This is a genomic window from Mesorhizobium sp. M1169, from assembly GCF_040318345.1.
Classification (GTDB): domain Bacteria; phylum Pseudomonadota; class Alphaproteobacteria; order Rhizobiales; family Rhizobiaceae; genus Mesorhizobium.
The window spans coordinates 1-55,787 of record NZ_JAMYME010000030.1; the positions used below are offsets into that span (position 1 = coordinate 1).

General features: G+C 62.9%; 57 protein-coding genes (1 of these 57 running past the window's edge). 29 read left to right on the forward strand and 28 right to left on the reverse strand.

Annotated features, from left to right (window positions below; translation table 11 throughout):
- Positions 1-216: 216 nt before the first annotated feature.
- Complete coding sequence (ade, locus tag NKH41_RS24145) at positions 217-2,028, forward strand: adenine deaminase (protein ID WP_352934299.1); 1,812 nt, start codon at positions 217-219, stop codon at positions 2,026-2,028.
- 129 nt (positions 2,029-2,157) lie between these two features.
- Here the strand turns inward: ade and NKH41_RS24150 are convergent, their stop codons facing one another.
- From NKH41_RS24150 to NKH41_RS24160, 3 genes are all read right to left on the reverse strand, one after another.
- Complete coding sequence (locus NKH41_RS24150; protein WP_352934302.1) at positions 2,158-3,321, reverse strand: alpha/beta hydrolase; 1,164 nt, start codon at positions 3,319-3,321, stop codon at positions 2,158-2,160.
- Between the two features lie 132 nt (positions 3,322-3,453).
- On the reverse strand, positions 3,454-4,527 hold the full coding sequence (locus NKH41_RS24155; RefSeq protein WP_352451120.1) for an alpha/beta hydrolase: 1,074 nt from the start codon (positions 4,525-4,527) through the stop codon (positions 3,454-3,456).
- 104 nt (positions 4,528-4,631) lie between these two features.
- Entirely contained in the window at positions 4,632-6,026 is a 1,395-nt protein-coding gene (locus NKH41_RS24160) for a M24 family metallopeptidase (protein WP_352934305.1), read from the reverse strand.
- Between the two features lie 128 nt (positions 6,027-6,154).
- Here NKH41_RS24160 and ilvA point away from each other — a divergent pair, with 128 nt between their 5' ends.
- A complete protein-coding gene (gene ilvA, locus NKH41_RS24165) occupies positions 6,155-7,411 on the forward strand; it encodes a threonine ammonia-lyase IlvA (protein ID WP_352934308.1) in 1,257 nt (418 codons plus the stop codon).
- Positions 7,408-7,980 carry a DUF1697 domain-containing protein gene (locus NKH41_RS24170; protein ID WP_352934311.1) on the forward strand — a complete coding sequence of 191 codons (573 nt, stop codon included), beginning with the start codon at positions 7,408-7,410 and terminating at the stop codon, positions 7,978-7,980. Before ilvA ends, NKH41_RS24170 begins: the two co-directional genes overlap by 4 nt.
- An 8-nt stretch (positions 7,981-7,988) precedes the next feature.
- Here NKH41_RS24170 and NKH41_RS24175 read toward each other — a convergent pair whose 3' ends face one another.
- Positions 7,989-8,282 (reverse strand): DUF2218 domain-containing protein, encoded by a 294-nt coding sequence (locus NKH41_RS24175; protein ID WP_254817703.1) that lies wholly within the window; start codon positions 8,280-8,282, stop codon positions 7,989-7,991.
- A gap of 78 nt (positions 8,283-8,360) precedes the next feature.
- Positions 8,361-8,801, reverse strand: coding sequence for a lactoylglutathione lyase (gene gloA / locus NKH41_RS24180; protein WP_023674793.1), 441 nt, complete (start codon positions 8,799-8,801; stop codon positions 8,361-8,363).
- 215 nt (positions 8,802-9,016) lie between these two features.
- Here gloA and NKH41_RS24185 point away from each other — a divergent pair, with 215 nt between their 5' ends.
- From NKH41_RS24185 to NKH41_RS24200, 4 genes are all read left to right on the forward strand, one after another.
- The gene (locus tag NKH41_RS24185) at positions 9,017-9,613 is read left to right on the forward strand and encodes a cold-shock protein (protein WP_502906047.1); all 597 of its coding nucleotides are present in this window, start codon (positions 9,017-9,019) and stop codon (positions 9,611-9,613) included.
- A 19-nt stretch (positions 9,614-9,632) separates the two neighbouring features.
- Entirely contained in the window at positions 9,633-10,196 is a 564-nt protein-coding gene (locus NKH41_RS24190; RefSeq protein WP_352620826.1) for a DUF192 domain-containing protein, read from the forward strand.
- 20 nt (positions 10,197-10,216) lie between these two features.
- Complete coding sequence (locus NKH41_RS24195) at positions 10,217-10,984, forward strand: alpha/beta fold hydrolase (RefSeq protein WP_352746715.1); 768 nt, start codon at positions 10,217-10,219, stop codon at positions 10,982-10,984.
- An 80-nt stretch (positions 10,985-11,064) separates the two neighbouring features.
- Positions 11,065-11,493, forward strand: coding sequence for a hypothetical protein (locus NKH41_RS24200; protein ID WP_352934314.1), 429 nt, complete (start codon positions 11,065-11,067; stop codon positions 11,491-11,493).
- 42 nt (positions 11,494-11,535) lie between these two features.
- Here the strand turns inward: NKH41_RS24200 and NKH41_RS24205 are convergent, their stop codons facing one another.
- The gene (locus NKH41_RS24205; RefSeq protein WP_352934317.1) at positions 11,536-12,150 is read right to left on the reverse strand and encodes an HD domain-containing protein; all 615 of its coding nucleotides are present in this window, start codon (positions 12,148-12,150) and stop codon (positions 11,536-11,538) included.
- A 159-nt stretch (positions 12,151-12,309) separates the two neighbouring features.
- Here NKH41_RS24205 and cysE point away from each other — a divergent pair, with 159 nt between their 5' ends.
- Together cysE and NKH41_RS24215 are read left to right on the forward strand one after the other, a co-directional pair.
- Entirely contained in the window at positions 12,310-13,158 is an 849-nt protein-coding gene (gene cysE, locus NKH41_RS24210) for a serine O-acetyltransferase (protein ID WP_023717455.1), read from the forward strand.
- A 211-nt stretch (positions 13,159-13,369) separates the two neighbouring features.
- Positions 13,370-13,573 (forward strand): DUF3126 family protein, encoded by a 204-nt coding sequence (locus NKH41_RS24215; RefSeq protein WP_023674799.1) that lies wholly within the window; start codon positions 13,370-13,372, stop codon positions 13,571-13,573.
- Positions 13,574-13,838: 265 nt separating this feature from the next.
- Here the strand turns inward: NKH41_RS24215 and NKH41_RS24220 are convergent, their stop codons facing one another.
- Positions 13,839-14,570, reverse strand: coding sequence for a hypothetical protein (locus tag NKH41_RS24220; protein ID WP_352934320.1), 732 nt, complete (start codon positions 14,568-14,570; stop codon positions 13,839-13,841).
- Between the two features lie 119 nt (positions 14,571-14,689).
- Between NKH41_RS24220 and NKH41_RS24225 the strand changes: the two genes are divergently transcribed.
- A complete protein-coding gene (locus NKH41_RS24225; protein WP_352620837.1) occupies positions 14,690-15,034 on the forward strand; it encodes a DUF6949 family protein in 345 nt (114 codons plus the stop codon).
- Between the two features lie 18 nt (positions 15,035-15,052).
- The gene (locus NKH41_RS24230) at positions 15,053-15,580 is read left to right on the forward strand and encodes a gamma carbonic anhydrase family protein (protein ID WP_352451109.1); all 528 of its coding nucleotides are present in this window, start codon (positions 15,053-15,055) and stop codon (positions 15,578-15,580) included.
- Positions 15,581-15,637: 57 nt separating this feature from the next.
- On the opposite strand, the gene NKH41_RS24235 is transcribed toward NKH41_RS24230, so the two are convergent.
- Entirely contained in the window at positions 15,638-16,384 is a 747-nt protein-coding gene (locus NKH41_RS24235) for an SDR family oxidoreductase (protein WP_352934324.1), read from the reverse strand.
- 30 nt (positions 16,385-16,414) lie between these two features.
- Positions 16,415-17,602, reverse strand: a complete 1,188-nt coding sequence (locus tag NKH41_RS24240) for an MFS transporter (RefSeq protein WP_352934327.1) — start codon at positions 17,600-17,602, stop codon at positions 16,415-16,417.
- 96 nt (positions 17,603-17,698) lie between these two features.
- Here NKH41_RS24240 and NKH41_RS24245 point away from each other — a divergent pair, with 96 nt between their 5' ends.
- Positions 17,699-18,595, forward strand: coding sequence for a LysR family transcriptional regulator (locus NKH41_RS24245; protein ID WP_352934330.1), 897 nt, complete (start codon positions 17,699-17,701; stop codon positions 18,593-18,595).
- A 301-nt stretch (positions 18,596-18,896) separates the two neighbouring features.
- Here NKH41_RS24245 and NKH41_RS24250 read toward each other — a convergent pair whose 3' ends face one another.
- The 3 genes from NKH41_RS24250 to NKH41_RS24260 all read right to left on the reverse strand — a co-directional run bounded on the left by NKH41_RS24250 (position 18,897) and on the right by NKH41_RS24260 (position 21,131).
- Positions 18,897-19,496, reverse strand: a complete 600-nt coding sequence (locus NKH41_RS24250; protein WP_352836918.1) for a transglutaminase-like cysteine peptidase — start codon at positions 19,494-19,496, stop codon at positions 18,897-18,899.
- 261 nt (positions 19,497-19,757) lie between these two features.
- Positions 19,758-20,375, reverse strand: a complete 618-nt coding sequence (locus NKH41_RS24255; protein WP_352458466.1) for a PilZ domain-containing protein — start codon at positions 20,373-20,375, stop codon at positions 19,758-19,760.
- A 117-nt stretch (positions 20,376-20,492) separates the two neighbouring features.
- On the reverse strand, positions 20,493-21,131 hold the full coding sequence (locus NKH41_RS24260; protein ID WP_023674809.1) for a PAS domain-containing protein: 639 nt from the start codon (positions 21,129-21,131) through the stop codon (positions 20,493-20,495).
- A 392-nt stretch (positions 21,132-21,523) separates the two neighbouring features.
- Here NKH41_RS24260 and NKH41_RS24265 point away from each other — a divergent pair, with 392 nt between their 5' ends.
- From NKH41_RS24265 to NKH41_RS24280, 4 genes are all read left to right on the forward strand, one after another.
- The gene (locus NKH41_RS24265) at positions 21,524-22,291 is read left to right on the forward strand and encodes a rhomboid family intramembrane serine protease (RefSeq protein ID WP_352614202.1); all 768 of its coding nucleotides are present in this window, start codon (positions 21,524-21,526) and stop codon (positions 22,289-22,291) included.
- A gap of 100 nt (positions 22,292-22,391) precedes the next feature.
- Positions 22,392-22,823: a CBS domain-containing protein gene (locus NKH41_RS24270; protein WP_023674810.1), complete on the forward strand. Its 432-nt coding sequence runs from the start codon at positions 22,392-22,394 to the stop codon at positions 22,821-22,823.
- Positions 22,824-23,013: 190 nt separating this feature from the next.
- Positions 23,014-24,513, forward strand: a complete 1,500-nt coding sequence (gene gatB, locus NKH41_RS24275) for an Asp-tRNA(Asn)/Glu-tRNA(Gln) amidotransferase subunit GatB (protein WP_352934334.1) — start codon at positions 23,014-23,016, stop codon at positions 24,511-24,513.
- Between the two features lies 1 nt (position 24,514).
- A complete protein-coding gene (locus NKH41_RS24280) occupies positions 24,515-25,003 on the forward strand; it encodes a GNAT family N-acetyltransferase (RefSeq protein WP_352934337.1) in 489 nt (162 codons plus the stop codon).
- 16 nt (positions 25,004-25,019) lie between these two features.
- On the opposite strand, the gene NKH41_RS24285 is transcribed toward NKH41_RS24280, so the two are convergent.
- The 5 genes from NKH41_RS24285 to NKH41_RS24305 all read right to left on the reverse strand — a co-directional run bounded on the left by NKH41_RS24285 (position 25,020) and on the right by NKH41_RS24305 (position 30,034).
- On the reverse strand, positions 25,020-25,361 hold the full coding sequence (locus tag NKH41_RS24285) for a hypothetical protein (RefSeq protein ID WP_352501642.1): 342 nt from the start codon (positions 25,359-25,361) through the stop codon (positions 25,020-25,022).
- A 151-nt stretch (positions 25,362-25,512) separates the two neighbouring features.
- Entirely contained in the window at positions 25,513-26,724 is a 1,212-nt protein-coding gene (locus NKH41_RS24290; RefSeq protein ID WP_352766726.1) for a hypothetical protein, read from the reverse strand.
- Between the two features lie 147 nt (positions 26,725-26,871).
- Entirely contained in the window at positions 26,872-27,171 is a 300-nt protein-coding gene (locus NKH41_RS24295; protein ID WP_352472757.1) for a hypothetical protein, read from the reverse strand.
- A gap of 94 nt (positions 27,172-27,265) precedes the next feature.
- Positions 27,266-28,666 (reverse strand): ArnT family glycosyltransferase, encoded by a 1,401-nt coding sequence (locus NKH41_RS24300; protein WP_352835973.1) that lies wholly within the window; start codon positions 28,664-28,666, stop codon positions 27,266-27,268.
- A gap of 207 nt (positions 28,667-28,873) precedes the next feature.
- Complete coding sequence (locus NKH41_RS24305; protein WP_352934340.1) at positions 28,874-30,034, reverse strand: helix-turn-helix transcriptional regulator; 1,161 nt, start codon at positions 30,032-30,034, stop codon at positions 28,874-28,876.
- 242 nt (positions 30,035-30,276) lie between these two features.
- Between NKH41_RS24305 and NKH41_RS24310 the strand changes: the two genes are divergently transcribed.
- The 3 genes from NKH41_RS24310 to NKH41_RS24320 all read left to right on the forward strand — a co-directional run bounded on the left by NKH41_RS24310 (position 30,277) and on the right by NKH41_RS24320 (position 31,772).
- Positions 30,277-30,675, forward strand: coding sequence for an NADH:ubiquinone oxidoreductase subunit NDUFA12 (locus NKH41_RS24310; RefSeq protein WP_023674818.1), 399 nt, complete (start codon positions 30,277-30,279; stop codon positions 30,673-30,675).
- A gap of 157 nt (positions 30,676-30,832) precedes the next feature.
- Positions 30,833-31,315, forward strand: a complete 483-nt coding sequence (locus NKH41_RS24315; RefSeq protein WP_023674819.1) for a DUF2155 domain-containing protein — start codon at positions 30,833-30,835, stop codon at positions 31,313-31,315.
- An 88-nt stretch (positions 31,316-31,403) separates the two neighbouring features.
- Positions 31,404-31,772: a hypothetical protein gene (locus NKH41_RS24320; RefSeq protein ID WP_023674820.1), complete on the forward strand. Its 369-nt coding sequence runs from the start codon at positions 31,404-31,406 to the stop codon at positions 31,770-31,772.
- A gap of 25 nt (positions 31,773-31,797) precedes the next feature.
- On the opposite strand, the gene NKH41_RS24325 is transcribed toward NKH41_RS24320, so the two are convergent.
- The 7 genes from NKH41_RS24325 to NKH41_RS24355 form a co-directional block, all read right to left on the reverse strand.
- Entirely contained in the window at positions 31,798-32,748 is a 951-nt protein-coding gene (locus NKH41_RS24325; RefSeq protein ID WP_352458931.1) for an IS110 family transposase, read from the reverse strand.
- A 276-nt stretch (positions 32,749-33,024) separates the two neighbouring features.
- Positions 33,025-33,642 (reverse strand): leucyl/phenylalanyl-tRNA--protein transferase, encoded by a 618-nt coding sequence (gene aat, locus NKH41_RS24330; RefSeq protein ID WP_352766716.1) that lies wholly within the window; start codon positions 33,640-33,642, stop codon positions 33,025-33,027.
- Between the two features lie 14 nt (positions 33,643-33,656).
- Complete coding sequence (gene accC / locus NKH41_RS24335; RefSeq protein ID WP_023674822.1) at positions 33,657-35,000, reverse strand: acetyl-CoA carboxylase biotin carboxylase subunit; 1,344 nt, start codon at positions 34,998-35,000, stop codon at positions 33,657-33,659.
- 19 nt (positions 35,001-35,019) lie between these two features.
- The gene (gene accB / locus NKH41_RS24340) at positions 35,020-35,478 is read right to left on the reverse strand and encodes an acetyl-CoA carboxylase biotin carboxyl carrier protein (protein WP_292662508.1); all 459 of its coding nucleotides are present in this window, start codon (positions 35,476-35,478) and stop codon (positions 35,020-35,022) included.
- Positions 35,479-35,504: 26 nt separating this feature from the next.
- Positions 35,505-35,939 carry a type II 3-dehydroquinate dehydratase gene (gene aroQ, locus NKH41_RS24345; RefSeq protein ID WP_023717478.1) on the reverse strand — a complete coding sequence of 145 codons (435 nt, stop codon included), beginning with the start codon at positions 35,937-35,939 and terminating at the stop codon, positions 35,505-35,507.
- Positions 35,940-36,102: 163 nt separating this feature from the next.
- The gene (locus NKH41_RS24350; RefSeq protein ID WP_352451092.1) at positions 36,103-36,906 is read right to left on the reverse strand and encodes a DsbA family protein; all 804 of its coding nucleotides are present in this window, start codon (positions 36,904-36,906) and stop codon (positions 36,103-36,105) included.
- A gap of 70 nt (positions 36,907-36,976) precedes the next feature.
- Complete coding sequence (locus NKH41_RS24355; RefSeq protein WP_352934343.1) at positions 36,977-38,371, reverse strand: M48 family metalloprotease; 1,395 nt, start codon at positions 38,369-38,371, stop codon at positions 36,977-36,979.
- 145 nt (positions 38,372-38,516) lie between these two features.
- On the opposite strand from NKH41_RS24355, the gene NKH41_RS24360 reads away from it, so the two are divergent.
- The gene (locus NKH41_RS24360) at positions 38,517-39,665 is read left to right on the forward strand and encodes a pyridoxal phosphate-dependent aminotransferase (RefSeq protein ID WP_352934346.1); all 1,149 of its coding nucleotides are present in this window, start codon (positions 38,517-38,519) and stop codon (positions 39,663-39,665) included.
- A gap of 11 nt (positions 39,666-39,676) precedes the next feature.
- Complete coding sequence (locus NKH41_RS24365) at positions 39,677-40,624, forward strand: glutaminase (RefSeq protein ID WP_352934348.1); 948 nt, start codon at positions 39,677-39,679, stop codon at positions 40,622-40,624.
- A gap of 105 nt (positions 40,625-40,729) precedes the next feature.
- On the opposite strand, the gene NKH41_RS24370 is transcribed toward NKH41_RS24365, so the two are convergent.
- On the reverse strand, positions 40,730-43,744 hold the full coding sequence (locus NKH41_RS24370) for an Rne/Rng family ribonuclease (protein ID WP_352934351.1): 3,015 nt from the start codon (positions 43,742-43,744) through the stop codon (positions 40,730-40,732).
- A gap of 668 nt (positions 43,745-44,412) precedes the next feature.
- Here NKH41_RS24370 and NKH41_RS24375 point away from each other — a divergent pair.
- The 7 genes from NKH41_RS24375 (at position 44,413) to NKH41_RS24405 (ending at position 51,889) form a co-directional block, all read left to right on the forward strand.
- Positions 44,413-45,675, forward strand: a complete 1,263-nt coding sequence (locus NKH41_RS24375; RefSeq protein ID WP_352934354.1) for an N-acetylmuramoyl-L-alanine amidase — start codon at positions 44,413-44,415, stop codon at positions 45,673-45,675.
- Between the two features lies 1 nt (position 45,676).
- Entirely contained in the window at positions 45,677-45,859 is a 183-nt protein-coding gene (locus NKH41_RS24380) for a hypothetical protein (RefSeq protein ID WP_352457449.1), read from the forward strand.
- Between the two features lie 30 nt (positions 45,860-45,889).
- Positions 45,890-48,346 (forward strand): penicillin-binding protein 1A, encoded by a 2,457-nt coding sequence (locus tag NKH41_RS24385; RefSeq protein WP_352472768.1) that lies wholly within the window; start codon positions 45,890-45,892, stop codon positions 48,344-48,346.
- A 167-nt stretch (positions 48,347-48,513) separates the two neighbouring features.
- A protein-coding gene (prfB, locus tag NKH41_RS24390; protein WP_352451084.1) for a peptide chain release factor 2 occupies positions 48,514-49,645 on the forward strand; the annotation gives its coding sequence in 2 pieces (ribosomal slippage) (positions 48,514-48,579 and positions 48,581-49,645; 1,131 coding nt in all).
- Between the two features lie 473 nt (positions 49,646-50,118).
- Positions 50,119-50,505 (forward strand): hypothetical protein, encoded by a 387-nt coding sequence (locus NKH41_RS24395; protein WP_031212810.1) that lies wholly within the window; start codon positions 50,119-50,121, stop codon positions 50,503-50,505.
- A gap of 193 nt (positions 50,506-50,698) precedes the next feature.
- Positions 50,699-51,067, forward strand: coding sequence for a GFA family protein (locus NKH41_RS24400; protein WP_352874039.1), 369 nt, complete (start codon positions 50,699-50,701; stop codon positions 51,065-51,067).
- Between the two features lie 174 nt (positions 51,068-51,241).
- Positions 51,242-51,889 carry a YiaD family glycine zipper/OmpA-like lipoprotein gene (locus tag NKH41_RS24405; protein ID WP_023679922.1) on the forward strand — a complete coding sequence of 216 codons (648 nt, stop codon included), beginning with the start codon at positions 51,242-51,244 and terminating at the stop codon, positions 51,887-51,889.
- 90 nt (positions 51,890-51,979) lie between these two features.
- Here the strand turns inward: NKH41_RS24405 and NKH41_RS24410 are convergent, their stop codons facing one another.
- Both NKH41_RS24410 and NKH41_RS24415 read right to left on the reverse strand, forming a co-directional pair.
- Complete coding sequence (locus NKH41_RS24410) at positions 51,980-52,252, reverse strand: DUF2798 domain-containing protein (protein ID WP_023679921.1); 273 nt, start codon at positions 52,250-52,252, stop codon at positions 51,980-51,982.
- A gap of 50 nt (positions 52,253-52,302) precedes the next feature.
- Complete coding sequence (locus NKH41_RS24415; RefSeq protein ID WP_352934357.1) at positions 52,303-53,187, reverse strand: NmrA/HSCARG family protein; 885 nt, start codon at positions 53,185-53,187, stop codon at positions 52,303-52,305.
- A gap of 127 nt (positions 53,188-53,314) precedes the next feature.
- Between NKH41_RS24415 and NKH41_RS24420 the strand changes: the two genes are divergently transcribed.
- Positions 53,315-54,208: a LysR family transcriptional regulator gene (locus NKH41_RS24420; protein WP_352541367.1), complete on the forward strand. Its 894-nt coding sequence runs from the start codon at positions 53,315-53,317 to the stop codon at positions 54,206-54,208.
- 140 nt (positions 54,209-54,348) lie between these two features.
- Here the strand turns inward: NKH41_RS24420 and NKH41_RS24425 are convergent, their stop codons facing one another.
- Positions 54,349-55,787: the 3' portion of a DEAD/DEAH box helicase gene (locus tag NKH41_RS24425; protein WP_352541366.1), read on the reverse strand. 157 nt of this gene lie beyond the right edge of the window; 1,439 of the gene's 1,596 nt are visible here — the last part of the coding sequence; its start codon lies beyond the right edge, outside the window — the gene reads right to left on this strand; the stop codon is at positions 54,349-54,351.

A 55,787-nucleotide genomic window follows, 5' to 3' on the forward strand; every position in this document is an offset into this window, starting at 1 on the left:
TGCCTGCCTTTCGGCGCCAAAAGGGGAAGTAAGGGCGCGCGGCAGCATTCCCTCCCCCTTGTGGGGAGGGTTAGGGTGGGGGTCCATCTTCGTAAGAATCCAAATGCGATAGCCCTGCCTCGAGGGGGGAGATCTGCAACTTCGCCGTCCGCGCTTACTTCCCCGCTGGTCAAAATCCTCGCGGCTTGGCACAGTCGGGCAAAGAGGAGCCTGTTGATGCCGAAGACCGCCAATGCGACGAAACCAAAACCCTGGGCCGAGATGGCGACGCATCTGGTCGATGTCGCTATGGGTCGCAAACCCGCCGATCTCGTCATCCGCAACGGGCGCTGGGTCAACGTCCATTCGGGCGAGATCATCGCCGGCACCGACATTGCCATTGCCGGCGGCCGCTTTGCCTATTGCGGGCCGAACGCCGGCCATGCCATCGGCCAGGGCACTAAGGTGGTCGATGCCGGCGGCCGCTATCTGGTGCCGGGGCTTTGCGACGCGCATATGCATGTCGAGAGCGGCATGGTGACGGTGACGGAATTCTGCCGCGCGGTGATCCCGCATGGCACAACTTCGATGTTCATCGATCCGCATGAGATCGCCAACGTGCTCGGCCTGCCGGGCGTGCGGCTGATGCATGACGAGGCTGTCGCCATGCCGGTCAACGTACTCGTGCAGATGCCGTCCTGCGTGCCTTCGGCACCGGGGCTGGAGCATGCCGGCGCCGAACTGACCGTCGCCGACGTTGCCGAAGCGATGAGCTGGGAAAACATCATCGGGCTCGGCGAGGTGATGAATTTTCCCGGCGTCGCCGCCAACGATCCGGTGATGTCGGGTGAGATCGCCGCGACGGTGAGGGCCGGCAAGACCGTCGGCGGGCATTATGCCTCGCGCGATCTCGGCCTGCCGTTCCATGGCTATGTCGCCGGCGGCCCCGAGGATGACCACGAAGGCACGCGCGCCGAGGACGCCATCGCGCGCGTCCGCCAGGGCATGAAGGCAATGCTGCGGCTGGGCTCGGCCTGGTACGACGTGGCCTCGCAGATCAAGGCGGTGACGGAGAGCGGGCTCGACCCGCGCAACTTCATCCTATGCACCGACGACAGCCATTCCGGCACGCTGGTGCACGAAGGCCATATGGACCGGGTCGTGCGCCACGCCATCAGCCAGGGCTTGAAGCCGGTGACGGCGATCCAGATGGCGACGCTCAACACCGCCCAGCATTTCCGGCTGGAGCGCGAGATCGGCTCGATCGCGCCGGGGCGGCTCGCCGATCTGCTGATCGTCTCCGACCTCGCCGAAATGACCATCGACGAGGTCTATGGCCGCGGCGTCAGGCTGGCCAAGGGCGGCAAGCTCGAAATCGACATTCCGGCCTACAACTATCCGCGGACGGCGAAGAACACCGTCAAGCTCGGCAGGAAGCTCAAGGCCGGCGATTTCGACATCGCCGCACCCCTGGGCGCCAACGAGGTGCGGGTGCGGGTCATCGGCGTCATCGAGAATCAGGCGCCGACGCGGGCGCTGGAGGCCGATCTTGCCGTCGAGGACGGGCTGGTCGCCATGGATCGCCGCAACGATGTCTGCCAGATCGCGCTGGTCGAGCGCCACAAGGGCACCGGTGGCGTCACCAACGCCTTCGTCTCCGGCTTCGGCTATATCGGCGACTGCGCCATGGCCTCGAGCGTGGCCCACGATGCCCACCACATCATCGTCGTCGGCACCAACAAGCAGGATATGGCTCTGGCCGTGAACCGGCTGGGCGAGGTCGGCGGCGGCGTCGTGCTGTTTTCCAACGGCAAGGAGCTGGCGCTGGTCGAAATGCGGATCGCCGGGCTGATGTCGGACGAGCGCGCCGAAATCGTCGCCGCCAAGGCCGACAAACTCAGCGACGCAATGCGCCAGATGGGCTGCTCGCTGAACAACGCCTACATGCAGCACTCGCTGCTGGCGCTGGTCGTCATCCCCGAGCTCAGAATTTCCGACGTCGGCCTGATCGACGTGACAACTTTTCAGAAGGTTGATTTGTTCGTTTGAAGAATCACTGAACCCTGGAGGGACAGCGTCCCCTCTGTCCGGCAGGACAGAGGGGGGCGCGAAGGATCGCTGCAGAGCGTTTTTGTTGACAGCTGCCAATCACCGGCGCGTTTGGCAGCAGAGGTCGGCTCACCCGCCGGTGGCGATGGTCAGCACTTTGAACGGCGTGGTGATGACGATTTCGGCGACCGAGCCGACGGCCTTGCCGAGGCCCTGGCCGAGATTGTCGAGCTGGGCCGGCGCGGTCTCTTCGGAGGCGAGGCCCGCGGGGGCACGCAAGCGGTCGCCGAGCAGCTGCACCAGGAACGGATTGTCGGCGAATTTGGCGTGGTTCAGCCGGTCGCCGCCCTTGGTCTTGGTCAGGTCGACCACCGAGACGCCATAGCTGGCGAGGTCGGCCGCGTCGCCATAGTCGCCGACGCGTGGCTTGTCGCCGGAGATCAGGGTCGACAGCCTGAGCGCCCGGTCGTCGCCCGAAAGCAGCACGGCGAACGGCTTGTCGGGCTTGCCGTAGCGGATCATCTGCTTCTTGAACACGTCGACGTCGATATCGGGCGAGGCCAGGATGACGTAGCCGAGCTTGCCGCCGAGGTCGCGGTCGCCGGTGATGGCAAGCTGGCGCAACGCTTCCATGGTCACCCAGGTCCCCATCGAATGGGCAATGATGTCGATGCTCTTGGCGCGGCTCCTGGCGAGCATGCGCAGCGTCGCTTCGAGATCGTCGCGCGCCGCATTGGCGCTTTCCTTGTCGTAGATGTAGCCGGTCGTCTTGCCGCTCGACGCCCACGAAAACAGCACCGGCGTGCCTGGGTATTTCGTGTCGTGCGCGATCTGCGTCAGCCGGTAGATACCGTCGTCGAATCCGTTGTTGAAGCCGTGCACGAAAACCAGCGCGCGGTCGCCGCGCATGGCGATGTCGGCGCCGACCGCCTTGGCGAATTGCGGGGCGCCTTCGTAGAAGGTGACGCCGGTCGCCGTGAAATCCTTCGCCGGATTGCTGTTGGCCGAGCCCTTGACCCGCTCGATGGCGCCGAGCTGGTGGATTTTGGGCACCGTCACCTCGACGCTGGCAAAGCTGGTGGTCGGCGAACGGTCGCCGTCGAACACCTGCCGGGGCTCTTTCATTGCCTTTTGCCGGGTTGTGGCGACGAAGATCTTGTGCGTCGCCGCAATGTCCGAAGCAGGCACGATGATCGTAGTCTTGTTGAGCAGATCGTGCGTGTTCTGGCCGGCGCAGCCGGTAACCGCGAGCGTGAACGCAACGACGAGAAAGATCTTCGAAGGTACGATCACGCGGGCTCCCGCAAAGGCGACGTCGAGCCGGAGACGTCTTGGCCTATTCGATAGAGGCAGAGGCCGGCACGGTCCAGTTCAAACTGTTCCGATGGTGCGGCAATGGTCAACGGTCGCTGCCGCGCAATGCAGCTATTGTCCTACCGAGGCGATGCGGTCTGTCACTTCGCGGTCGCTGGCAAACCCGTCATCCTCGCGCAGCTTCTGGCCGATCAACTGCACCAATTCCGGATTATCGGCGAATTTGGTGTGGTTGAAGCGGTCGGTTCCCTTGACGCTGGAGAGATCGACGACCGACACGCCATAGCTGGCGAGGTCGGCGGCGTTCTTGTAGTCGCCAACGCGCGGCCGCGCACCGGCGATCAGGCCGGAGAGCCGCAGCGCCCGGTCGTCGTCGGAGAGCAGCAGGATGAACGGCTTGTCCGGCTTGCCGTAGCGGCGCATCTGGCTCTTGAACACGTCGACGTCGATGTCGGGCGAGGCCAGCACGACGTCGCCGAGCTTGCCGCCCAGATCACGGTCGCCGGTGATAGCGAGCTGGCGCAGCGCCTCCATGGTAACCCAGGTCCCCAGCGAATGGGCGACGATGTCGATGCGTCGCGCGCCGGTCTGCGCCAGCATTCTCAGCGTCACTTCCAGCTGGTCGCGGGCAACGCTGGCGCTTTCCTTGTCGTAGACGTAGTCGGTGGTCTTGGCGCCCGACGCCCAGGAAAACAGCACCGGCGTGCCCGGATAGCCGGAATCATGGGTGATCTGGGTGACGCGGTAGACGGCGTCGTCGAAGCCGGTGTTGTAGCCGTGGACGAAGACCATGACGCGGCCGCCGCGCGCCGCGATGTCGGCGCTGAGCGCGCTGGAGAATTTCGGCTGGGTGTCGTATCCGACGACCTCGGAAGCCATGAAGTATTTGGCCGGATCGTCCGACTTGCCGCGCGAGCGCCGCTCGATCTGGCCTGTCTTGTGGATGCCGGGGACGGTGACGTTGACGCGGGCATAGTTCAGCGTCGCCGAACGCTCGCCGTCGAAGACCTTGTTGGGATCGTCGGAGCGCTTGCGCGTCGTGGCGATGAAGATCGAGTGATTGCCGGCGATTTCCGTCACCGGCACTGCCATCATGGCGCTGCCGAGCAGTTCCTCGGTTTGGCGGCCGCCGCAGCCGGCGAGCAGCGCGGCAAGGACAATGATGCAAATCGTCTTCAAGGGCACTTAAGCAATTCCACTCCGGCCTGACCAAAGGCCCATCCACCTCCGCCGCACCTCCCGGACAGGCGAAGTGCGGCAGAAGTAAGTCGCAGGCGCCCGAAATGCGCTCAGCGCCCCGCGACTGCCATCGCACTGTTGCGCGAAAGCCAGAACGGCGGCAGGAACGCCGGAATGTTGGAAAACGGCAGCACTTCCGGCTTCAACCTTATGCCGAGCACGTCGCGCATGAAGGCGCGGCGCGCCTCGATGCGGCGCCAGGCTTCGGGATGGCGCGCCGCGATCTCTTCGCGCAGCGCCTCGTCGGCCAGCGCGATGCCGTCCTCGATGTTTGTGGTGAAATAATCGGTGCCGGTCGCCGGGATGATGTCGACCTGCAAGGCCATGCCCGATTTCAATCTGATGTCGGAGCCGGAAAATACCGGCGAATGCATCCATTCGTCGATATGGATGAGATGGCCGGGGTTGAGCGCTACGCCGAAGAACCGATCGCCGATGCGCTCATGCACAGCTTGCCACAACGCGCCGCCGGGAACGCCGATGCCGACCGTCTCGTACCAGTCGACGACGGCGCAGAAATAGGGCGCGACCAGCTTCTCGACATAGTCCTGGATGCCCCTCGGAAGCTCGGCCGCGTCCTCGACCAGAAAACCGGCGCGGGCATTGAGCGAGCCCTGGATGCCATAGGCCATGGTGATCGGGTCGCCGCGCTTGATGACGTCAAGACGCGGGCTTGGCAGGCCATAGGCCGCCCGCCTGCCGGCCGACAGCATCGGGTGGCAGCATTGCGGCAGGCCGTTGATGCCCATCAGCCGCGCCGCCTGCAATTCGGTCATGCCGGGTTCGATGCCTTGCAGGACATTGCGCAGGCCTTGCGAGGAATAGGTCGCGGCGAATTCGAACGCGGCCAGTTGGTCGGCCTCGTTGATGGCGCGCAGGCCGTCGGCAGGGTTCATCAAAAGGTTCGCCGCGTTGACGATCACGCCCCTATCGCCGGCAAGGCTGCGCAACGTGTCGGCGATGAAGGACGGCAGGTCGAGCGTCGTTTCGCCAAAACCCGCATCGCCGGGGCCGAACGGCTTCCAGCCGATGGCGCCGATGCGCTGGCCGGCTTTCAGGCCGCAACCGACGAGGATGTCGGCCAGCGCTTGCGAACGGTCGCGCGGCTGCGCCGGCAGCGAGAACGTCTGGTAGAGCACGCGCTCGTAAGGCCCGTCGCAGATCTCGGCATAGCCCCAGCCCTCATTGCCGACCAGCAGTTTCGGCGGCTTACCGGGAACGATGACCAGCAGCGTCTCCTCGAAGCGAGGATCGTAGCCGCAGAGGTAGGCGACATTGGCCGCATGTTCGCGGTCGCCATAGACGACGAAGACATCGAACCGGCCAAGTGCGACCAGCGCCGCGATACGGGCCTCATAGGTGGCGCGCGTAACCAGCGGCATCACCGTCGGCTCGCCGAACTCCGGCAGCGACACGGTTTTCTGGGCAACCGATGCGACAGGCATGAGCAAACGCCCCCAAATGCTTACGTTGATTCCGGAAATGCCCCTTCGGGGCGGCCGGACAATGGCTTCACGAGGCCAGATATGCAATAGCGGGACCGAACTCGCGTAGCCTGTGGGGTGCTCGTGCCATGACCAGTTTCTCCTCTCGCGTCGCTGCTGCCGCTGCGGCGATCCGCGAGATCTTTCCGGAAACGCCGCTGCAGGAAAACGACTATCTGTCGAAGAAAACCGGCGCGCGGGTGCTGCTGAAGCGCGAGGACCTGACGCCGGTGCGCTCCTACAAGATCCGCGGCGCCTTCAACTTCTTCCGCAAGACGCTCGCCGCCGGCAATCAGGCCGAGCTGTTCGTCTGCGCCTCGGCCGGCAATCATGCGCAGGGCTTTGCCTTCGTCTGCCGCCATTTCGGCAAGAGGGGCGTCGTCTTCATGCCGGTGACCACGCCGCAGCAGAAGATCGACAAGACGCGGCTGTTCGGCGGCGAATTCGTCGAGATCAGGCTGGTCGGCGATTTCTTCGACGACTGCTACCGCGCCGCACTCGAATTCACCGAAACTGCCGGCGCACACATGGTGCCGCCGTTCGACCATAAGGACATCATCGAAGGGCAGGCGACCGTCGCCTACGAGATATCAGGCCAGATGCCCGGTGCGCGCATGGCTGATATCGTCATGCTGCCGGTCGGCGGCGGCGGCCTGGCCGCCAGCGTCACCCATTATTTCGCCGACCAGCAGCGAGAAACACGTTTCGTCTTTTGCGAGCCGGCCGGCGCCCCGAGCCTGAGCGAGAGCCTCGCCGCCGGAAAGCGGGTCAAGCTCGCCAAGGTCGACAATTTCGTCGACGGCGCGGCGGTGGCCGAGATCGGCCGCGAGCCGCTGCGCCACCTCAGGGAGTTTGCCGCCGACACCGTGCGGCTGATCCCGGAAAACCGGCTCTGCGCAACCATGATCGAAATGCTCAATGTCGAGGGCGTCGTGCTCGAGCCGGCCGGCGCGCTGGCGATCGATGCGCTCAAGGATTTTTCCAGGAAGGAAATCAGGGGCAAGACCATCGTCGCCGTGGTGTCGGGCGGCAATTTCGATTTCGAGCGGCTGCCGGATGTGAAGGAACGGGCGCTGCGCTTCGAGGGCTTGAAGAAATACTTCATCATCCGCTTTCCGCAACGGCCCGGCGCGCTGCGCGATTTCCTCGAATTGCTGGGTCCCGACGACGACATCGCCCGCTTCGAATATCTGAAGAAATCGGCGCGCAATTTCGGTTCGGTGCTGATCGGTATCGAAACCAAGGACCGCCGCAATTTCGACCTGCTCAAGGCGAATTTCGACGCCGAGAGCGTCCATTACCAGGACATCACAGACAACGAGACGCTCGCCGGGTTCATCATATGAGCAGCAACGATCTTCCGAACGCTCCGGCGAACGTTTTTATCGCGCTGTTTTCCGGCATCAATGTCGGCGGCAACCGCATCGTCAAGATGGCGGAACTCAGGTCATTTTTCGAGCAGCTCGGCTTCTCCGATGTCGCCACCTATGTGCAGAGCGGCAACGCCGTGTTCCGGTCGCCAGATGGCGATGCGGCGACGCTGACCAAGCGGTTGGAAGCGGAATTCGAGAAGAAATGGGGGTTCCATTCACGCATCATGGTGCGCGATCTCGGCTGGCTCGAGCGGCTGGCGTCGGACAATCCCTATCCGGAAGTGGCCGGCGAGCCGACCAAGCTGCATGCCTATGCGCTGGAGCGCCGGCCGACCGCCGAGGAGGTCGCCCGGCTGGCGGAAAAATGCACCGGGCCCGAACGCTTCGAGATCAAGGGCGACGTGCTCTACCTGCATGCGCCTGACGGGCTCGGCAAATCGGTGTTTGCCAATCTCATTCCGCGCGTTCTGAAGGTGCCGGGCACGGCGCGCAATTGGCGCACCGTGCTGATGCTGCTGGACATGGCCCAGGCCGGCGGTTGACAGGTCGTCTACGCGGCCGGAGCGCGTTTCCAGTCGAATGCCAGCTCTTCACGGAAGGCGAAGCGCTTGATGTGCTCGGCGACGACCGTTTCCAGGCGCTCGAGCGAGCCGGCTTCATCGGTCGTCACTGCAATGTGCAGCGCAGCCGGGTCGGCATCGAGAACCGTGCGGCCGAGCGTCAGATCGATGGTGCCGTGGTTCGGGTCGAATTCGACGGGAAACTTGTGCGCCCAATGTTTGCACAGCTGCTGCAGATAGCGGCTGGCATGTTCGGTGGCGACGTCGACATGGCTGGCCGGCATGAATGAATTCTCCTTGGGAATGCTGACGCGAAAACCGAACCAGGGCCCGCCTGCGTCCGTTCAAGATGGCGTGATCGGTTACCAGCTGCCGGTGTTCGGCATCGAGGCCCACGGTTCGGCCTTGGGCTTGGCCGGGCCTTTCTGCAAAAGCTCGATCGAGATGCCGTCCGGCGATTTGACGAACGCCATGTTGCCGTCGCGCGGCGGCCGGTTGATGGTAACGCCATTGTCCATCAGCCGCTGACAGGTGGCGTAGATGTCGTCGACCTCATAGGCGAGATGGCCGAAATTGCGGCCGCCCTTGTAGTCTTCCGGGTCCCAATTGTAGGTCAGCTCGACCAGCGGCGCTTTCTCGCTGATGCCGCTCTGCTCGTCTTCGGGGGCGGCGAGGAAGATCAGCGTGTAGCGGCCTTGCTCGTTTTCATGGCGGCGCACCTCCTTGAGGCCAAGCTTGTTGCAGTAGAAATCGAGCGAAGCATCGATGTCGGCGACGCGGACCATGGTGTGCAGATAGCGCATGATTTCCTCCTTATGTTGCGTTGCGGCGCAACATAGGGGCGGCCCGGCCAAAGGGCAATTGGCCACGCTTGCCGGCGCCGGCAAACGGCAAATCCGCTATTCCTGTACGGAACCGTGAAAAAAGGCACGTCAGGTCTTGCACACACCGGAAGCCGCGGTGTTAATCTGATACCAAGAATCAGTTGCGGTGTTTGTTGAAAAAAGGGGGCGTTCTTATGGGGGAAAAGGCCTCTTTCATGGGGCGGGACGGGGCCGGTAACGATGCGTTGAAGCGGGATGAGAGCGCCGATACGGCCGATCTCGTCGAAATCGCCGGCGCCATCAAATGGTTCGACGTGGCCAAGGGCTACGGTTTCATCCTTCCCGATGATGGTACTTCGGGCGACATCCTCCTCCATGTGACATGCCTTCGAAAGGACGGTTTTCAGACCGCCCTGGAAGGCGCCCGTGTCGTCTGCCTGGTCAAGCAGGGCGAGCGCGGGCTGCAGGCCTTCCGCGTGCTCTCGATGGATGTCACCACGGCGGTGCATCCGGCGGAGATGCAGGAGCAGCGCACCCATGTCGCGGTGACGCCGGAAAGCGGCCTCGAACGGGCGCTGGTCAAATGGTTCAACCGCACCAAGGGGTTCGGCTTTCTGACCCGGGGCGAGGGCACCGAGGACATTTTCGTCCACATGGAGACGCTGCGCCGCTACGGCATCACCGAACTCCGGCCGGGCCAGGTGGTGCTGGTCCGCTTCGGACGCGGCGACAAAGGCCTTATGGCTGCCGAAATTCACCCCGATATGGGTACCTTGCCGATCTCGCATTAGTTCCGGCCGAGGATTTCATATGGCTCACAGGAACCGGGTGACCGCGGGCGCGCTCTGCGCCGGGATTTTCCTCATCGTCGCCGCAAGTGCGTTCTTCTATTTTCAGCAACCGAGTTCCGCCGACGGCAAGGCGATGATCCTTCCCGTCGACCCGGCGCCGCTGGTCGCGGTGACGAAGGCCGGCGAGCGTTCTTTTTCCGTGGAAATCGCCGACACGCCCGCCGAGCGCGAAGCCGGGCTAATGTTCCGCCGGCACATGGCCGACAATCACGGCATGCTGTTCGTGTTCGGCGCGCCGCAGGATGTGAGTTTCTGGATGAAGAACACGCCGATGCCGCTCGACCTGATCTTCGTCGGACAGGACGGCCGGATCCGGGCGATCGAGCAAGGCGAGCCGCAGTCGGAGGCGATCATCTCGCCGGACGAACCGGTGCGCTTCGTGCTCGAGCTCAAGGCGGGCACGGCCGCCAAAAAGGGCATTAAGGACGGCGACCTGCTGCGCCATCCGGCCATCGGCACGGCGCCGGGGCCGGCCATGCCGCCGCCCGACAAGGGCGATGCGCCGAGTGTCGATTCCGACTGAGCGGGCAGGATCTTCGGCCGATGCAGTTCTTCTCACATGACGGTTTCGACCTTGCTTTCCTTGACCGCCAGCCGGCATCGGGGCAGGGCGATCCGGTGCTGATGATCCACGGCTTTGCCTCGAGCCATTACGTCAACTGGGTGTCGCCCGGCTGGTTCAAGACGCTGAACGACGCCGGCTATCGTGCGATCGCCTTCGACAATCGCGGCCATGGCTCGTCGTCGAAGAGCTATGACGAAGCCGACTACACGCCGGCAAAAATGGCGTCGGACGCGGCAGCGCTTTTGAACCATCTCGGCATCGAACGCGCTCATGTCATGGGTTATTCGATGGGCGCGCGCATATCGGCCTTCCTGGCGCTCTCCGACCCGGAGAAGGTGGCGACGCTGGTCTTCGGCGGTCTCGGCATCGGCATGATCGACGGCGTCGGCGACTGGGATCCGATAGCCGACGCCCTTCTGGCCGACGATCCGGCAGGCACTAGCGATCCGCGCGGCCGCTCGTTCCGCGCGTTCGCCGATCAGACCCGCAGCGATCGCCGCGCGCTCGCCGCCTGCATCGCCACCTCACGCGAATTGCTGAGCGAGGCCGACATTGCCCGCATTGCCCAGCCGACCTTGATTGCGGTGGGAACCAAGGACGACATCGGCGGCTCGCCGGATGAACTCGCCGCTTTGATGCCCAACGCCAGGGCTTTTCACATCGAAGGCCGCGACCATATGCTGGCGGTCGGCGACAAGACCTTCAAGCAGCGCGTGCTGGAGTTTTATGCCGAGCATCGGTTTTGACGGATGGCTCCCCAAAAGCGGCCATTGGGCCTGAAGCTGGGGTTCTTAGCGGTTTTGCAACGATACGGGGATAACTAAGCGTGACGCGTGGATCGGTTCAAACCCGCCACGCGCTGAACGAGGGGGCAGAGGGTACGATGGCACAATGGGGAAGAAGCGACGCCGCTTTGCTGGGCATCGTTGCGAAAAGCAGGTTCGGCGAATGGTCCGTTGTTCTAGGGCTGGCTGCATTGGTGGCAGGCGCGATAGCGATCACCGCGTTGATGGCAATGCCGAGCGACGCGTCCGTGCTTATCCAGCACAGTGTGACAGGCTTCTTCATAGCGGTATTTTTCCTGATCGGGCCATTGGCGCATCTTACCGGCGCGGTCTTCGGGCTGATGGCGCTGGGTCGTCCAAACGACAATCGTTTGCTCGGCCTGGCTGGCATCGTGGTCAACGGCGCGTCGCTTGCCGCCGGGGTGTTTATGCTGTGGGCCATGGCATCGACCATAGGCGCGTTTACGTGATTTCGGGCAAATCTTCCGGACGCAAGTGGCCGACGCGTCGGGCTACGATCGGCGCGGGCTGTGCCCCAGCGCCCTGAGCGAGCGCGCCATGTTATGCCGGGCCTGGGTTTCGAAGCGCCGGCGGAATTCCTCGCTGTGGAAGATATGCGGACGCGCGAGGAAGCCCTCTAGCACTGCGGCACGGCCGGCCCGCCACATCGGCTCTTCGACCCACTGATATTCGCGGCGGACCGCCTGCTCGTAGGCGTCGAACACGTCGGGCGCAGCACCCAGTATCGCCAGGTCCATGTCGAGGAACAGCGCCGCGTCGCGAACTGAATGCTGGTCGCCAAGGGGCGGCAATTCGTGGCCGGCGGTGGCAGTGATCATCGCCGCGATGCGACCGAGGCGTTGTGCATCGGCGCGACCGGCGAGCTTTTCCTCGGCAAGTGCGGCACTCCTCGCCTCATTGTCCTTGGCGCGGCTGTCGTAGATCGCGTCGTGAAACCAGATCGCTGCCTCGACTGCTTCAGGATCATGCAACAACGCCTTGTAATCATTGGCCAGCGCCAGCATCGCCTCAATGTGGCCAAGGTCGTGGTAGTGGCGATCTTCGGCCCCATAGAGCGCGGAAAGCTCGCGCTTCAGGGTCTCGTCCATCAAGATTGCGTTTTCCATGGCTGCTTGAAATTCCGCCAACCAAATCCATTTCACGAAGCACTAAGGAAAATTGAGTTCACCCGTGCTATGATCTGGCTTATAGGTGCGGCCGGAGAATAGGCAAGCCGCCAACCGAGACATTGGATGGGCGAGACATTGGATGGCCGGAGACATCAGATGAACAGCGTTACGATTTCCCGTCCCACCAGGGTGCAGCCGGTAGATCCGATCTGGCGTTCGATCCGCGACGAAGCTATGGAAGCGGTCAACCGCGATCCGCTGCTGGCGGCGTTCCTCTATTCGACCATCCTCAATCAGGAAAACCTGGAAGAAGCGGTCATTCACCGGCTGGCCGAGCGCCTCGCCCATCAGGACATCGGCTCCGACCTCATCCGCCAGACGTTCAAGGCGATGGCGGCCGACGACAAGGACTGGTCGACGACGGTGCGCGTCGATATCCAGGCCTATTACGACCGTGATCCGGCCTGCGACCGCTTCATCATGCCGGTGCTCTACTTCAAGGGTTTTCACGCCATCCAGACGCACCGGCTGGCGCATTGGCTGTGGAACCAGGGCCGCCAGGACTTCGCGCTGTATTTGCAGAGCCGGTCGTCCTCGGTGTTCCAGACCGACATCAATCCGGCTGCCCGCATCGGCAAGGGCATCTTCCTCGACCACGCCACCGGCCTCGTCGTCGGCCAGACGGCGGTGATCGAGGACGACGTGTCGATCCTGCACGGCGTGACGCTGGGCGGCACCGGCAAGGCCGGCGGCGACCGCCATCCCAAGATCCGCTACGGCGTGCTGATCGGCGCCGGCGCCAAGATCCTCGGCAACATCGAGATCGGCCATTGCTCGAAGATCGCGGCCGGCTCGGTGGTGCTGTCGCCGGTACCGCACAACAAGACGGTTGCCGGCGTGCCGGCCCGCGTCGTCGGCGAGACCGGCTGCGACCAGCCTTCGCGGCAGATGGACCAGCTGTTGCCATCGCAGACGATGGACCACGTCGTCAGCTTCGACATCTGAGTGCTCGGGCAGGGGCTGAATTCCTGCCCCCCATGCCGGCTTGCCTTTACATGGCCATTGTCGACGTGCCAGAAGCGCGCTCACCAATGCATGTCGCCCAAAGTGCCCAGCGGTTTTTGGGATAGCGACATGCATGAAGCAAGATTTAAAGCGCGTCGCATCGTCTCTTCAGACGCGACGCACTTTAGCAAGCGACGATCGGAGAAGACTGTTGAAGCCGGACGAAATCAGAAAGCTGGACGCCTATTTCAAGCGCACCTTCCAGAACCCTAAACTCGAAGTGAAGGCGCGGCCGCGCAAGGAAGATTCGGCCGAGGTCTATGTCGGCGACGAGTTCCTTGGCATCGTCTTCAAGGACGAGGACGACGGGGACTATAATTTCTCGATGGCGATCCTCGACATCGACCTGGCCTGAGTCGGGAGTTTAGCTGGCCGCTACGCCTCAAGCGCTGCGGCGGTACGGAACCTTACAGGACGGCGGCGGGACAGCGCCCCTCTCTGTCCTACCGGACATCTCCCCCACGAAGGGGGAGATTGGCAGCCTCGGCGCTGCACTCTTCCTGCAACATTGGAGATTGGCGAAAGCCAAGATGACGGCCGATCTCCCCCCTCGTGGGGGAGATGTCCGGTAGGACAGAGAGGGGCGCGAAGGATCGCTACGGAACGGCTCGTTTCGTTGCTTACCGCCCGGTCTTCAGCACACGCGCTGCTTCGGCAGAAATCGCCGCGTCGAGCCCCTGCCAGTCGCCCAGGAATTCCCGGGGGAAGCGGTAGGTAAGGCTGAGATTGTCGCCGACCAGGATGTCGCGCTCGCAGGGCGCCAGCGATTCGTCCGAGCTCGGGCCGCTCAGGCAGCGTGCGACGAACGGATCCTTTCCGGGGCGATCGGCGACCGCCAGCACTTCGTTGAGATAGCCTGATTTTTCGCTGAAGGCGTAAAGCGTGGTGCCGCCAGGGCCGGGCGTACCCGGCCTGGCGATCAGCGCGCTGTAGATCGGCGCGAAGCGGCCGCTCATGTCGCGCGACATCATCTGCGGCTCGAACGACAGGAAGACGATGTCCTTGCTGGGTCCGGTGTGGTTGAAGTCGTTGCGGGCAGCCTCGCTGTAGCCGTCCATCTCGGGATAGCGCAGATAGAGGTCGAGCCGCGAGGCGATGCCGTCGCGCCGGGCCTGGGCAAAGCGGATGACATTGGCCGGCACGGCGATGACGTTGTTGCCGATGACGACCTTGTGGACCGTGGTTTCGTCGGTGTACCCGGCCATGGCGATCGAGCGGCCGAACCATTTGCCGCCAAGGCTGATCGCTACCGAAAGCAGCGCCAGCGTCGCGAACGCATAAAACACTCGCTTCATCAGCGTCGAATCGACGACGCTGAGTTGCTGGCCCTCTGTGGCGGCTGCCTGCTTCATCGCGACCCTCGTTTACCGTCCATCGGGTGTGCCTGAGCGGCACATCTCGGCCCGGCACGGCTCTTGCTTCGCAGCTTTTGCAGGCGACTTTGCGATTTCATGGTAAACGGAGGGTAAAGATGGGCCCGGTCGAACAAATCATATTCAGTTTTATGGCTGGGCTGACGGCTTGCGGCCTGGCCGGATCGGCGATGGAGCTGATCGCCGGCCGCAGGCTTGCCTTCGTCCAGCCCTATGTATCGTCGAAGCACATGCTGCGCTCGCTCGCCGCGACGGCTTGCGCCGGGCCGCTGATGTTCGCCAACGAGGCGCTGGACGGCTGGCGCGAGCGTCGCATCTCGGTGCTGGGGCTGATCTCCTGCGGCTGTACGGCGACCATCTGGGCGCTGGCGCTGGGCATGGTGGTGATCGCCATTGCGTCCTGGGCGGCTTCGCTTCTAGGGTCTGGCAGCTTGTCGGTGTGAGACGATCTGGAGACAGCAATGCCGATCTACGCGATTGACGGAAAAGCGCCCGCCTTCGAGGACGCCGACAGCAACTGGATCGCGCCCGATGCCACGCTGATCGGCAATATCAGGATCGGCCGCAATGCCGGCTTCTGGTTCGGCGTCGTCGTCCGCGGCGACGACGAGCCGATCGTCATCGGCGCCGACACAAACGTGCAGGAGCACACAATCATGCACACCGACGCCGGCTTTCCGCTGACCGTCGGCCAAGGCTGCACGATCGGCCACCGTGCCTTGCTGCATGGCTGCACGATCGGCGACAACAGCCTGATCGGCATGGGCGCCATCGTGCTGAACGGCGCGAAAATCGGCAACAACTCGCAGGTCGGCGCCGGCGCGCTGGTCACCGAAGGCAAGGAATTCCCCGACAATTCGCTGATCGTCGGCTCACCCGCGCGCGTCGTCAGGATGCTCGACGAGGCCGCAGTCGCCAGGCTGCGCGCCTCGGCCGCGCATTATGTGGCAAACGGCAGGCGGTTCAGGGCGGGGCTGAAGAAGGTCTAGCCGACCCGGAAATGGCGGAGCCGGGCCTTAAGATACCGAAGCATAACCCCTTCCAAGTCAAACCGGCTGGGCGGTCGGCCGGAACAAGATCTCGTTGATATCGACGTCGTCGGGCTCGTTGATCGCGAAGGCGACCGTTCGGGCAAACGTATCTGGCCCCACGGCGATCTTGCTCACGAAGTCCCTGGTCCCCTGCTGGATATCCTTCTCGCTGATATGCTCGAGCAACTCTGTGCTGACAGCGCCCGGCGAGATCACCGTGGTGCGGATATTGTAGGGTTTCACCTCTTTCCGCAGACCCTCGGATAGCGCACGCACCGCGAACTTGGTGGCGCAATAGACCGCCGCACCCGGGTCGACCACATGGCCGTATACGGACGAGACATTGATAATGTGCCCCGATCGCTGCTCCTTCATGTACGGAAGCGCGGCCGCGATGCCGTAAAGGACGCCCTTGATGTTGACGTCGATCATCCGGTCCCATTCGTCGACCTTGAGCCGTTCGAGCGGGGCCAACGGCATGAGGCCCGCATTGTTGAGCATCACGTCGATGCGGCCGAATTCCCGGACCGCCGTGTTCACCAGGTTCTGGACCTGGCCGGCGTGGGTGACGTCCGCAGTAACGGCCTTGGCTTTGTGCCCAGCGGCGGTCAGTTCCTGGACAAGGGCGCCGATGCGGTGTGACCGCCGTGCACCCAGGACCACGGAAGCGCCTCGTGCGGCAAGATGGCGTGCCGTCGCTTCACCGAGGCCACTGCTGGCACCGGTGATGACGACGACCTTGTTCTCGATTCCTCCGGACATGAGATTCTCCTAGACAAGAATTGAAAGAGTTCAGGTGCGGGGGCCGGCCGAGGCGGCGAGCAAGGCCGATCCCGTGAGCAGGACGGCGGCGAGAAGGAAGGCGCTCCACCAGCCGGCCACGTCGAACAGCAGGCCTCCTGCAATAGCGCCGCCTGCGATCGCGAACTGGATCAGGGCAACCTGGAGTCCGCCCCCGGCCTCCAGGTCTTCAGGGATGAGCGTGGTCATCCAGGTGTTCCACGCCACCGGGATCGGGGTCGCGAACAGTCCCCAAAGAACCAGCAGGCCGGCCGTGGCGCGTGCAAACGGTCCAAAGGCAATCAGCAGTAGAGCGAAGACCGCGAGTGCACTCGGCAGCCCGATCAGCACGGCTGTGAGGTGCCGCCGGAGTACGAAGCCGACAATCGACAGTCCCGCCACGCCACCGAGGCCGACGCCCAATAGAGCCAGTGAGAGGGTGTTGACCTCAAGGCCCGTCACGTTTTCCAGAAACGGCCGCAGATAGATCGAGAGCGCGTTCTGCCCGATGAAAGCGAGCCCGGTCGCGCCCATGCCGATGGCGAATCTGCGATTCCGCAGCAGGCCGAACATGCTCGACACCGAGGCGATCTCTATCGGCGGCATCTTCGGGAGAACGGCCAACTGCCACACGAGCGCCGCAAGGCCGATGGGGACAGTGACGAAAAAGGTTGCCCGCCATCCGATCAGCGATCCGAGGAAGCTGCCGACGGGCGCGGCGATCACCAATGCGAAGGCAGTGCCACCCTGGAGCAAGGCAATGGCCTTGGGCAGGTCGGGTCCCGCGGCCAGGCGGGCCAGAATGGCCGTCGACAGTGACCAGAAACCGCCGATCGCGGTGCCGACCAGCGCCCGCCCGGCCAGGAGGACCAGGAAGTTGGGAGCAAGCGCCACCGCCAGGCTCGATGCGGCCAGCACTGCCGTATAGACCAGAACCACCGTCCGTCGATCGACGTTTCGCAACAGCGAGTTGCCGAAGAGGCTGGTAACCACGGCGAAGAATCCGGATACCGCGATTGCCTGGCCTGCCTGACCCTCGGAGACGGCCAGATCCTGAGCGATCGGGGTGAGCAGGCTCACCGGGAGGAACTCCAGTCCGACCAGAAGGAAGGTCAGCAGCGACAGGCAGACCACCGCAGACCATGGGGTCGTCCCGCTGTCAGCAGCAGTGGCCTCGTCCAGCACGAAATCGATGGTCATAAGGCAGTCTCCTGTCCGTTCCCGAACTAAGTAGTCGGGCTGGCCAAATGCGACTAGCGGGTATAATTTTGATGTGGTTGTGAATGAGGCTCATCAATGCCACGCGACGAGTTCGCCGAAATGCGCGCGTTCCTGGAGATCACCCGGACGCGGAGCTTCACCCGAGCAGCCGCCAAGCTCGGGGTCACTCCTTCGGCCCTTAGCCACACCATCAAGTCGCTGGAGTCGCGGCTTGGCGTCCGTCTTCTGTCTCGCACCACGCGCGACGTGGCCCCGACGGCGGCCGGTCAACGCCTCAAGGAAGGCATCGAACCGCATTTCGAAGGCATCGCGGCTGAGGTCAGCGCTCTCGGCGTCCTTCGCGACAGGCCGTCCGGCAACATTCGCCTGGTGTGTACCGATGATTCGGTCGACATTGTCTTCCGCGCCCGGCTGCCAAAGTTCCTGAGCGACTTCCCCGATATCAATGTCGAGTTGGTGGTCGACAACGCCTTCACCAACATCGTCGAGCGCCAGTTCGATGCCGGCGTGCGTCTGGGCGAGTCCATTGCCCGGGATATGGTAGCCGTGCGCATCGGAGCCGACGTGACCTACACTGTGGTCGGCTCACCCCATTACTTCGCCCACCGGACACCGCCGGAGACGCCGCAGGAACTGACCGACCATAACTGCATCAACTACCGGCTGCCGACGTCAGGATCGGTCTATGCCTGGGAATTGCGGGAAGGAGCGCGCGAGTTCAGTGCTCGGGTCGAGGGGCAACTGACGCTTAACAACATGGGGCCGGCGATCCAGGCTGCGCTTGACGGAGTGGGCTTGGCCTATCTACCGCGTGAACTCGTCCTTCCACATATTGAGAGTGGCCTTCTCCAGGAAGTCCTCACCAAATGGTGCCCGACGTTCCAGGGTTACCACCTGTACTATCCAAGCCGGCGCCATCCCTCTCCGGCGTTTTCCGCCTTTGTCTACGCGTTCCGTATCAGGGGCAAGTAACAGCGTTTCGACGGCAAACGGCAGCTCGTATCCCACAAACGATCGTGAGACAGCTTGGATGACGAAGCGCAGTTGGAGGCAAAGCCGAGATAACTTTATCGAGATGCGTTCCGCCAAAAATGGTGGAGCCGGCCCGGGGACGGGGCCGGCTCCTTAAACCCGGTCGTTGGGGACGGGGAGGGTGGGGACTCGACCGGGTTTCTCCTAAAGCGCGAAGTCATGCGACGCACTTAACCTCTGCTTTATGCATGTCGTTATCCCAAAACCGCTACGCGCTTTTGGGCGACATGCCTTGGCGTCCTCAGCGGACGCTGGCGACCGCGTCGGAGCGGCCGTCGTTGATCGTCACCCAGGCGCCGGAATTCCGCTCGGACTGGCGCTTCAGGTAGGTGTAGCCGGTATTGGTCCAGGACAGCACCTTGGGCTGGAGATTGTCGAGGATGAACTCGCCAAGGCTGGTGCGCACGGTCAGCACCGCATGGCCGTCGCCATTGCGCTGGCGCACCACCGTCATCAGCAGATCGCCGGCCGGCACGCCGATGCTCATCAGCTCGCGGCGCTTTTCCAGCGCATAGTCCTCGCAGTCGCCGAAGCCGCTATTGGGAAAAGACCAGACTTCCTCCTTGCCCCACATTTCCATGTCGGTGCGCGGCGCGACCCTGCTGTTGACCGAATTATTGATCTTGACGATCGTCGCCCACAGCTTGCGGGTCAGCTCGACGGGCGCCCGGCCAGGCGTCCTCTGATTGCATTCCTGCGGAAGCTGCTGGCACATTTCGTAGTGTCCGACCGGCTGCGTGGTGCGGCCGCCGGTGTGCATGAAGGCCGGCTCCGCCGCGTTTACAGTCCCCCAACCGAAAAGCTGCATCGCTATTGCCGCCAGCAACAGCTTGCCCCTCATCCTGTTCATTATTCAGTCTCCCCGTTTGAGGAGACAATGACACGGCTGGATTTATTTGACGCAAAAGCGCGAAGTAGACATTAAGTAAAACGCCAATAGAATAAACATAAAATTTGACGCAATTGAATATAGAATTGTTTAAGGATTCCAGCCGGGCATGTTCCCATGCTTCGTCGCACCGTTCGAACAACTGGGATGGCGGGACAGAGGGGGCGCGAAGGATCGCCAGCCTCTCTTCCCGATAGTGCTAACGCTTCCGCGTCAGCCGCGCGATGAGCTGAATTCGGTATCGAGCGTTTCCGGCCGCTGGATGACGGCGAACTCGATGGCGACGCCATCTTCGAAATGCCGCACTATCTGGCCGCGCATGGTGCCCAGCGTCACCTGGACGCCGATGGCCGGCTTGACGTCGATCTCGATCGCCGCGCCAGACAGCGACAGGTCGATGATGCGGCACTGGTACTGGCGCCCGTCGGCAAGCTGCAGCACGCTCGTCGGGTTGCGCGGCGCCACGCGTTCATGGCGGCGGTCTTCCGGCAGGTCGAGCTCGTGCTTGTTGGCAAGCCAGGTCAGTTGCGCGGCGAGCTTGTCCCTCTTGCGCTCCGACGCGATGACGGTCATCGCAAAGCCATCCTGCAAAGTGCGGGTGATGACGCCTTCAATGCGGCCGATGTGATCGATATAGGCAATGACCTTTTCGCCAGCCAGGCCGGCGCGCTCGGTGCGCAGCGCAACGTTGCCGGGCGACATGTCGACCACCTGGCAGGGATGTTCGGTGCGGTCTTCCAGCATGAAGCGTCCGTAAATTTTCACGCGGACGCGCTGAAAGTTACGCCTTTCAGCTTGGGACGGCGCATGGTCGACCGCCGCTGACCTCATCACTGCCATACCCCGTTCGGCATTCCGCGCATGGATGCGGGGAATTTCAGCGGAAAACTACAACAAAGCAGGTTAACAAAGGGGAAAGCCCGGCGCCATTGCTTTAAGCTTTAGGCATCATTCCTCGCGTCCGCCGTCGAAGACGACCAGGTGACGGATGCGGCGGGCCTGGCCGAGCGCCGAAATCGTCTCGGGCGGGTCGAATTCCGACGGGGCGAGCGAGGGAACCTCTATCGCCGGCCGGTTCCCCGGGAACATCGGCTCCTTGTCGGGATCGACGACGCGGATCGAATCGATCAGCGCGTCGAGAACCGGGTCGGCGCCCAGCCAGAAGGGCTTTTCGACGGCACTTATAACACCGAGGCAACGCGGGCTCTCGACACCGCCGTCGAGCGGCAGCGCGAGCAGCTCGAACCTGTTGGAACGGCCGCTGCGGCTGAAACCCTCGTAGGTGATGAGCACCACCGATTTCAGGTCGAAGACGCCATCGGTCAGCTTCGAGATCAGCCGCTGGTCCTTCTCGCGCCACAGCGAAGGGAATGAAAACCCCTTGAGTTCGCGGCCATAGACCGCGCAGAGCCTGGTGCCGGCCAGCCGGAACACCGCTTCGCCGCGCGTGTCCTTTTCCAGGATGAACGTGTCGGCCAGCAGCGACTTGATGTCGGCGGGTTCGACTTCCGAGCGCTTCGGGGCAGGGCGTCCGTCACGCAACCGGTTCCAATAATGGAACAGCGTGATCGATCCGGTCTGGTTCATGCTAATGCTGCTCCGCGCATTCTGTCTTCTGATGTCCCATCGGTGAACAGAAGGGCGCCCTCCGAAGACCTACATGCGTTGCGGAGCAGGATGCGTGCCAGCATCGTTAATACTTGTTCACGGGTCGGGGCGGTTAAGGTTAACAACTGGTTTACGTTGCGCGCCGGCCAGGCCTGTGGCACACCAAAACCACTCCAGAAGCGGTCGTTTTGCGACGATCGGCAGCACTTCAGTCAAGAGTTCAGGGGGAGCAAGGGGGCTCGACCAGCCGTTCAAGGGAAACCTTGGACGGCTTCTTTTTTGATTCGGGGCTGCTGATTCGCCGTTTGTGATTCGGTTGGCCGTGATCTACATGCTCGCCAAGTCCAATCCAGCGACTGAGTGCAAGCCATATGAGCGACCCAGAAAGCCCACCGGAGATCGAGCAGGGCGAGAGCGGGCCTGTCGCCCGCGAACCGGAGCGCCGCGAACCGGTGTTCAACCTGCCGCCCGTGGTGCTGGCGGTGATCGGCATCTGCGTCGCGGTCCATCTGATCCGGGTCTATTGGCTGACCGACGACCAGGATTTCGAACTGCTTGTCCGGGCTGCCTTTGTCCCCATCCGCTATTCGGGCCGCTTCGATCTGGATTTCTTCGCGTTTTCGAGCCCCTTTACCTATGCCTTCCTGCATGGCGGCTTTGCCCATCTTGCCATCAACATGGTGTGGCTCGCGGCCTTCGGCTCACCGTTGGCCAACCGCTTCGGCGCGCTGCGCTTCAGCCTGTTCTTCGCCGCGACTGGACTGGCGGCGGTGGCGCTGTTCTGGGCCATGCACCCGCTTGGCGAGGCGCCGCTGGTCGGCGCCTCCGGCGCGATTTCCGGCATGATGGGCGCGGCGGCACGCTACGGCTTCCGCATCGACCGATCGTCGGGCAAGGCCGCCTTCGCCGGCCAGCCTTTGCCGATGGCCGCGGTGCTGCGCTCGCGCGGCGTCGTCACCTTTCTCGCCATGTGGATGGTGATCAACCTCGCGACCGGCCTCTTCGGCCTGGCGCCTGGCATTGACGGCCAGATCGCCTGGGAAGCCCATATTGGCGGCTTTCTTGCCGGCTTTTTCGGCCTGCGGTTTTTTGATCGGCGAGAGCAGGTGCCCCGGCAGGCGGACGAGCCGGAGACCTGAGACGGCCGCACTTGAAATGCAACCGTTCGCGGCGCACCATGTTCATCCCAGGGCAAGCCGGCCAGGGCATGAGCCGGCAGGAAATGCAGAGGAGGACGCCATGACTGTTAAGGCAATTCTCGAGGCAAAAGGCCACGACGTGGTGACGCTCGGGCCGAACGAAAAGCTCAGCGAAGCCATCCGCATGCTTTCCGAACACAGGATCGGCGCGCTGGTCATCACCAACGGCGATCACAAGATCGTCGGCATTCTTTCCGAGCGCGATGTGGTGCGGGTTCTCGCCAAAGAGGGGGCGGCGGCGCTCGACCTTGCCGTCCGCTCGGCGATGACGCCCAAGGTGAAGATCTGCAATGAGAACCACACCGTCAACGAGGTCATGGAGATCATGACCAAGGGCCGCTTCCGCCATCTGCCGGTGGAAAAGAACGGGCTGCTCGACGGCATCGTGTCGATCGGCGACGTGGTCAAGCGGCGCATCGAGGATGTCGAGCGCGAGGCCGAGGAGATCAGGGCCTATATCGCCACGGCATAGGTGACGGCGGCCGGGTTGCCGGCAGGTCGATTTTTCAAGCTGCTATCGCAGTTCATCGCGGCAGGTGCGGGCCTGTGCCGCGTCGGTGGCCTGCGGCTTTGCGCTTGTCTCTTTTGGCGGTTTGCACTAGCGAAGTTGCACAGCAAAATATGCGTTCTCGCATATCCGCAATTTCAGTATGCAGGCCCTTATGAGCATTATCGACACCCGCACGCCCGACGCCAAGCGCCTGGTTCCCGGCGCCACCGGCGACTGGGAGATCATCATCGGCCTCGAGGTCCACGCGCAGGTGACCTCGCAGGCAAAGCTGTTTTCCGGCGCCTCGACCATTTTCGGCGCGGCGCCCAACGCCAATGTCAGCCTGGTCGACGCGGCGATGCCCGGCATGCTGCCGGTCATCAACGAGGAATGCGTCAAGCAGGCGATCCGCACCGGGCTGGGCCTGAAGGCCGAGATCAACTACAAATCGGTCTTCGACAGGAAAAACTATTTCTATCCCGACCTGCCGCAGGGCTACCAGATCTCGCAGTTCAAGCAGCCGATCGTCGGCGAGGGGAAGGTGATCGTCTCGGTCGGCCCGGACCGGCAGGGCGAATTCGAGGACATCGAGGTCGGCATCGAGCGCCTGCACCTGGAGCAGGACGCCGGCAAGTCGATGCACGACCAGCATGCGACGATGTCCTATGTCGATCTCAACCGCTCCGGCGTGGCGCTGATGGAGATCGTCTCCAAGCCGGATATGCGCTCCGCCGATGAAGCCAAGGCCTATGTCACCAAGCTGCGCACCATCGTGCGCTACCTCGGCACGTGCGACGGCAATATGGACGAAGGCTCGCTGCGCGCCGACGTCAACGTCTCGGTGCGCCGGCCCGGCGGCGAATTCGGTACGCGCTGCGAGATCAAGAACGTCAACTCCATCCGTTTCATCGGCCAGGCCATCGACTACGAGGCGCGCCGCCAGATCGCCATCCTGGAGGACGGCGGCAAGATCGACCAGGAAACGCGGCTGTTCGACCCCAACAAGGGCGAAACGCGCTCGATGCGTTCCAAGGAAGAAGCGCACGACTACCGCTATTTCCCCGATCCCGACCTTCTGCCGCTGGAATTCGACCAGGCCTATATCGACGAGTTGGCAAAGGACCTGCCGGAACTTCCCGACGCGAAAAAGGCGCGGCTGATCACCTCGCTCGGCCTGTCGACCTACGACGCCTCGATTCTGGTATCGGAAAAGGCGGTCGCCGACTATTTCGAGAAGGTGGCCGCTGGTCGCGATGGCAAGCTTGCCGCCAACTGGGTCATCAACGATCTGCTGGGTGCGTTGAACAAGGCCGGCAAGGGTATTGAAAATGCTCCTGTTTCGCCCGACCAGCTTGGCGCGGTCATCGACCTGATCAAGGAAGGCACCATCTCCGGCAAGATCGCCAAGGATCTGTTCGAGATCGTCTGGAACGAGGGCGGCGATCCGTATCAGCTGGTCGAAAGCCGCGGCATGAAGCAGGTCACCGATACCGGCGCCATCGAAAAGGCGGTGGACGAGGTGATCGCGGCCAACCCGGACAAGGTCGAACAGGCGCGCGCCAAGCCGACCATGGCCGGCTGGTTCGTCGGCCAGGTGATGAAGGCGACCGGCGGCAAGGCCAACCCGCAGGCGGTCAACGAGCTGGTCAAGGCCAGGCTCGGGATCGAGTAGGATGTTCGTCCGCACCGCCGGCGAGCGCGATCTTGCGGCGGTGCGCGCATTGCTGGTCGAGACATGGCATGCCACCTATGATGCCATTTACGGCGGGGCGCGGGTCACCGAAATCACCGATGAATGGCATTCTATCGCCGCGCTCAAGGCACGGCTGACGCGGCCGAACTCGGAGTTCCTGGTCGCCGACGACGGCAAAAACATCGGCGGCATGGCTTTCGCCGCCGCTACCACGGATGCCAGGATCGTCATGCTGAACCAGCTTTACGTGCATCCGGCCTGGCAGAGGCAAGGCATCGGCCAGGCGCTGCTGGACGAGATCGAGGCCAGCTTTCCGGAGGCCCGGACGCTGCGTGTCGAGGTCGAGGAAGCAAATGCTCCGGCTGTCGCCTTCTACCGCTCGAGGGGGTTCTTGCCCGCCGGCAACACGGCCGATTGCGGCGGCGCCTCGGGATTGCCGGCGCTGGTTTTGGAGAAGGCGATCGGCTAGCTCGTTTGCCTGGCGCTCAGTTGCGTTTCTCAGGCAGGTTGGAGCAGCCGGCAGCGAGAAACTCGCACGGCAGGCTGCCGCCGCCGCCCGACGTGTGCGGGGGCGTGGCGGCTTCGATTTTTTCCACCTCGTAATATTTCGAGGTGACGCCCCATTTTTTGACGCCCTGGCACGTCGAGCGCACGCCAACCTCCGTCGCCTTTGCCGCAGTCTTGTAGTAGGTGGTGATCCGGCAGGATTGGCTGACCGGCAGCGCGTTCGCCGGGCTCGTGACCGGCGGCAGGAAGTTCGGGAAGGCAAGCAGCGAGATTGCCGCAATGATCCGGACGGCGGGCATGGTGAGGGGAAGGTGCTGCATCGTTTGTCTCCATCGATGGCGCCGCTCGCTCGTGGCGCAGCGGCGCGTTTGTTCCGGCAAGATCAGGCCATGATGCCGGTGCTGGCGCATCTGCCGCGCGGGGGAAGGCGGTAGCGGTCTGAACCGCCGCCGTCATCCGCGAGCGGCCGCGTCAGGGCGTTTTCGGCTTGATGAGCGTCTTTATCGGAACGGCGACTTTTGGAGGCCGGACCGTACTGGTTCCACCATCGACGGCCAGCCCGCCGCTGTTGAGATAGCGTACCGTATAGTGCAGCTCATAGCCGGGAACTCTGATCCATGTAGGCTTGGGATTGAACTGGTCCGGCGGCCTCGAATACCACTTCGGGATCTGCATGATCTTGGAACCGGCACCGAATCCCGCAGTCTTGACCGCTACTGCGAAGGCGCTGTCTCTGGGGTCGTTCGGCGGCTGGTCGACATTGCCGATGACGACCAGCGAATCGTATTTTCGCGCGTCCAGCCGTACTGCGGGAACGTTCAGCGCAGCCACGTCGCCTTCGCGCATCGTCAGCGCCTTCTGACGGCCATCCTCATTGGCATAGACGTTGAGGTTTATGGCCTCGGATTCCGCATAGACGACATTGTTGTGGAAGTCGCGGGCTGGCAGGCGTGTGAGGCTGTCGAAGGTCACTTCAACCGTCGGCTTGGCTATGGCGTCCGTCACCACCAGGTTGCGCCGCGGCACCGTCCAGAAGATGAGATCATCGCCGGTGGCCTGCGTGCCGGCGTCGGAGCCGTCTATTGCCGAGCATTTCGAATTTGGAACAGGCGTCGTCACCGGCAGAGGTGCCGAAAACGAGCTGCGAACCTGAGCGTCGATGTAGTTGCCGACGTTGAAAACGTCTTCGAGGATGTTGCCGCCCTCGAAGCTCGCCGGGCCGGGTTGCGAGCGGATGATGACCTGGCTGGAATCGGTCTGCCAGCCGCTGCAGAAGACGTTGACGTCTATGGGAATGCCGATGTGGCGGTCGGAGGTCACCGGGATCGAGACTTTGATGGTCAGGATGTAAGGAACTTTGACAAACCAGCTGTTCGGCTGGTTCAGCATCTGCGTCGCAAAGCGCGACGGCCGCCATTGCTTCAGCGATTCGATCGATGCGCGTGATGATCGTCCCTGGGCGGCCAGCTGTGCGTTGGTGGCGTCGACCTTGGCTTGCGCCAAGTTGCGGACGGTGTTGGTGATCAGGAACACGCCGAGTTCGGCTTTGCAGGGCCTGTTCGATTGTGTGGCGTTGCATGGGGCAAGTGCCGCACTGGGAACTGGCGGCCCCGACGGCGGCGGCTGGGCGGCCGCGGCGGCCGCCATCAGGCAGAAGAACAGCATCGTGCAGGTTTTCAACATGGTATCCTCGCTCTTTCGGTTGGAAACCACCCTCCGGCTAGACAACACCATTTCTTCGACAGCGGTTCATCGCCCGCATGGGGGACGAACCGCGAAACATCGGGCCGGCTCAGCGACGTCGAGCCGCCGTCCTTTCGGATTGGATATCTACTGCTTCACGACGCCTTTGGTTGTCGCCATCGGCGCGACGACTTTGGGCTTGGGGGTTTTCGGGCCGGGGTCGACTACCAATGCGGCCGTGCAGGAGCATTTACCCGAACCGCAGTTCAGGTCGCCCTTGCACATTTTGGAATGCCGCATATCGGTGCAGTCGGCGGTCCCGGAGCAGGAGCAACTGCCTTGCCCAATCGTTCCGGACTGACATTTGAAGCTCCATGCCGGATCGGCGGCAAGGCCGGCCACAGCGAGCGATACGGCAAAAAGGGTAGTCGAGATGAGCTTGCGCATGAATACCTCCCGGTTCTATCGAGCGATGGAACCACGAAGCAGCAACGCCTTCATCTCCCGCGCGGGGGACGAACTCGCATACCGGTGACGATCGTCAATGCTGTCCCTTCAGCACGACGAGATAGCCGCGTTCGACGCGAAGCCGGAACGCGATTTGCCCTGCAGTGCCGGGATCCTTGGAAACCTTGTCGATGACATAGCCGCTGGGATGCGAGCCAAGCCATTCTTCCGGTTTGTCGGTGCTTTCGAACGGCTTTTGCAACCGGGCCAGGAAGCCGACTTCGCCCTGATAGTCGAAAGCCACGGCCCAGTCCGCATCCTTTCGCTCGTAGATGAAGTTGGCGAGCGGCGTCAGATCATAGCGTTTGAACGCGGTTGCCGATGCCACCGCGTGGCCAATGCCGAAAATGACAAGCATGACGATGGCCGAGCTCTTCAGCCTGGCGAGCGGGATCTCCGCCATGAAATAGCCGAACAGGATGACCACGAACGGCAACATCGGCACGACATAATGAGGCTGCTTGCCGGATATCGCGCTGAACACCAGAAACACGGCAACGAACGAGAATGACAGCAGGCGCAAGGCGCGCAGATCCGGCGACTTCGCGTCGATCAGGTTGCGTATCCGCGTGCGCAGCTTCAACCGCCACACCTCGGGTATGAAGATCCACGGTATGAACATGACGGGCAGCAGCAGCAGATAGAAATAGAACGGCCGGCCATGCGAATTGCGCAAATTGCCGGTGACGCGCCCCGCCGACTGGTTCCAGACGAGATCATAAACGAAATTGCCTTTTGTCAGGATGGTCGCCGGCACCAGCCAGATCGCCACCGGAATTAGTGCGGCGAGCAGGGCCAGGCCCACTCCAGCGAGGAAGTTCGGTGTCGTCAGTCCCGCCCGCCGGTCGCGCCAGAACGGGTAGAACAGGATGGGCGCGCCGATATGGATCAGCACCACTGGGCCTTTCGTCAGCACGCCCATGCCGATGAACAGCCCGGCCAGAACGGCCTGCCAGCGGTTGCCGCTGCGGGCAAAGGCAATCAACGACAACAGCGCGGCGAGCACAAAGACCGTCAGCAACAGGTCGAACAGGATCAGCGTCGAATAGATGACGAACACGCTGCTTCCGGCAACCAGCCAGGGGATGCGCCGAGCGATGTCGTCGCGGCCCGGAAACAGGGTCTTTGCCAACGCCGTCGTCAGCCAGATGACGAGCGAGGAGGCGGCGAAGATGACCAGCATCGCCGCCGGCCGGCTGGCGCCGAAAATGTTCCAGACAAGGTCGATCAGCCAAAACAGCAGTGGCGGCTTCTGCAGATAGGGCGCGAAATTCATCGTCGGGACGAAGATCTGTCCGCTCAGATACATTTCCCAGGTGACGCTGAGATATCGAGTTTCGTCGACGGGCAGCAGTGGCCGGAAAGCGACCGCGATTACGATCAGCCCAAGCAGAAAGAGGTAGGGGAGCAGCCGCTCGGTAGATGTCGGTGTCAAAGATCGAGATCCGCGCCAGAAACCATTTTCATTCCAGCCGAGCATAGTGCCGCGTTTCTGGACCGCGAACGACCGCACCATGATTTTGGCCGAATTGCAACGATGCCGGTTTCGTTTCCCAGATTTTGCGGACGATGGTGTCAAAGGTTTGAAAAACTTACCTGCCGAGTCATTTGGACCACCGCCGGTTCGAGGAAACTGCGCAAATCAACTGGAGCGCAACGGCGGTGACAATTCGCGCATCAACAGTTCGAGCTCGCGCTGATCGCCGGTACCGGTCTTGTCGAAGATCGTCGCCAGCTGCGACTTGACGGTGCCGGCCGAGACGCCGCCGGCCGCGGCGATTTCCTTTCGCGTCAGGCCGGCGGCAACGTGACCGGCGACTCGCCTTTCTGCCGCGGTCAGTCCGAACAGCGCCGCAATGGCGTCCAGCGCCGGGGTCGGTGTCGAACCGGCCGCGGCGATGAAGATCGCTGCGGCGGCGCGTTGCGAGATGCGCGCCGAGATTTCACGCCGCGCCAGCGGCATGACATGGGCCACTGCCGGAACGACCGTCCTGGCCAGGGGAATGTTGATGCCACAAGGCCCGAGCGCGAATTCGTCGCGCGTGCCGAGCTGGACGGCACGGCCGATCGCGGCGTTGGCGTTGGCATAGGTGAAGGAAAGCTGTCCGCGCACGCAAGCGACCGAGATGTTTTCGGCGAGCAGCGCTTCGGCTGACGGGTTGGCGAAGATGATGGTCATGTCTTCGGCCACGATCAGCACCGGATGGTCGAGGCTTTCGATGATGGAACGGAAGATTTCGGCCTTGCGCCGCTCGGCTTCGAACAGGTCGCCGATGGTCACCGCGCGCCGCACATGCGGTGCCAGCAGGCTGACAAGCTCGAGATCCTCGCGGGAAATCTGGCGCCTGTCCTTGTCGGTCACCACCATCAACGTGCCGATCCGGGTCGGCCGCTTCATCAACGCCACCCAGAAGAAATCGTCCAGGCGGTTGGGTTGCACCCATTCGCGCACGATGCGGCTTTCGAGCCATCTCTGTCGCGTATCCGGGCCTTGCAAAGCGTAGATCGAATCGACGGTGAACGGCACGTCGATCTCCATCTTGGGAACCGCCGCATAGAACGGCACTTGCGAGCCGTAGTCATGCTTCAACGGCTCAAGAACTGCGGGATCGCCGCAGGACACCGAAAATCGCGCGGAGCTGCTGATCATGTCGATGACGGCGAGCATGGCAAGCTGGCCTTCCGCCAGATTGCAGATGGCCTCGAGTGTCGCCTGCCAGCGGTCGACGTCGGCAATCGAATCGTAGATCGCCTCAACGACCTGCGGCAATGCGCGACCGGCCGTGCCCGCCAGCGATGACATGAGCCCCTCTCATTTGCCGTCCTTGAGGCAACGAAGCATCAACTGCTAGAATAACGCTACGTAAGGTTGCCAACAACCTATTTCATCTGCTTCGGACGGCCGCGAAAATAACATGATCGTTTCGCTTTCCCGTCAGCCATTTGCTCGCTGGTTGCGGCAAGACCCTTGCCTTCGCAATGCCGTGACGCCATAAGCAGGAACAGGCGCCGCAGCCGCCGCGAGGACTTGCCACGAGGATTTGGATGAAAACTTTCCTTCTGCAGTTTTTCACCTGGTGGAACAGCCAGACATTGGGAACGCGCTTCCACACCTGGCGGCACGGCAAGAAGGTCGGGCAGGACGAGGTCGGCAACGTCTACTATGAGGGCGGCGTCGATTCGGAAGGCCGCACCCGTCGCTGGGTTATCTACCGCGACTATTCGGAAGCCTCGGCGATTCCGCCCGGCTGGCATGGCTGGATCCATCATCGTGTCGACGTTGCGCCGCCAAGCGAAGACTACAAGCCACGCGACTGGCAAAAGCCGCATGTGCCGAACCTCACCGGCAGCCCCGCGGCCTATCGCCCGAAAGGCTCGGTGCTGACCAACCAGCATCGTCCGCAGGTGACGGGCGACTACGACGCCTGGACGCCTGGTTCGTGATCGATCGCCGCGACACGCGCGCGGTCCCCAAGGGCGCGGTCCCCACGGGGGCGGTCCTTTGTCGCCACAATTGCTGTTTAGCTGTTTGCTGATCCGACAGCAGCAACTAGCCTTGGCGTTAAGAGAATCACCCCGGGCGCAAACCACCGGACCTTGCATGAGCATGTTCAGCCGAATTTTGACGGGCGGATTAACCGCGGTCGTTCTCGCTTCTATGGTGGCGCTTGCTACTGCGCAGGAATTGGCGCCGCCTGCGCCGGACGCGTCGGTGGCGCCTGCAGCACCGGCAGTATCCGAGCGCATCACCAATCCAGTCGCTGAATTCGCCGGCATCGACAAGATCACCGGCCGTATCATCACCTTCGATGTTTATATCGACGAGACGGTTCAGTTCGGCGCTTTGCAGGTGACGCCGCGCATCTGCTATTCGCGGCCCGAAAACGAAGAGCCGAAGACGGATTCGTTCGTCGAGGTCGACGAGATCACGCTCGACCGGAAAATACGCCGTATCTTCACCGGCTGGATGTTTGCCGAAAGCCCCGGGATCAACGCCGTCGAGCATGCCGTCTATGATATCTGGCTGAAGGGCTGCAAGCAGAAGTCCGATGTGCCGGCACCCGCCGCCCCCAAAACCAACTAGAACCTGTCAGTGCGCGGCGGATACCGCGCCCTGCGGAACCGCCGCGTTGCCCGAGCGTTGGTGCCTCTCTACGGAGGAGGTTGCCATGATGATGGCCAACAAGAACGAACTTCTCGACATCGAAAGGGGATTCTGGAGCGGCGGTGCCGACTATTTCAAGGCCAATGCCGATACCGACTGCCTGGTGGCCTTCCCGCAGATGGCGCGGGTGATGAGCAATACCGATCTGGCCGCAACTGTCACGGACCCGAACCGCTGGCGCGATCTCGACATCGACCTCAAGGGCATCATCGAGCCGGGCAGCGACATCGTCATGCTGACCTACGAGGCGCGTGCGACGCGGCAAGATGGCGAAGCCTATGCGGCGCTGGTCAGCACCGGCTATGTCCACCGCGTCAATGGCTGGAAGATGATGTTCCACGCACAGACGCCGCTGGTGACGGCAGCAAAAGGCTGACCGGCCGCAAGAGTATCCGTGTTGGTCAAGGGAGAGATGGTGTCCAGGTCCGATTGTCCCTGAGTAGTGCGTTTGCGAGGATGATGAGCTTTCGCATGATGGCTGTGATGGCGAGTTTTGAGGCTTTGCCGTCGGCCGTGAGCTGGTGGTATTTTGCCTTTAGATCGGGATTGAAGCGCATGGCGACGAGGGCGGGCATGTAGAGTGCCTGTCGGACATTGGCTCGCCCGCCGCGGATGAAGGCGCGGCCGATCCAGTTGCCGGACTGTCGTGCGACGGGAGCGAGGCCTGCGAGGGAAGCAGCCTGACCCTGACCGAGCGTACCGAGTTCGGGCATTTCGATGAGAAGCGCGAAGGCGGTGATTGCCGAGACGCCCGGGATCGAGACGAGGATAGCGAAGCGACGGGAGAGATCGGGATCGGACTGGATGAGCGCCGTGATCTCCTTTTCGACAGCAGCCATTTGACGTTCGATCTGCCTGAGCTGCTGGGCATTGTGGCGCTTGAGGATGGGAAGGGTTAGCGCCTTGGCCCTGTTCCTCGCCGCCGTCCGGTTCTTCACCAGCGCCTCGCGCGCCATGTGCAGGTCCTTGAGGTCATTGAGGATCGGGCTGCGCACCGGTCGTGCTTCGAGATCGAGAAGAGCGCCCATGCGCGCCAGCATGGCGGCGTCCAGCCGGTCGGTCTTGGCGATCCTGCCGGTGGCCTCGGCGAAGCGCCGGGCTTGGCGTGGGTTGACCTTGACCAGCGCAAGGCCAGCCGCCGCCAGCTTCCGCTCAAAGGCCCGGTGATATGGACCTGTCGGCTCATAGACGATGCGTACGCCGGGCGGGTCCAACCGGCTCGGGCTCAACCAGCTCATGAACGCCTTGTGGCCGCGGCTGTCGTTGGCAAAACGCCGGCTCGCGCCGTCGCTCAGCCTGTGGGCGTCGAGATGGTCTTTCGATATGTCGATCCCGATGGTATCGTTGGTCATCTTTCACTTGTCCTGTGCTTGTCATTCGGAGCCGAACTCCGGGTATCCGTTCAGGCCTCAAGGGAAAGACGAGGGCGATCCGACTCTAGCTCGACCCGTCAAACGGTCAGCAATTCCACCGATCCGACCCTCGCCGCTGAGGGAGGGCGGCTACCCTCTCTCAGCGTTCCTTTCTGACCCATTCGGCAGCGAAAGTCATAAGACAAGCAATTCCAGGAAGTGTGAACGGCTTTCCGTCCCGAATTGCGTTTCTGTGAAACGATGAGCCATTCCAGGTTATGGAAAAAACACAGCCTCGCCCTTCAGCGCCTCGGCCAGCATCTTCTCGTACTTGCCGCGCGGCACGTCGATTGCACCGAAGCGTTTGAGATGCTCGGTGGTGAACTGCGTATCGAGCAGTGCAAAGCCACGCGCCCTCAGGCGTTCGACGAGGTGAACCAGGCAGGCCTTTGACGCGTCGGTCTCCCTGGCGAACATGCTCTCGCCGAAGAACACGCGGCCGAGCGATACGCCGTAGAGCCCCCCGACCAATCGGTCGTTGTGCCAGGCCTCGACCGAATGGCAATGGCCCATCCGATGCAGCTCGATATAGGCTTCGCGGATCGGCGCGTTGATCCACGTCGACCGACGTTCCTCGCGCCTTTCAGCGCAGGCCTCGATCGTCGCCTCAAAATCGAAATCGATGCGGAACTCGAACAGGTTCTTGCGGATCGTCTTTCTCAGGCTTTTCGGTATGTGGAACCCGTCGAGCGGAATGATGCCGCGCGTCTCCGGCCGCACCCAGAATACTTCGGGGTCATTGGCGCTTTCGGCCATCGGGAAGACGCCGGAGGCATAGGCTTTGAGCAAAAGGTCGGTCGGGATGCGATAACCGGGTGCGTAGGGACGGGTCATCGCTTCGCCCTGTATCACTCGCCTTCGGCCAGGTATTTTTCCAGCCAATGGATGTCGTAGTCGCCATTGGCGATGTCGGCGTTGCCAACGAGGTCGCGAAACAGTGGCAGCGTCGTCTTGATGCCGTCGACGACGAATTCGTCGAGCGCGCGCCGCAGCCGCATCATGCATTCGACGCGGTTGCGGCCGTGCACGATCAGCTTGCCGATCAGGCTGTCGTAGTAGGGCGGGATCTTGTAGCCCGAATAGACGCCGGAATCGACGCGGATACCGAGGCCGCCCGGCGTGTGGAAATGGGTGATGGTGCCCGGCGAGGGCGTAAAGGTGCGCGGATCCTCGGCATTGATGCGGCATTCGATGGCATGGCCGTGGAAGCGGATATCCTCCTGGCGCACCGAAAGCCCGCCGCCCGAGGCGACGCGGATCTGCTCGTGCACGAGGTCGATGCCGGTGATCGCCTCGGTCACCGGATGTTCGACCTGCAGGCGCGTGTTCATCTCGATGAAATAGAACTCGCCGTCCTCATAGAGGAATTCGATGGTGCCGGCGCCGGAATAGCCGAGATCGGCGATCGCCCTGGCGCAGACGCCGCCAATATGCGCGCGCTCCTCGGCATTGAGCGCCGGCGAGGGCGCTTCTTCCCAGACCTTCTGGTGGCGGCGCTGCAGCGAGCAGTCGCGCTCGCCGAAATGCACGCCGCGCCCGGCGCCGTCGCCGAACACCTGCACTTCGATATGGCGCGGCTTCTGCAGATATTTCTCGATATAGACTGCGTCGTCGCCGAAGGCCGCACCCGCCTCCGAGCGTGCCGTCTGCAGCGCCACCTCGAGATCGGCCTCGCTACGCGCCACTTTCATGCCGCGCCCGCCGCCGCCGGCCGATGCCTTGATGATCACGGGGTAGCCGATCGCGGCGGCAATGCGCTTGGCTTCCTTGTCCTCGGTGACCGCGCCGTCGGAGCCGGGCACCACGGGAATACCGAGGCGTTTTGCGGTACGCTTGGCCTCGATCTTGTCACCCATGATGCGGATATGGTCGCCGGTCGGGCCGATGAAGGTGATGTTGTGCGCGGCGAGGATGTCGGCGAACTTGGCGTTCTCCGACAGAAAACCGTAGCCGGGATGCACCGCGTCGGCGCCGGTGATCTCGCAGGCGGCGACGATCTGGTGGATGTTGAGATAGCTGTCGCGCGACGGCGGCGGGCCGATGCAGACGCTCTCGTCGGCGAGACGCACATGCATGGCGTCGGCGTCGGCGGTCGAATGCACCACCACCGTCTGGATGCCGAGCTCCTTGCAGGCGCGCAGCACCCTGAGGGCGATTTCGCCGCGATTGGCGATGAGGATTTTCTGGAACATCTTTCGCCTGTTCCCGGCTCTACTCGATCACGACGAGCGGCATGCCATATTCGACCGGCTGCGCATCTTCGAACAGGATCGCCGTCACCGTGCCGGCGCGCGGCGAGGGGATCTGGTTCATCGTCTTCATTGCTTCGATGATCAGCAGCGTCTGGCCTTCCTTGACCTTCTGGCCGATTTCGATGAACGGCCTGGCGTCCGGCGACGGTGCCAGATAGGCGGTGCCGACCATCGGCGAGGCGACGGCGTTCTTCGACACGTCGGGCGTCGCCGGGGCGGCCGCTGCCGCGGGCTGCGCGGCTGCCGGGGCATAGGCCGGCTGAGCTGCGGCGACCGCATGGACGGCCGGCGCCTGCCGCGAGACGCGCACCTTCAGATCGCCCAGCTCGACCTCGATCTCGGTCAGGTTGGTGTCGTTCAGTATGCCCGCCAGATCGCGGATCAGCTGCTGGTCAACACCGTTCTTCTTTATCGACATTTTCGAGCCTTCTGTTTGTTGGCCGGTCATAGGCGTGCAGCCAGCGCCTGCAGCGCCAGCGTGTAGCCGAGCGGCCCGAACCCGCAGATCATGCCGACGGCGACCGGCGCGACCATGGAGACGTGGCGGAATGGTTCCCGCGCGTGGATGTTGGAGAGATGCACCTCAGCCACCGGCAGCGGCGCGACGGCGCGGATGGCATCGTGAATGGCGATCGAGGTATGGCCGTAGGCGCCCGGATTGATGACGATTGCGGCGGCCTTGTCGGCGGCCTCGTGGATCCAGTCGACGAGGTCGCCCTCATGGTTCGACTGGCGGAAATCGATCTCCAGCCCAAGTGCGGCACCTGCCTGCTTGCAGTCGTCGGCGATCGCGGCAAGCGTCTTGCCGCCATAGATGCCCGGCTCGCGCTTGCCGAGCGCGTTGAGATTGGGGCCGTTCAGGACGAAAACCGTTTTCAAAAAATGCCGACCTTTCCCGGCGCGGCTAAGCCGGCGCGCCGGACCCTCTATAATGGGCATAGACGCTGGCGAAAAGAGCGCAAGTGCGTTCTTTCGCCGTCCACAACAGCCGGAAAACGGCCCGTGCCGGAAACCCGCAGCCTAATCGAAACCCGAACGCTGATCAGAGCGCGGCCTTCGCCGCCTCGATCTTTTCGGCCAGCACTTCCTGGCCAAGCGCGCCGAACACCACCTCGTTGCCGACGACATAGGACGGCGTTCCGGTGATGGCGAGCTTGGTGGCGAGGTCATAGGTCTTGGAGAAGGCCTCGGTGATGCTCGGGTCCTTCATCTTTTCGCGCAGCGCCGCCTCGTCGGCGCCGAGCGACAGCGCCACCTTGATCGCCGCCGCCTCGGTGGCGCGCCCCTGGCCGCCGAGCAGCGCATTGTGGAATTCGCCGTATTTCTCCGGCTTCATCAAATGGAAGGCCATCGAGACGACGCTCGCCTTCTGCGAATCCGGGCCGAGGATCGGGAACTCCTTGAGTACGAAGCGCAGGTCCGGATCGGCCTTGGTCAGCGCGCGCATGTCGTCGATGGCGCGTTTGCAGTAGCCGCAATTATAATCATAGAATTCGACGATGGTGACCTTGCCGTTCGGATTGCCGACAACACCGTCGAATGAGGAATTGAAGATCTGGTCCTTGGCGTCTTTGATGACGCCGAGACTGGCGACGCGCTGTTCTTCCTTCTGCTTGGCCTCGAGTGCCTGCTGGGCTTCCAGAAGCACTTCCGGGTTCTTCAGCAGATAGTCGCGGACGATGCCTTCGACTTCGGCACGGTCGAGCTTGGTACCTGAGGACGTCGTCTGGGCAAGCTGTGCCGTGCCGGCCTTCGCCGTCTGCGGATTGCCGGCGACGAAGCCGAACGCCAGCATGGCGAGAGCCGCTGCCACTCCGGTAGTGCCCAGCAGAATTGCCTTGGTCATGATCCTCGATCCTCTTGCCTGTGTTCGGGTCCGCCCGGTTTGGCTGTGTCGCAGCCTGCGTCCGAAAGGTTCACTTCTTCTTACCTGATGGTGCGTAGTTTATAATGTCCTGCGCGCGAAGCCAGCCCGGCTCGCCCCGCTTCATGCTCTGCTGCGCCCGCATGGCGAAGATTTTCGCATTCTTGTAGTCGCCGGAATAGAAATGCCCTTCGGCGGTTGCAAGCTCGGCGGCCGGGATGTTGCCGAGTTCCCCGTAAGCCTGTGCCAGATAGCGGTATCCGGCGGCGTTTTCGCGATCCCGTCCGAGGCCGGTGTTGATCTGCGCCACCGCCTTCTTCAGCGAATCCTGCGTGCCGATCGCCATCAGCGCCTGGCCGTAACAGACCGGCAGCAGCCCCGATCGCGCCGGATCGAGGCTGACCGACTTGGCATAGGCGTCCGCCGCATCCTTCGGCCGGTTCGCCTTCATCAGGATGTCGCCGCGTAATTCCTGGAAATAGGGATTTTTCGGCTGTTCCTTGATCAACGCGTTGGTCTTGGTGAGCGCCGACGCCAGATTGCCGAACAGATAGGTCATCTGCGCGTCGCCATAGCGTGAGGCGACGCTGCCGGGGTTCTTGCGCATCAATCGCGACGCCGCCGCCTGGCCCTGCATGTAGGCGGCGATCTTTATGCGCATCATGTCGTGGCGCTGCTGCAGTGCCGGCGGGTCCACCTTGTCGACGTAAGGGCTCTGCTTCACCAGCACTTCGAGATTGGCGATACGCTCCTGCGGCATCGGATGGCTGATCCTGTAGGGATCGACTTGCGCGCCCGAGAGCGACAATGCGTTCTGGAAGCGGCCAAACGTCTTCAGCATGCCCATGCCGGACTGGCCGGTTGCATTGAGATAGGTGATCGCCGAACGGTCGGCGGTCATCTCTTCGGTGCGCTGATAAGCGAGGATACTGCGTTGCGCCATCTCGCCGCCGCCGGCCACCACGCCCATGCCGGCGCCGGCGAGACCGCGGCTGTTGCTGGTGGCGCCGGCCACCATGGCGCCGGCGCCAAGCAGCGTCGCCAGGATCGCCATCGTCTTGGCGCGCTCGAGCTGTTCTCGCAATTTCTGCTGGTGTCCGCCGGCGATATGGCCGGCCTCGTGGGCAATGACGCCAATGATCTCGTTGGGCGTTTCGGCCGTCATCAGCGCGCCGGTGTTGATGAACAGCCGGCGGCCGGCAACAAAGGCGTTGAAGCTCTGGTCGTTGACCAGCACGATGCTGATGGCGTCGCCCGACAAGCCCGCCGCCTTGAAGATCGGCCGCGCGTAATCGCGCACCAGCGCCTCGATCTCGGCATCGCGCACAACCGGCACATTCTGCGCAAAGGCATTGACCGAGCCGGCCATGGCGACCACCGCGGCAAGCAAAAGCGTCGCGAGGGCGCGCGCTGTCCTGGCGATCGTCGATTTGGGTCGGCTCAACATGGCAGGTCCACTGGTAGACGAGTGGGCGAAGGATGAAAAGTCGGCAGCCTAAACTTACCGAACTTGTGATCCCCACACCAATCGGGCATTTGTGCGGCGCGGCCAGCATGGCCGGCACGTGCGGACAAGTGTGGTGGATTGAAAAATGGTTGTTTCGCTTTCGCGCCGCGGCGCGGTCGAACCGTTCCATGCCATGGACATCCTGGCCGAGGCGAATCGGCTGAAAGCCAAGGGCCTGCCGGTCGTTTCCATGGCCGTCGGCCAGCCTTCCGATCCGGCGCCGGCCGGGGTTCGCGAAGCGGCGGCCAATGCATTGAAAGCAGGCCGCATCGGCTATACCGACGCGCTGGGCCTCGCCGGTCTGCGCAAGGCGATCGCGGCGCATTATGGCGAGCACTACGGGCTTGACGTTTCGCCCGAGCGGATAGCCGTCACCACCGGATCGTCGGCTGCCTTCAACCTCGCTTTCCTGGCAATGTTCGATCCAGGCGACCGCGTCGCCATCGCAGCGCCCGGCTATCCTGCCTATCGCAACATCATGGCCGCGCTCGACATCGACATCGCCGAGATCGAGTTGGACGGCGCCGCCTATCTGCATGCCGAGCACCTGCAAGCCGCGCATCGTGAAAAACCGCTGAACGGCGTGCTGTTCGCCAGCCCGGCCAACCCGACCGGCGCGGTCATTCCCGCCGGCGATCTCGAGGCGCTGGTCGAGACGGCGCAAGAGCTCGGCATCGCCGTCATCTCGGACGAAATCTATCACCGGCTGGCCTATGCGGCGCCCGACACGACGGCGCTTGCTTTCGGCGCGGATGTGACGGTGATCAATTCCTTCTCGAAATATTATTGCATGACCGGCTGGCGCATCGGCTGGATGGTGCTGCCGCAGGAACTGGTGCGGCCGGTCGAGCGCATCGCCCAGAGCCTCTACATCTCGCCGCCCGAACTGTCCCAGATTGCCGCGATCGAGGCGTTCAAGGCGACGCCAGAGCTGGAAGCGGTGAAGGCGCGCTATGCCTGGAACCGCGAGCTCCTGATGCAACGCCTGCCGGAGCTCGGCTTTGCTTTGGCCGCGCCTATGGACGGCGCGTTCTACGCCTTCTGCGACGTCACCAGGCACACCAATGACAGCATGGCGTTTGCGCGCCGGATGCTTGCCGAGGCGCATGTGGCGGCGACGCCGGGCCGCGATTTCGACCCGCTGCAAGGCCATCGCACGATGCGCTTTTCCTATGCCGGCAGCCACGACGACATGGTCGAGGCGATGGCGCGTATCGAACGCTGGCTGAAGTAGCGGGGGCGACGATGCCGGAGCTTGAACAGGCGCCTCAATTTGAACAGGCGTTGCGCGAGGTCGCCGCCGAAATGGCGGAGCGTACCGATCGCGGCGACGTCGCCAGCTATATTCCCCAGCTCGGCAAGATCGATTCGAAAAAATTCGGCATTTCCGCGGTGACCAATGACGGCCGCGTGCTGACCGCGGGCGACGCCGACGAGGCGTTTTCGATCCAGAGCATCTCAAAGGTGTTCACGCTGACGCTGGCGCTCGGCAATGTCGGCGACGCGCTGTGGCAGCGGGTTGGGCGCGAACCTTCGGGCAATCCGTTCAACTCGATCGTCCAGCTCGAGCACGAGAACGGCATTCCGCGCAATCCATTCATCAATGCCGGCGCCATCGTCGTCTCCGACATCCTGCTTGCCGGCCATCAGCCGCGCGAGGCGATCGGCGAGATCCTGCGCTTCATCCAGTTCCTGGCCGATGACGACACCATCATCATCGACCGCGAGGTCGCGGCGTCCGAACGCGCCACCGGCTTTCGCAATTTCGCGCTTGCCAATTACATGAAATCGTTCGGCAATCTCCACCATGCGCCGGAACTGGCGCTGGGCGTCTATTTCCACCATTGCGCTATCGCCATGAGCTGCCGGCAACTGGCCCTGGCCGGCCGCTTCCTCGCCAATGGCGGCAAGAACCCGGCGACCGGGCATTCCGTCGTCTCAGCAGAGCGCGCCCGCCGCATCGGCGCGATGATGCTGACCTGCGGCCACTATGACGGCTCCGGCGACTTCGCTTTCCGCGTCGGCATTCCCGGCAAGAGCGGCGTTGGCGGCGGCATATTGGGGATCGTGCCGGGGGTCGCCTCGCTTGCCGTATGGTCGCCAGGCCTCAACGCCAACGGCAATTCCAGGCTGGGTTCGATCGCGCTGGAAAAACTGGCGAAGACGATGAACTGGTCGATCTTCGCGCCATAGTCACCATAGTGTTGTCGCCTGAATTGGGGCAAAAAAATCCCGCGCAGCCGATCGGCGACGCGGGATTTTTTTTAATCAGAAAGTCTGGCTAATGCGCGGAAAGGCTTAGAAAAAGCCCTTCCGTTGCCACCAGCCGGCACGCTTCGGCTTGTCCTCGGCCTTTGCTTCCTCGGTCTTTGCTTCCTCGGTCTTTGCCTCGTCCGGGACGATCGAGGAGACGACCGGCACGACCGGAGCATCCACCGGTACCGGCTTGCGCCGCGACGGCCGGACCTTCGGCGTTTCCTCGGCAGCCGCCACTTCAGTCTCCTGCGAAGCCGGCGCAGCGGTCTCGCCGGAAGCCACGGAGGCGGCCCCGGCAGCCGATGTCTCGGCGCCCGCAATCTCGGCAACTGCTTCCGCCGCAACTTTCTTCGGCTTGGCGGTACGGCGCGGCTTCTTCGGCTTTTCGGCGCTCGGCGTGTCGTCGTTCGCCGGAGCACGCACCGCAAGCTCTTCGGCCGGCGGCGCACCCTCCGGCTCGCCGGTCACGGGCTCTGCTTCCGACACGGCACCTTCCGTCATGGCGGCCGGCTCGCCGGCGCTGGCTTCGATCTCGCCTTCGCCCTCTTCGCGGCGATTGCGCTTGCCGCCGCGCTTGCCGCGCCGGCGCTTCTTGCCGTGACCGTCGTCCGCCGCTTCCGGCGTTTCGGCAACACCGGCCGGCGCTTCACGTTCCGCTTCGGCACCTTGATCGCCGGCGGCGACGAAGGCATCGTCTATCGGCGCCGAAACGGAAGCACCTTCCACAGCAGCGCCATGCTCGCGATCGCCATGTTCGCGTTCCCCGTGCTCACGATCCCCGTGTTCACGATCCCCATGTTCACGATCCTTGCCGCCGCGCCGTCTGCGGCGCTTGCGGCGCTTGCGATCGCGGCCTTCGCCGTCCTCGCCGGACCTTGGCTGCTGCGGCTGCTGGGCAGGGCGTGGCTGCTCGGCCTGCACCGGTTCCTCGTCTTCCTCTTCGATGACGATCTCGTCCTCGGGTTCTTCCGGCTCGACATAGGCCGGGAACGTGCGCGCCTCGACAAAGCCTTCCGGCTTTTCGGCCAGCGCGCCGCGGAAGATGGCATAGTGTTGTGCACCGACCGCGTCATCGGCTTCGATGGTGATGGTCACGCCGAAGCGATGCTCGAATTCCACCAGCGTGCCGCGCTTGTGATTGAGCACATAGAGCGCGGTCGCCGCCGGCGTCCGCACCGTGATGTGGCTGCGCGAATCCTTGAGCAGGAATTCCTCGATTGCCCGCACCACCATCAGCGCGACCGACGAATCGGAGCGCACATGGCCGGTGCCGCCGCAATGCGGGCAAGGCTTCATGGTCGATTCCAGCACGCTGGCGCGGATGCGCTGGCGCGACATCTCCATCAGGCCGAAATGCGAGATGCGGCCGACCTGGATGCGGGCACGATCGTTCTTGAGGTGATCCTTCAGCCGCTTCTCGACGGAGCGGTTGTTGCGGTTCTCCTCCATATCGATGAAGTCGATGACGATGAGGCCGGCGAGATCGCGCAGCCTCAATTGCCGGGCGACTTCCTCGGCGGCTTCCAGATTGGTGTGAAGTGCGGTGTCCTCGATCGAGTGCTCCTTGGTGGAACGGCCCGAATTGACGTCGATGGCGACCAGCGCTTCCGTCTGGTTGATAATGATGTAGCCGCCGCTCTTCAGCGTCACCTGCGGCTGCAGCATGCGGTCGAGCTGCGCTTCGATGCCGTTGCGCACAAAGATCGGCGTCGTGTCGCGGAACGGCTGAACCACCTTGGCGTGGCTCGGCATCAGCATGCGCATGAAGTCCTTGGCCTCGCGGTAGCCTTCTTCGCCGGAAACCAGGATCTCGTCGATATCCTTGTTGTAAAGGTCGCGCACCGAGCGCTTGATCAGGCTGCCTTCCTCGTAAACCAGGGCAGGGGCCGTGGATTGCAGCGTCAGATTGCGGACGTTTTCCCAAAGCCGCATCAAATATTCGTAGTCGCGCTTGATCTCTGCCTTGGTGCGGCTTTCGCCTGCCGTACGCAGGATGACACCCATGCCTTGCGGCACTTCGAGATCGGCGACCACTTCCTTCAGCCGCTTGCGGTCCTGCGCATTGGTGATCTTGCGCGAAATACCGCCGCCGCGGGCCGTGTTCGGCATCAGCACCGAATAGCGGCCGGCCAACGACAGGTAGGTGGTCAGCGCTGCACCCTTGTTGCCGCGCTCTTCCTTGACGACCTGCACCAGCAGGATCTGCCGGCGCTTGATCACTTCCTGGATCTTGTACTGGCGACGGACCGGCTTGCGGCGGTTGCGCACTTCTTCCAGCGCGTCCTCGGCACCGACCGATTCGACCTCGTGATCGTCCGGATGCGAGGATTGCACCTCTTCCAGCATGCCGCGATCATTGTCTTCGGAGGTTGCTTCGCCGCTTGTCTCGGTCCCGCTTGTCTCGGGCCCGCTTACCTCGACTTGCGGGACGGCTTCCGAGATTACGTCGGCATCGACGCTGGCAGCGATGGAACTGGAACCGCCTTCGGACGGCTCGGTCTCACCGCGATCGGCGGCTTCATCGCTCTGCCCGGCGGCACCCTCGCTCTGTCCGGCAATGTCGGACATGGTGTTGTCGTCAACGGCATCCAGCTTTTCTGCGACGGCATCTTCGCCGTTCTCGCCATTCTCGCCGTCGGCCGCGCCTGCCTCGCGCCTGTGCTCGCCGCGGTCGCGGCTCTTGCCGCCGCGCCGGCGTCCGCGCTTGCCACGGTCGCGGCTCTGGCGGTCCTCGCCTTCGGCGGCTTCCTCGTCCTCTTCGTCCTGGGCTTCCTGTGCTTCCGCACGCAGCAGCGCCTGACGGTCGGCGACCGGAATCTGGTAGTAGTCGGGGTGTATTTCACTGAAGGCGAGGAAACCGTGACGGTTGCCGCCATATTCGACAAAGGCTGCCTGAAGAGAAGGTTCGACGCGCGTTACGCGGGCGAGATAGATGTTTCCTTTGAGCTGCTTCTTGTCCTGGGATTCAAAGTCGAATTCTTCAATACGGTTACCGCGAACGACGACAACGCGTGTTTCCTCCGGGTGGGAGGCGTCTATCAGCATTTTGTTGGGCATTATTTCGTTTCCTCCCGGCAGCCGTCGGCCGAAGCTTGCGAGGCAATGCCCGCTGCCGTGGACCTGGAACATGGGTGCCGGACAATTGAACGTCCGCCGGCCGCTGCCTGAGCGCCATGGCGGTGCCGCCCGCAGCCGTAGTGGCGCGGTTTGTTGCGGACCTTTCCATGATTGCGCTTGAAGCCATCGTCACCAGCAGAACCTTTTGAACCAAAGCCCGGAAAAAACCGGACCAGCTTGTTTGCTCATACAGAGCCGGCACGGGACAATCCCGGCCGTTTTGCTCACGCAGGCGATTCCCCCGCCACGGGAGCACGCCTGCGAAAATCGTCGCGATCACCGATGCCTTCTTCGCCTGAAGCGAAAGGAGCCGTCTTGCGTCTGACCTGTAGCAGGAAGCTGCGGAGGAGGACGGTTCCAGGATTGCAGTGATCCACCATCGCTTTTATGATTTGGCGGGTTGGAAGGCAACCCCGATTCCCGATGCCGGCAAAAAGCCGTTCCGCAGCGGAAGCCCCGGTCCCAAGCCTTCCATGAAAAGGCTTGGTTAACCTTCTCTGGATACCAATCGTTAATCGAGTTCGCGGTCTGCCGGCACTTTGACAAGCGACAGGGCACTTCGACAAGCGATCGGGCATGACGCCAAAACGGGAGCGACTGGTAGAAAGATGGGACTGGCAGGCGTCGCAGACAAGGGCCGTCATCATGGAGGCTGGTTCTTCCGTACCGCCTGCCTGCTGTCGCTGATCCTGGCTTGCCTGGTCTTTTCGCCGCTTTCGCGTGCTGCCGACGCACAGCTTGGTGCCACAAGCTACAAGATGGCCGGCGATGCCACCAAGATGCGCATCGTCATCAATTTCGACCGCGAACCCGACATCAAATGGTTCCTGCTGCGCGGCCCCAATCGCCTGGTCATCGATCTGCCGGCCACCAGATTTGCCCTCAATGCCAGGGATGTAAAGCCGCGCGGCCTTGTCCGCACGGTGCGTTACGGCGAGCTCGGCGAGGGGAAATCGCGGCTGATTCTCACCGGCAAGGGACCGTTCGCCGTCGACAATCTCGACGTGCTCAAGAACGGTGACGGCAACGGCTACCGCATCGCCATCGACATGTCGGCGGCCTCGCAGCGGGAATTCGACGCAGCGCTCGCCAATCAGGCGCTGACCACCGGTTCGACGGTCTCCGCCGACAAGGCCGGCAGGGTCGGTACCGGGCCGGTCTCCAATCCGGGCCATCGTTTCACCGTCGTCGTCGATCCCGGCCATGGCGGCATCGACGGCGGTGCCGAGGGCCTGAACGGGACGGTCGAAAAGAACGTGACGCTCGCCTTTGCCATGGAACTGCGCGACAAGCTCGCCGCCAGCGGCAAATACGACGTGTTCCTGACGCGCGAAACGGACGAGTTCCTGCGGCTCGACGACCGCGTGCGCATTGCCCGCCAGCATGAGGCCGACCTGCTCATCTCGATCCATGCGGACACGATCAGCCTCAAGGGCATTCGCGGCGCAACCGTCTACACCGTGTCCGACAAGGCTTCCGATCCCGAGGCGCAGGCGCTTGCCGACCGTGAAAATCTTTCCGACCAGTTCGCCGGCATGGAGATCAAGGACGACAGCAAGGAAGTGACCGATATCCTGATCGACCTGATCCGCCGCGAGACGCATAATTTTTCGATGAGCTTCGCCCATACTCTCGTCGGCCAGCTTTCCACCAGCGTCGGTCTGATCAACAACCCGCAGCGTTCTGCTGGCTTCAAGGTGCTGAAGGCGCCGGACGTTCCATCCGTGCTGGTCGAACTCGGCTATCTGTCGAACGCCAAGGACGAAGCGCAGTTGCTCAGCGCCGATTGGCGCAGCAAGGCGACCCAGAGCATAACCAACGCCGTTGCCCTGTTTGCTTCGGCCAAGAGCGGAACGGGGGCCGGAGGCTGAAATGTCCGCCGGCGCCCACAACCTGAAGCAGCGTTGCACGGCGACAACACCCTGTGCTTTTATTTCCGGCATTCGAAACCGAAATCCCGCGCTGCCGTATTTTGCCCACATGGTCGCGACATGGATTTTGCGATTACGGTTTGGGATCGTCCCGAAAGCTTGCGTGAAGGGCGGCTTCGTTTAGGAAATTCCCGAACCAAGGACTGGAGCGGGTATGATTCGTCTCATTGGCTATTTCTTCGGCATCGGCACGACGCTGGCCCTTTTGGTCGCGGCGGGCGTGGCGATCTATATCGGCCATTTGTCGAAGGACCTGCCCGATTACGAGGTGCTGGCCAAATACGAGCCGCCGGTGACGACCCGCATCCACGCGTCGGATGGCGCGCTGATGGCCGAATACGCGCGTGAGCGGCGGCTTTATCTGCCGATTCAGGCGATCCCGGATCGTGTCAAGGCGGCCTTCCTGTCGGCCGAGGACAAGAATTTTTACAATCACCCCGGCATCGACGTGACCGGCCTTGGCCGGGCCATTGTCGTCAACCTGCAGAATGTTGGTTCGGGAAAGCGCCAGGTCGGCGCCTCGACGATTACCCAGCAGGTGGCGAAGAACTTCCTGTTGTCTTCAGACCAGACCTACGAGCGCAAGATCAAGGAGATGATCCTCGCCTTCCGCATCGAGCAGGCCTACTCGAAGGATCGCATTCTCGAGCTCTATCTCAACGAGATTTTCTTCGGCTTCGGCGCCTATGGCGTCGCCGGTGCTGCGCTCACCTATTTCGACAAATCGGTGAACGAGCTCACCGTCGCCGAAGCCGCCTATCTCGCCTCCCTGCCGAAGGGGCCGAACAACTACCATCCCTTCAAGCATGCCGATCGCGCCTTGGAGCGCCGCAACTGGGTCATCGACCAGATGGTCGAGAACGGCTACGTCACGCATGAGGAAGGCGAGAAGGCCAAGGCCGAGCCGCTCGGCGTCACGCCGCGCCGCACCGGCAACTATCTCTTCGCCGGGGAGTATTTCACCGAGGAAGTGCGTCGCCAGATCATCGCGCGCTACGGCGAGAATGCGCTCTACGAAGGCGGCCTTTCCGTCCGCACGACACTGGATCCGAAGATGCAGCTGATTGCCCGCAAGGCCATGCAGAACGGACTTATGAAGTTCGACACGCTGCGCGGCTACCGCGGGCCGGTCACGAGCATCGACGTTTCCGGCGACTGGGGCGTGCCGCTGGGCAACGTCAAGCGGTTGGAGGACGTGCCGGAATGGTCGCTCGCCGTCGTGCTCGACAGCTCGGCCACCGGCCTGTCCATCGGCCTGCAGCCGACGCGCCAGATCTCCGGCGAAATCGTCAAGGACCGCGTCGAAGGCACCGTCAGCAAGGAAGACATGAGCTTCGCCATGCGCCACGTCGTCGACGGCAGGACCGTCAAGGCGAAGTCGCCGGCCGACGTGCTGAAGCCGGGCGACGTGATTTTCGTGCAGAAGAACGACGGCTCGGACAACAGCTACAGCTTGCGCCAGGTTCCCGAAGTGGAAGGCGGCCTGATCGCCATGGACCCGCATACCGGACGCGTCCTGGCCATGGTCGGCGGTTTCTCCTACGCGCAGTCGGAGTTCAACCGGGCGACGCAGGCCATGCGCCAGCCGGGGTCGTCGTTCAAGCCGATCGTCTATTCGGCCGCCCTCGACAATGGCTATACGCCCGCCTCCGTGATCATGGACGGGCCGATCACCATCCAGAGCGGCAACACGACCTGGACGCCCAAGAATTACGACGGAACGGTGGCCGGCCCGGCGACGTTGCGGTCCGGCATCGAGAAATCGCGCAACCTGATGACGGTGCGGCTTGCCAACGACATGGGCATGAAGCTGGTCGTGGAATATGCCGAGCGTTTCGGTGTCTACGACCACCTGGCGCCGTATCTGCCGATGGCGCTGGGATCCGGCGAGACGACGGTGATGCGCATGGTGTCGGCCTATTCGATCATGGCCAATGGCGGCAAGTCGATCAAGCCGTCGCTGATCGACCGCATCCAGGACCGCTACGGCAAGACCGTCTTCAGGCAGGACGAACGCGGCTGCTCGAACTGCAACGCCGCCGAGTGGCAGAACCAGCCAGAGCCGGAGCTGGTCGACAACTCCGAGCAGGTGCTCGATCCGATGACCGCCTACCAGATCACATCGATGATGGAGGGCGTCGTGCAACGCGGCACCGGCGCCACCATCAACGAGCTCGGCCGTCACATCGCCGGCAAGACCGGAACGACCAACGACGAAAAGGATGCCTGGTTCATCGGCTATACGCCGAACCTCGTTGTCGGCCTTTATATGGGCTACGATCAGCCGAAAGGCCTTGGCAAGGGCGCGACCGGCGGCGGCCTTGCCGCGCCGATCTTCAAGGATTTCATGCGCGTGGCGCTGGACGGCACGCCCAATGTCGACTTCAAGGTTCCGGACGGCATGAAGCTGATTGCGATCAATCGCAAGACCGGCATGCGAGCCAACGCGGGCGACGCCGGAACCATCATCGAAGCCTTCAAGCCGGGTACCGGTCCCGCCGACAGCTATTGGGTGATCGGCATGGGTGCGGACGGCTCCAACGCCACCGGCGGGGCGCTGTCGCCGCAGGCCAACCAGGCCATCCAGTCGGGCGGCGGCGGGCTCTACTGACAATCGCTACATCGGGTTGGGTCGGCTTGACGATGATGGTCGAGCCGGTCCATTCCGCTTTACAGGGGCCGGTACATTACAGGGGCCGGCGCTTTACAGGAGACCGTGCCGTCCCTATGTATCGCGCCATCAAACCGCCATCCAGCAACAGGACAGAACAGCCAGCCATGCGCGCGGAAACGCAAAATATTGTCGACGAGATCAGGCAGGCGATCACCCTGCTGAGGAGGCATCTTTGACTGGGACCAAGCCATAAAGCGGCTTGAGTACCTGAACGTCCGTGCCGAGGATTCGAGCCTCTGGAACGAGCCGCTGGAAGCACAAAAGCTGATGCGCGAGCGTCAGGGCCTCGAGGAAGGCATTGCCGCGGTCAAAGGCCTCACCCAGGCCCTGGAAGACAATATCGGCCTGATCGAGCTTGGCGAGGAAGAGGGCGACGAGGGCGTCATCGCGGAGGCCGAAGCGGCGATCCGCTCGATGCGCGGCGAGGCCAAGGCGCGCCAGATCGAAACGCTGTTGTCGGGCGAGGCGGACGCCAACGATAGCTATCTGGAAGTTCATGCCGGCGCCGGCGGCACCGAAAGCCAGGACTGGGCCTCGATGCTTCTGCGCATGTATACGCGCTGGGCCGAGCGCCGCCGCTTCAAGGTCGAGGTGCTGGAGGTGCATGACGGCGAAGAGGCCGGCATCAAGTCCGCCACGCTGCTGATCAAGGGCCACAACGCCTACGGCTGGCTGAAGACGGAATCCGGCGTGCATCGTCTCGTGCGCATTTCGCCGTATGACAGCAATGCGCGCCGCCACACCTCCTTCGCCAGCGTCTGGGTCTATCCCGTCATCGACGATACGATCGACATCGACGTTTCCGAATCCGACGTCCGTATCGACACGTATCGTTCCTCGGGATCGGGCGGCCAGCACGTCAACACCACCGATTCGGCCGTGCGCATCACCCATCTCGCCACCGGCATCGCGGTCGCCTGTCAGGCCGAGCGCTCCCAGCACAAGAACAAGGCCAAGGCCTGGGAAATGCTGCGCTCGCGGCTTTACGAGGAAGAGCTGAAGAAGCGCGAAGCGGTGGCGAACGCCACGGAAGCGTCGAAGAGCGATATCGGCTGGGGCCACCAGATACGGTCCTACGTGCTGCAGCCCTATCAGTTGGTGAAAGATCTGCGCACCGGTGTCGAGAGCACCAGCCCGTCGAGCGTGCTCGACGGCGACCTCGACGATTTCATGGAAGCCTCGCTGTCGCAGCGGATCGAGGGTGGCGCCGGCGAAACGGTGGCCGATATCGACTGAGGCCGCCGGGCACCAATCCGGCAGGAATGTGGGTTCATCACGCGAGAGTTACGGCCATCGTGCGAGAGTGACGAGCTCTCAATTTGCACCTACCTGTCGTTCTACAACTTTGTTTTTCGTAGAGTTTTTCAAAATCGATTTCGGCTTTTGACGCGGATGCCTCGGGCCTGCCGGTGCCAAGCCTGGAACCAGCGCGAGCCAAATCCCGTTATTGGCGATCCCGCTGCCGGGGTTGACCAGGTTTCGTCAATCAGGACGGCAGGTTGGTTCCGGCTGCAGAGGTCGGCGTTCAGTTGCGACAGCAATTGCTTGCGCCGACCAAGGAATCAGCCCAGCATTCATGCGCTGGGGAGGAAAAAAGCATTTATGGCCGGACGCGGCGTATCTGCGACCTGACGATCCGGCCACTGGGAAGACACGTTCCGGGAACGGGCAAGCGAAATGCTTGACAACCGTTGATAGGAACTGCGCTCATGCCTGCTCTCACAACCAGACCGGCCCCAGTCGCCCGCACGGCGCGCCGACTCCTGAATTCACTTGTCGCGGCAGTGGTTTTGATAGCTGCCGCCATTCCATTTGCGGCGCCTGCTCTGGCGCATGATGCCAAGCCGACCGCGGCCATGCCGCAAGGCTGGAGCTATCCCTTCTCCTGCTGCTCGGGCTATGATTGCCGCGAGGTCTCTCAGACATCGATCAGCGAACGTCCCGAGGGCTATGTCATCAAAGGAACCGGGGAAGTCGTGGCCTATAGCGACAAGCGGATCAAGAATTCGCCCGACGGCGAATATCATTGGTGCTCCGTTGCCGGTGCCAATGACGGAAAGACCATCTGCCTGTTCGTGCCGCCATCGTCCTATTAGCGCATGACGCCCGAAAGCTTGCCGACGGGCTGACCCGGGGGGTGTGCGGCGGCTTTGGATCGATGAGCCTTCGATCGGCACTCCAGCATTTTTAACCTGTGCATCGCAGGCTCGCAGGTCGCTGACAGGCAGTTGTCAGGAGCGTTTCTTTATGCTGCCTTTGCTTACGGGCGGCATTGTGAGGGACCAATCCATGACGATCAAGGCAAGCTGCCACTGCAAGGCGACGACGTTCGAAGTCTCGCAAGCGCCGCAGACAGTGACGCGATGCACCTGTTCCTTCTGTTCAAAACGCGGTTCGTTGTGGGCCTATTACACCCCATCGCAATTCAGGCTCACCAGCCCGCCGGAGAATGTTTCGTTCTACCAGTGGGGATCGAAAACCATAAAACACGGTTTTTGCGCCAGCTGCGGCTGTGGGACCTTCACCGAGACGCCGGACTGGTCGACAGGCGAGCCGAATTTCGACAATCCGAAGATCAGCGTGAACTCGCGGCTGTTCGACGATTTCGATCTCGACAAGGTCGAAGTGGTGGTCATCGACGGCAAGAATCTCTGGTAGCCAGTTGAATTGGGGTGGTCGCGCGAGCCGCTGCAGGCGTGTGGAATTGAGCCGGGGAAAGCCGCGGCAGCGGCTTTTGCTGGTCCGTTTTTCGCCGCATTTCATGGTACAAGTCGCTGGAAGGGCTGATGCGGTGCGCCGTTGCGCGGCCGTGGAATGGAGAGGGACCACCATATGAAAAAGATTGTGCTCGCCGTCGTGGCGACGGCTGTGCTCGTGAGCGCATGCACCACCGATCCCTACACCGGGGAACAGAAGGTTTCCAACACCGCTGCCGGCGCCGGTCTCGGTGCTTTGGCGGGTGCCGGGCTCGGCATGCTTGCCGGAGGTAACGACCGCCGCAACGCGCTGATCGGCGCGGGCATCGGCGCGCTTGCCGGCGGTGCCATCGGTGCCACCATGGACCAGAACGAGGCCGAACTGCGCCGACAGCTTCAGGGCACAGGCGTCAGCGTCACCCGCACCGGCGACCAGATTATCCTCAATATGCCGTCCGACATCACCTTCAACGTCGACCAGGACGCGGTGAAGGCCGGTTTCTATCCGGTGCTGAATTCGGTGGCCCTTGTGCTGAAAAAGTTCCGCCAGACCACGGTCGACGTGTTCGGCCACACCGACTCGACCGGCGGCGACGAGCACAATTTCGACCTGTCGCAGCGCCGCGCCCTGGCGGTCGCCAACTATCTGTCCGGGCAGGGCGTCGATTCCCGCCGCTTCGCCGTCACCGGCTTCGGCAAGACGCGTCCGATCGCCTCCAATGCGACGGCTGCCGGCCGGGCTCAGAACCGCCGCGTCGAGATCCAGCTGTCGCCGCTCACCTGAGGCAAGCACATGAACCGAGAGCGGCCCCGCAAGGGGCCGCTCCAATGGCTATGCCGGGCCACCGACCGTCGGCGCCCTTCGTTCGTGATGTCAGGACCGGGCCGGCTGATCGACAATCGCGGCAACGATCCGGCGCACGATCGGAAGCACAATCAGCAGACTGGGAAACGCGACAAGCCATGAAGCGCCCCATGCATAGCTCCAGGCCGCTATAAACCCGTTTGTCCAGCCTGCGCCGATTGCCGTCGAAACCGCCGAGACAATCGAGGACATCAGAATCGAAAGAACCAACGGCATCACCACCGCGCCGTAGGAGGGCGGCAGCTTTCTCAACTTGAAGGCTCGATCCGGTGATGCTTGCATCGAAATCTCCCAATCAGAAAAAATGTGCGTCAGCGTTACTGTGAGGACGATCAGGCGGCATATGCCGTCTGCAGCGCCAATTCCCGAATGAAGCTTCGCAGCGAACGCGGCTCGCGGCCAAGCACGGCACGCAACGTCAGGCTGTTCCCGCCGAGGCCGTATTTGGCGTAGTGGCTGTGTACTTTGGCCAGCATCTGCAACTGCCGGTCGGTATAGGGAAGGCGGGCCTTCGCCGCCCAGTCCTGAAATGTCGGCTCGCCCGCCGAAACCGGCCGGCCAAGCGCTTCGCTCATCATGGCGACGACCTCTTCGCGGCTGTGCATACCGTCGGCGCACAGCTCGAGGGTCGCATAGGACAAACGCGCTTCGGTCAGTGCGATTGCCGCCACTTCAGCCACATCGCGATAGTCGACGCGGGCGAGCTTCGCCGTCCTTGGAAACGGCTCGGCGAAAACGCCGTGCTCGACGACGGACGGCCAGGCCGGCGCGATATTTTGCATGAAATTGGCCGGGTGCAGAATGGTGTACTCCATGTTCGTCGAATAGAGGGCAGCTTCAACGGGTACCTTGCTTGCATGGTTTTCCAGCCTCGTATTGGTCGGCTGGATCACCGACGAAAAGACGAACTTTCGAACGCCTGCTCGCGCCGCCGCCTCAACCATGGCAACCCCCATGGCGGCTTCGTCGGGAGCAAAGGCCGGTCCGATGTGAAAGACACCGTCAATACCTTCCACGGCCTGCTCAAGGCTCTGACGGTTGCGCAGATCTCCGATCGCGATTTCGGATGCGCCGGCTTTCCGGGCTTTTTCGGCACTCGCGGCGTCACGAACAAGCGCTCGAACCCTGGCATTGCGGCGGACGAGTTCAGGCACCACCAAACCGGCAACGCGGCCTGCGGCGCCTACGACCAGGACCGTTGGACTGGGTGTTCGCATGACGATCTCTTTCCTTCGAGTCTGCCTTTCGGCGTGTGCAGGGAAGATAAAATCTCGCGAACTTCGTTACAATTGATCGATGTTGCGATAGTTTCTCCCGATTTTCGGCAGAAAGGAGCGATGAGCGATGAGCCGGATAGATGATTTCGAAGCCTTCATTGCCATTGTCGAGCATGGCAGCCTGACGGCTGCCGCACGCCGGCTGAACCGCTCACTGCAGTCGGTCAGCCGGTCCCTGGCGACATTGGAGGAATCAATCGGGGTCGAGCTTCTGCACAGGACGACACGCCGCTCGACGCCGAGCGAAGCCGGAGCGGCCTTTTTCCAGCGCATCAAACCCGCCGTCGAGGAAATTAACGAAGCCAGGCTTCAGGCGGCCAATCGACGGTCGGAGCCATCGGGCATCCTGCGTGTCAGTGCCCCGGTTCTGTTCGGCCCGGACTTCCTCGTGCCGGTTATCGCCGACTATATGCGGACATATCCCCGGGTCGAGGTTGACCTCAAGCTTTCCGATGAATTTGTCGATCTCGATGCCGAGGGTCTCGATCTGGCGGTAAGAATCGGCAATTTGCCGGATTCCAATTTACGTGCGAAGCGCCTGGGCGCGCTGCGGCGCGTGGTGTTCGGCGCACCTGCCTACTTCCAGCAACACGGCCGACCGGCCCATCCGCTCGAATTGCGTGAGCATCAATGCATCGTACGAACCGTCGACGGCCGCCCAGGCGAATGGATGTTTCAGATTGAAGGCAAGCCCCGGCCGGTGAAGGTCGCGGGCACCTTCCGGTCGAATTTGATGATATCGATCTATGCGGCCGCGGTTCACGGATTGGGTCTGGGCTACTCGCCGCTTTGGCAGGTAAAGCACCTGGTGGACGATGGCCGCCTGGAACTGGTTCTAACCGAATTCGAGCCGGTGCCGGTGCCGATACACGCCGTGTGGCCGGAAGGCAGATCATCCTCGGCCAAAGTCCGCGCTTTTCTGGACCTGCTGGCATCCCGCCTGGAGCTCAGGGATCTTTAGCTACATAGCGAGCCTAGCGGCATATGGGTCGCCGGCAGCACCAAAATCGACCGCCTCGCAGCAACGCCACAAGATTACCGAGAGCAGTACTTCTCAAAAGAGGGTGCTTCGCGCGTCGGCGGGGCCGCGCGCGAGCCGTGTCAGACCTTGGCGACGATCCGCATGAAGGCCGGCATGTCGTCGCCGAAGCCGACGGTCGCGTCATTGTCTTCCTGGCGCTGGCGGGCAGGGCGCTCGCGCTGCGGCCTGGTGTCGCCCCGTTCCGGCGCGCGCCGTTCGTTGCGATCGGGCGAAGCCTTGCGTTCAGATGAAGCCTGGCGCTCGCTGTTTTCCGAGCGGATCGCCTCTTTGCGGGTACGCCGCTCGTCGATGTCGGCGACGGTGGCTTCGGCCACGACCGGCTGTTCTTCGCTAACTGCTTCCGGCGCTGCTTCTTCGCTGCGCCTGGCGTGGCGTTCACGCGGTTTGCGCTCGCCCCTGTCCTTGGCGTCGTCCTTGCGGCCGGCACGGCGTGGCGCACCGCGGCCACGGCGCGGGGCCTCATCCTCGCCGCCTTCGCTGGCAACGACCGTCGACAAATCGCCGTCATGCCACTCGATCTTCGTGCCGATCAGCCGCTCGATGGCGTCGATGTATTTGGTGTCCGACTTGGTCGCGATAGTGAAGGATTTGCCCGAGCGCCCGGCGCGGCCGGTACGGCCGATGCGGTGGACGTAATCCTCCGCGTGGATCGGCACGTCGTAATTGAAGACATGGCTGACATCGGGAATGTCGAGGCCGCGCGCCGCGACATCCGAAGCAACGAGGTAGCGCAGCTTGCCGTCACGGAAATTGGCCAGCATCTGCATGCGCGCGCGCTGGTCCATGTCGCCGTGCAGGGCGCCGGCGTCGAAGTCATATTTCAGCAGCGAGCGGAACAGCTCCGATACCTCGATCTTGCGGTTGCAGAAGATGATGGCGTTCTTCAGCTCGGCATCCTCGGCTTTCATCAGATTGCGCAGCGTCTCGCGCTTGTCCCAGGGTTTCGGGCCGGATTTCACCAGCCGCTGGATGATGTTGGTGGCGGCCGATGCTGCCTTCGACACTTCGACGCGCACCGGTGCGTGCAGGAATTTCTCGGTGAGCTTGGTGATTTCCGGCGGCATCGTCGCCGAGAAGAACAGCGTCTGCCTGGTGAACGGGATCATCTCGCAGATACGCTCGATGTCGGGGATAAAGCCCATGTCGAGCATGCGGTCGGCCTCGTCGATGACGAGGATCTCGACGCCGTTGAGCAGGAGCTTGCCGCGCTCGCGATGGTCGAGCAAGCGGCCGGGGGTCGCGATCAGCACATCGGCGCCGCGCTCGAGCTTCTTGTCCTGCTCGTCGAAGGACACGCCGCCGATCAGCAGTGCGATGTTGAGCTTGTGGTTCTTGCCGTATTTGACGAAGTTTTCCTCGACCTGCGCGGCGAGCTCGCGCGTCGGCTCGAGGATCAGCGTGCGCGGCATGCGGGCGCGGGCACGGCCCTTTTCCAACCGGGTGAGCATCGGCAGGACGAAGGACGCCGTCTTGCCGGTGCCGGTCTGGGCAATGCCCA

Excerpts from the sequence above, each read along its gene's own strand:
- NKH41_RS24355 (WP_352934343.1), bottom strand. The coding sequence starts at position 38,371 with ATGTTGAGCCGACCCAAATCGACGATCGCCAGGACAGCGCGCGCCCTC.
- NKH41_RS24160 (WP_352934305.1), bottom strand. The coding sequence starts at position 6,026 with ATGCCTGTCGCATCGGTTGCCCAGAAAACCGTGTCGCTGCCGGAGTTC.
- NKH41_RS24195 (WP_352746715.1), top strand. The coding sequence starts at position 10,217 with ATGCAGTTCTTCTCACATGACGGTTTCGACCTTGCTTTCCTTGACCGC.
- NKH41_RS24360 (WP_352934346.1), top strand. The coding sequence starts at position 38,517 with ATGGTTGTTTCGCTTTCGCGCCGCGGCGCGGTCGAACCGTTCCATGCC.
- cysE (WP_023717455.1), top strand. The coding sequence starts at position 12,310 with ATGAACAGCGTTACGATTTCCCGTCCCACCAGGGTGCAGCCGGTAGAT.
- NKH41_RS24385 (WP_352472768.1), top strand. The coding sequence starts at position 45,890 with ATGATTCGTCTCATTGGCTATTTCTTCGGCATCGGCACGACGCTGGCC.
- NKH41_RS24235 (WP_352934324.1), bottom strand. The coding sequence starts at position 16,384 with ATGTCCGGAGGAATCGAGAACAAGGTCGTCGTCATCACCGGTGCCAGC.
- NKH41_RS24250 (WP_352836918.1), bottom strand. The coding sequence starts at position 19,496 with ATGAGGGGCAAGCTGTTGCTGGCGGCAATAGCGATGCAGCTTTTCGGT.
- NKH41_RS24310 (WP_023674818.1), top strand. The coding sequence starts at position 30,277 with ATGAAAACTTTCCTTCTGCAGTTTTTCACCTGGTGGAACAGCCAGACA.
- NKH41_RS24255 (WP_352458466.1), bottom strand. The coding sequence starts at position 20,375 with ATGAGGTCAGCGGCGGTCGACCATGCGCCGTCCCAAGCTGAAAGGCGT.
- NKH41_RS24295 (WP_352472757.1), bottom strand. The coding sequence starts at position 27,171 with ATGCGCAAGCTCATCTCGACTACCCTTTTTGCCGTATCGCTCGCTGTG.
- NKH41_RS24240 (WP_352934327.1), bottom strand. The coding sequence starts at position 17,602 with ATGACCATCGATTTCGTGCTGGACGAGGCCACTGCTGCTGACAGCGGG.
- NKH41_RS24245 (WP_352934330.1), top strand. The coding sequence starts at position 17,699 with ATGCCACGCGACGAGTTCGCCGAAATGCGCGCGTTCCTGGAGATCACC.
- NKH41_RS24410 (WP_023679921.1), bottom strand. The coding sequence starts at position 52,252 with ATGCAAGCATCACCGGATCGAGCCTTCAAGTTGAGAAAGCTGCCGCCC.
- gatB (WP_352934334.1), top strand. The coding sequence starts at position 23,014 with ATGAGCATTATCGACACCCGCACGCCCGACGCCAAGCGCCTGGTTCCC.
- ade (WP_352934299.1), top strand. The coding sequence starts at position 217 with ATGCCGAAGACCGCCAATGCGACGAAACCAAAACCCTGGGCCGAGATG.
- NKH41_RS24285 (WP_352501642.1), bottom strand. The coding sequence starts at position 25,361 with ATGCAGCACCTTCCCCTCACCATGCCCGCCGTCCGGATCATTGCGGCA.
- NKH41_RS24270 (WP_023674810.1), top strand. The coding sequence starts at position 22,392 with ATGACTGTTAAGGCAATTCTCGAGGCAAAAGGCCACGACGTGGTGACG.
- NKH41_RS24175 (WP_254817703.1), bottom strand. The coding sequence starts at position 8,282 with ATGCCGGCCAGCCATGTCGACGTCGCCACCGAACATGCCAGCCGCTAT.
- NKH41_RS24305 (WP_352934340.1), bottom strand. The coding sequence starts at position 30,034 with ATGTCATCGCTGGCGGGCACGGCCGGTCGCGCATTGCCGCAGGTCGTT.
- NKH41_RS24325 (WP_352458931.1), bottom strand. The coding sequence starts at position 32,748 with ATGACCAACGATACCATCGGGATCGACATATCGAAAGACCATCTCGAC.
- NKH41_RS24350 (WP_352451092.1), bottom strand. The coding sequence starts at position 36,906 with ATGACCAAGGCAATTCTGCTGGGCACTACCGGAGTGGCAGCGGCTCTC.
- NKH41_RS24260 (WP_023674809.1), bottom strand. The coding sequence starts at position 21,131 with ATGAACCAGACCGGATCGATCACGCTGTTCCATTATTGGAACCGGTTG.
- NKH41_RS24415 (WP_352934357.1), bottom strand. The coding sequence starts at position 53,187 with ATGCGAACACCCAGTCCAACGGTCCTGGTCGTAGGCGCCGCAGGCCGC.
- accC (WP_023674822.1), bottom strand. The coding sequence starts at position 35,000 with ATGTTCCAGAAAATCCTCATCGCCAATCGCGGCGAAATCGCCCTCAGG.
- NKH41_RS24170 (WP_352934311.1), top strand. The coding sequence starts at position 7,408 with ATGAGCAGCAACGATCTTCCGAACGCTCCGGCGAACGTTTTTATCGCG.
- NKH41_RS24420 (WP_352541367.1), top strand. The coding sequence starts at position 53,315 with ATGAGCCGGATAGATGATTTCGAAGCCTTCATTGCCATTGTCGAGCAT.
- NKH41_RS24400 (WP_352874039.1), top strand. The coding sequence starts at position 50,699 with ATGACGATCAAGGCAAGCTGCCACTGCAAGGCGACGACGTTCGAAGTC.
- NKH41_RS24190 (WP_352620826.1), top strand. The coding sequence starts at position 9,633 with ATGGCTCACAGGAACCGGGTGACCGCGGGCGCGCTCTGCGCCGGGATT.
- NKH41_RS24265 (WP_352614202.1), top strand. The coding sequence starts at position 21,524 with ATGAGCGACCCAGAAAGCCCACCGGAGATCGAGCAGGGCGAGAGCGGG.
- NKH41_RS24205 (WP_352934317.1), bottom strand. The coding sequence starts at position 12,150 with ATGGAAAACGCAATCTTGATGGACGAGACCCTGAAGCGCGAGCTTTCC.
- NKH41_RS24365 (WP_352934348.1), top strand. The coding sequence starts at position 39,677 with ATGCCGGAGCTTGAACAGGCGCCTCAATTTGAACAGGCGTTGCGCGAG.
- NKH41_RS24290 (WP_352766726.1), bottom strand. The coding sequence starts at position 26,724 with ATGTTGAAAACCTGCACGATGCTGTTCTTCTGCCTGATGGCGGCCGCC.
- NKH41_RS24380 (WP_352457449.1), top strand. The coding sequence starts at position 45,677 with ATGTCCGCCGGCGCCCACAACCTGAAGCAGCGTTGCACGGCGACAACA.
- accB (WP_292662508.1), bottom strand. The coding sequence starts at position 35,478 with ATGTCGATAAAGAAGAACGGTGTTGACCAGCAGCTGATCCGCGATCTG.
- NKH41_RS24185 (WP_502906047.1), top strand. The coding sequence starts at position 9,017 with ATGGGGGAAAAGGCCTCTTTCATGGGGCGGGACGGGGCCGGTAACGAT.
- NKH41_RS24375 (WP_352934354.1), top strand. The coding sequence starts at position 44,413 with ATGGGACTGGCAGGCGTCGCAGACAAGGGCCGTCATCATGGAGGCTGG.
- aat (WP_352766716.1), bottom strand. The coding sequence starts at position 33,642 with ATGACCCGTCCCTACGCACCCGGTTATCGCATCCCGACCGACCTTTTG.
- NKH41_RS24395 (WP_031212810.1), top strand. The coding sequence starts at position 50,119 with ATGCCTGCTCTCACAACCAGACCGGCCCCAGTCGCCCGCACGGCGCGC.
- NKH41_RS24315 (WP_023674819.1), top strand. The coding sequence starts at position 30,833 with ATGAGCATGTTCAGCCGAATTTTGACGGGCGGATTAACCGCGGTCGTT.
- NKH41_RS24405 (WP_023679922.1), top strand. The coding sequence starts at position 51,242 with ATGAAAAAGATTGTGCTCGCCGTCGTGGCGACGGCTGTGCTCGTGAGC.
- NKH41_RS24370 (WP_352934351.1), bottom strand. The coding sequence starts at position 43,744 with ATGCCCAACAAAATGCTGATAGACGCCTCCCACCCGGAGGAAACACGC.
- NKH41_RS24320 (WP_023674820.1), top strand. The coding sequence starts at position 31,404 with ATGATGGCCAACAAGAACGAACTTCTCGACATCGAAAGGGGATTCTGG.
- gloA (WP_023674793.1), bottom strand. The coding sequence starts at position 8,801 with ATGCGCTATCTGCACACCATGGTCCGCGTCGCCGACATCGATGCTTCG.
- NKH41_RS24225 (WP_352620837.1), top strand. The coding sequence starts at position 14,690 with ATGGGCCCGGTCGAACAAATCATATTCAGTTTTATGGCTGGGCTGACG.
- NKH41_RS24220 (WP_352934320.1), bottom strand. The coding sequence starts at position 14,570 with ATGAAGCAGGCAGCCGCCACAGAGGGCCAGCAACTCAGCGTCGTCGAT.
- NKH41_RS24280 (WP_352934337.1), top strand. The coding sequence starts at position 24,515 with ATGTTCGTCCGCACCGCCGGCGAGCGCGATCTTGCGGCGGTGCGCGCA.
- NKH41_RS24230 (WP_352451109.1), top strand. The coding sequence starts at position 15,053 with ATGCCGATCTACGCGATTGACGGAAAAGCGCCCGCCTTCGAGGACGCC.
- ilvA (WP_352934308.1), top strand. The coding sequence starts at position 6,155 with ATGACCAGTTTCTCCTCTCGCGTCGCTGCTGCCGCTGCGGCGATCCGC.